At 69.7% G+C, this 56,944-nt stretch carries 48 protein-coding genes, 2 tRNA genes and 7 pseudogenes (2 of these 57 running past the window's edge); 26 read left to right on the top strand and 31 right to left on the bottom strand.

Translation table 11 applies throughout. The annotated features are described in order from the left end of the window. A protein-coding gene (locus B1L07_07000) for a membrane protein insertion efficiency factor YidD (protein AUZ54882.1) crosses the window boundary here: on the bottom strand, positions 1–86 show its 5' end (the start). Its footprint begins 169 nt before the window's first position; only the first 86 of its 255 coding nucleotides appear in the window; its start codon is at positions 84–86; its stop codon lies off the left edge, out of view. Positions 87–363: 277 nt separating this feature from the next. On the opposite strand from B1L07_07000, the gene B1L07_07005 reads away from it, so the two are divergent. Beyond that, on the top strand, positions 364–1,515 hold the full coding sequence (locus B1L07_07005; GenBank protein ID AUZ54883.1) for an RNA polymerase-binding protein DksA: 1,152 nt from the start codon (positions 364–366) through the stop codon (positions 1,513–1,515). A gap of 148 nt (positions 1,516–1,663) precedes the next feature. Here the strand turns inward: B1L07_07005 and B1L07_07010 are convergent, their stop codons facing one another. The 3 genes from B1L07_07010 to B1L07_07020 form a co-directional block, all read right to left on the bottom strand. Then, positions 1,664–2,908 (bottom strand): MFS transporter, encoded by a 1,245-nt coding sequence (locus B1L07_07010; protein ID AUZ54884.1) that lies wholly within the window; start codon positions 2,906–2,908, stop codon positions 1,664–1,666. After that, the gene (locus B1L07_07015) at positions 2,905–3,345 is read right to left on the bottom strand and encodes a Fe-S cluster assembly protein SufE (GenBank protein AUZ54885.1); all 441 of its coding nucleotides are present in this window, start codon (positions 3,343–3,345) and stop codon (positions 2,905–2,907) included. Before B1L07_07015 ends, B1L07_07010 begins: the two co-directional genes overlap by 4 nt. A 121-nt stretch (positions 3,346–3,466) precedes the next feature. Continuing rightward, positions 3,467–4,834, bottom strand: a complete 1,368-nt coding sequence (locus B1L07_07020; protein AUZ54886.1) for a cysteine--tRNA ligase — start codon at positions 4,832–4,834, stop codon at positions 3,467–3,469. 170 nt (positions 4,835–5,004) lie between these two features. Between B1L07_07020 and B1L07_07025 the strand changes: the two genes are divergently transcribed. The 12 genes and pseudogenes from B1L07_07025 to B1L07_07080 all read left to right on the top strand — a co-directional run bounded on the left by B1L07_07025 (position 5,005) and on the right by B1L07_07080 (position 16,935). Continuing rightward, positions 5,005–5,562 (top strand): hypothetical protein, encoded by a 558-nt coding sequence (locus B1L07_07025; GenBank protein ID AUZ54887.1) that lies wholly within the window; start codon positions 5,005–5,007, stop codon positions 5,560–5,562. 307 nt (positions 5,563–5,869) lie between these two features. Beyond that, entirely contained in the window at positions 5,870–6,877 is a 1,008-nt protein-coding gene (locus B1L07_07030) for an acetylornithine carbamoyltransferase (GenBank protein ID AUZ54888.1), read from the top strand. A 70-nt stretch (positions 6,878–6,947) separates the two neighbouring features. Next, positions 6,948–8,156: an argininosuccinate synthase gene (locus B1L07_07035; protein AUZ54889.1), complete on the top strand. Its 1,209-nt coding sequence runs from the start codon at positions 6,948–6,950 to the stop codon at positions 8,154–8,156. A gap of 10 nt (positions 8,157–8,166) precedes the next feature. After that, positions 8,167–8,586, top strand: coding sequence for a GNAT family N-acetyltransferase (locus tag B1L07_07040; protein ID AUZ54890.1), 420 nt, complete (start codon positions 8,167–8,169; stop codon positions 8,584–8,586). Between the two features lie 42 nt (positions 8,587–8,628). Beyond that, positions 8,629–9,726, top strand: coding sequence for an acetylornithine deacetylase (locus B1L07_07045; protein AUZ54891.1), 1,098 nt, complete (start codon positions 8,629–8,631; stop codon positions 9,724–9,726). 39 nt (positions 9,727–9,765) lie between these two features. Further along, on the top strand, positions 9,766–11,082 hold the full coding sequence (locus B1L07_07050; GenBank protein AUZ54892.1) for an acetylglutamate kinase: 1,317 nt from the start codon (positions 9,766–9,768) through the stop codon (positions 11,080–11,082). Positions 11,083–11,086: 4 nt separating this feature from the next. Next, positions 11,087–11,697, top strand: a pseudogene (locus B1L07_07055) (GNAT family N-acetyltransferase). Beyond that, positions 11,694–12,647, top strand: a complete 954-nt coding sequence (locus tag B1L07_07060; protein AUZ54893.1) for an N-acetyl-gamma-glutamyl-phosphate reductase — start codon at positions 11,694–11,696, stop codon at positions 12,645–12,647. The pseudogene B1L07_07055 and the gene B1L07_07060 overlap by 4 nt, the downstream one beginning before the upstream one ends. A gap of 31 nt (positions 12,648–12,678) precedes the next feature. Next, a complete protein-coding gene (locus B1L07_07065) occupies positions 12,679–13,977 on the top strand; it encodes an argininosuccinate lyase (GenBank protein ID AUZ54894.1) in 1,299 nt (432 codons plus the stop codon). A gap of 224 nt (positions 13,978–14,201) precedes the next feature. Continuing rightward, positions 14,202–14,471, top strand: a complete 270-nt coding sequence (locus tag B1L07_07070; GenBank protein AUZ54895.1) for a hypothetical protein — start codon at positions 14,202–14,204, stop codon at positions 14,469–14,471. 4 nt (positions 14,472–14,475) lie between these two features. Further along, entirely contained in the window at positions 14,476–15,627 is a 1,152-nt protein-coding gene (locus B1L07_07075) for a glutamate 5-kinase (GenBank protein ID AUZ54896.1), read from the top strand. Positions 15,628–15,688: 61 nt separating this feature from the next. Further along, positions 15,689–16,935: pseudogene (locus B1L07_07080) on the top strand (glutamate-5-semialdehyde dehydrogenase). A 90-nt stretch (positions 16,936–17,025) separates the two neighbouring features. Here B1L07_07080 and B1L07_07085 read toward each other — a convergent pair. The 6 genes from B1L07_07085 to B1L07_07110 form a co-directional block, all read right to left on the bottom strand. Beyond that, positions 17,026–18,240 carry an MFS transporter gene (locus B1L07_07085; GenBank protein AUZ54897.1) on the bottom strand — a complete coding sequence of 405 codons (1,215 nt, stop codon included), beginning with the start codon at positions 18,238–18,240 and terminating at the stop codon, positions 17,026–17,028. A 154-nt stretch (positions 18,241–18,394) separates the two neighbouring features. Next, a tRNA-Pro gene (locus B1L07_07090) sits at positions 18,395–18,471 on the bottom strand. A 163-nt stretch (positions 18,472–18,634) separates the two neighbouring features. Continuing rightward, positions 18,635–18,711 (bottom strand) — tRNA-Pro (locus B1L07_07095). 60 nt (positions 18,712–18,771) lie between these two features. Continuing rightward, a complete protein-coding gene (locus B1L07_07100) occupies positions 18,772–18,882 on the bottom strand; it encodes a cyd operon protein YbgT (GenBank protein ID AUZ54898.1) in 111 nt (36 codons plus the stop codon). Between the two features lie 25 nt (positions 18,883–18,907). Then, positions 18,908–20,059, bottom strand: a complete 1,152-nt coding sequence (locus B1L07_07105) for a cytochrome d ubiquinol oxidase subunit II (GenBank protein ID AUZ54899.1) — start codon at positions 20,057–20,059, stop codon at positions 18,908–18,910. Positions 20,060–20,074: 15 nt separating this feature from the next. Continuing rightward, the gene (locus B1L07_07110) at positions 20,075–21,643 is read right to left on the bottom strand and encodes a cytochrome d terminal oxidase subunit 1 (GenBank protein AUZ54900.1); all 1,569 of its coding nucleotides are present in this window, start codon (positions 21,641–21,643) and stop codon (positions 20,075–20,077) included. A gap of 257 nt (positions 21,644–21,900) precedes the next feature. On the opposite strand from B1L07_07110, the pseudogene B1L07_07115 reads away from it, so the two are divergent. Together B1L07_07115 and B1L07_07120 are read left to right on the top strand one after the other, a co-directional pair. Then, positions 21,901–23,543 (top strand): annotated as a pseudogene (locus B1L07_07115) (thiol reductant ABC exporter subunit CydD). Then, complete coding sequence (locus tag B1L07_07120) at positions 23,540–25,228, top strand: thiol reductant ABC exporter subunit CydC (protein ID AUZ54901.1); 1,689 nt, start codon at positions 23,540–23,542, stop codon at positions 25,226–25,228. Before B1L07_07115 ends, B1L07_07120 begins: the two are co-directional and overlap by 4 nt. 159 nt (positions 25,229–25,387) lie before the next feature. On the opposite strand, the gene B1L07_07125 is transcribed toward B1L07_07120, so the two are convergent. The 16 genes and pseudogenes from B1L07_07125 to B1L07_07200 all read right to left on the bottom strand — a co-directional run bounded on the left by B1L07_07125 (position 25,388) and on the right by B1L07_07200 (position 41,065). Next, positions 25,388–26,293, bottom strand: coding sequence for a DNA ligase (locus tag B1L07_07125; protein AUZ54902.1), 906 nt, complete (start codon positions 26,291–26,293; stop codon positions 25,388–25,390). A 107-nt stretch (positions 26,294–26,400) separates the two neighbouring features. After that, positions 26,401–27,521: pseudogene (locus B1L07_07130) on the bottom strand (homoserine O-acetyltransferase). Positions 27,522–27,709: 188 nt separating this feature from the next. After that, a complete protein-coding gene (locus B1L07_07135; GenBank protein AUZ54903.1) occupies positions 27,710–28,417 on the bottom strand; it encodes an SAM-dependent methyltransferase in 708 nt (235 codons plus the stop codon). A gap of 22 nt (positions 28,418–28,439) precedes the next feature. Beyond that, positions 28,440–29,453, bottom strand: coding sequence for a cytochrome C biogenesis protein (locus B1L07_07140; GenBank protein ID AUZ54904.1), 1,014 nt, complete (start codon positions 29,451–29,453; stop codon positions 28,440–28,442). Next, positions 29,447–29,899 carry a cytochrome C biogenesis protein gene (locus B1L07_07145; protein ID AUZ54905.1) on the bottom strand — a complete coding sequence of 151 codons (453 nt, stop codon included), beginning with the start codon at positions 29,897–29,899 and terminating at the stop codon, positions 29,447–29,449. The genes B1L07_07140 and B1L07_07145 overlap by 7 nt, the downstream gene beginning before the upstream one ends. Continuing rightward, positions 29,896–30,498: a thiol:disulfide interchange protein gene (locus B1L07_07150; GenBank protein AUZ54906.1), complete on the bottom strand. Its 603-nt coding sequence runs from the start codon at positions 30,496–30,498 to the stop codon at positions 29,896–29,898. Before B1L07_07150 ends, B1L07_07145 begins: the two co-directional genes overlap by 4 nt. Beyond that, positions 30,498–32,894: pseudogene (locus B1L07_07155) on the bottom strand (cytochrome c biogenesis protein CcmE). Before B1L07_07155 ends, B1L07_07150 begins: the two are co-directional and overlap by 1 nt. After that, a complete protein-coding gene (locus B1L07_07160) occupies positions 32,891–33,070 on the bottom strand; it encodes a heme exporter protein CcmD (GenBank protein ID AUZ54907.1) in 180 nt (59 codons plus the stop codon). Before B1L07_07160 ends, B1L07_07155 begins: the two are co-directional and overlap by 4 nt. Then, entirely contained in the window at positions 33,067–33,819 is a 753-nt protein-coding gene (locus tag B1L07_07165) for a heme ABC transporter permease (GenBank protein ID AUZ54908.1), read from the bottom strand. The genes B1L07_07160 and B1L07_07165 overlap by 4 nt, the downstream gene beginning before the upstream one ends. A gap of 141 nt (positions 33,820–33,960) precedes the next feature. Further along, positions 33,961–34,416 (bottom strand): azurin, encoded by a 456-nt coding sequence (locus tag B1L07_07170; GenBank protein AUZ54909.1) that lies wholly within the window; start codon positions 34,414–34,416, stop codon positions 33,961–33,963. Positions 34,417–34,547: 131 nt separating this feature from the next. Then, a complete protein-coding gene (locus B1L07_07175; protein ID AUZ54910.1) occupies positions 34,548–35,300 on the bottom strand; it encodes a hypothetical protein in 753 nt (250 codons plus the stop codon). Next, positions 35,297–37,828: a hypothetical protein gene (locus B1L07_07180; GenBank protein ID AUZ54911.1), complete on the bottom strand. Its 2,532-nt coding sequence runs from the start codon at positions 37,826–37,828 to the stop codon at positions 35,297–35,299. The genes B1L07_07175 and B1L07_07180 overlap by 4 nt, the downstream gene beginning before the upstream one ends. 12 nt (positions 37,829–37,840) lie before the next feature. Beyond that, positions 37,841–38,917 (bottom strand): cytochrome C, encoded by a 1,077-nt coding sequence (locus tag B1L07_07185; protein AUZ54912.1) that lies wholly within the window; start codon positions 38,915–38,917, stop codon positions 37,841–37,843. 80 nt (positions 38,918–38,997) lie between these two features. Further along, on the bottom strand, positions 38,998–39,612 hold the full coding sequence (locus tag B1L07_07190) for a hypothetical protein (GenBank protein ID AUZ54913.1): 615 nt from the start codon (positions 39,610–39,612) through the stop codon (positions 38,998–39,000). Positions 39,613–39,716: 104 nt separating this feature from the next. After that, positions 39,717–40,412 carry a heme exporter protein CcmB gene (locus B1L07_07195; GenBank protein AUZ54914.1) on the bottom strand — a complete coding sequence of 232 codons (696 nt, stop codon included), beginning with the start codon at positions 40,410–40,412 and terminating at the stop codon, positions 39,717–39,719. Further along, the gene (locus tag B1L07_07200) at positions 40,409–41,065 is read right to left on the bottom strand and encodes a heme ABC transporter ATP-binding protein CcmA (GenBank protein AUZ54915.1); all 657 of its coding nucleotides are present in this window, start codon (positions 41,063–41,065) and stop codon (positions 40,409–40,411) included. The genes B1L07_07195 and B1L07_07200 overlap by 4 nt, the downstream gene beginning before the upstream one ends. A gap of 161 nt (positions 41,066–41,226) precedes the next feature. Here B1L07_07200 and B1L07_07205 point away from each other — a divergent pair, with 161 nt between their 5' ends. The 4 genes from B1L07_07205 (at position 41,227) to B1L07_07220 (ending at position 44,038) form a co-directional block, all read left to right on the top strand. Further along, positions 41,227–42,375, top strand: a complete 1,149-nt coding sequence (locus B1L07_07205) for an aminotransferase (protein ID AUZ54916.1) — start codon at positions 41,227–41,229, stop codon at positions 42,373–42,375. Positions 42,376–42,518: 143 nt separating this feature from the next. Next, positions 42,519–42,710: a hypothetical protein gene (locus B1L07_07210; GenBank protein ID AUZ56501.1), complete on the top strand. Its 192-nt coding sequence runs from the start codon at positions 42,519–42,521 to the stop codon at positions 42,708–42,710. After that, a complete protein-coding gene (locus B1L07_07215) occupies positions 42,703–43,500 on the top strand; it encodes an amidohydrolase (GenBank protein AUZ54917.1) in 798 nt (265 codons plus the stop codon). The genes B1L07_07210 and B1L07_07215 overlap by 8 nt, the downstream gene beginning before the upstream one ends. 106 nt (positions 43,501–43,606) lie before the next feature. Then, positions 43,607–44,038, top strand: coding sequence for a hypothetical protein (locus B1L07_07220; GenBank protein AUZ54918.1), 432 nt, complete (start codon positions 43,607–43,609; stop codon positions 44,036–44,038). 42 nt (positions 44,039–44,080) lie between these two features. Here the strand turns inward: B1L07_07220 and B1L07_07225 are convergent, their stop codons facing one another. From B1L07_07225 to B1L07_07245, 5 genes and pseudogenes are all read right to left on the bottom strand, one after another. After that, the gene (locus B1L07_07225) at positions 44,081–44,719 is read right to left on the bottom strand and encodes a hypothetical protein (GenBank protein ID AUZ54919.1); all 639 of its coding nucleotides are present in this window, start codon (positions 44,717–44,719) and stop codon (positions 44,081–44,083) included. A 3-nt stretch (positions 44,720–44,722) separates the two neighbouring features. After that, positions 44,723–45,064, bottom strand: a complete 342-nt coding sequence (locus B1L07_07230; protein ID AUZ54920.1) for a prevent-host-death protein — start codon at positions 45,062–45,064, stop codon at positions 44,723–44,725. A 174-nt stretch (positions 45,065–45,238) separates the two neighbouring features. Beyond that, positions 45,239–46,823, bottom strand: a pseudogene (locus B1L07_07235) (23S rRNA pseudouridylate synthase B). Continuing rightward, entirely contained in the window at positions 46,820–47,656 is an 837-nt protein-coding gene (locus tag B1L07_07240; GenBank protein AUZ54921.1) for an SMC-Scp complex subunit ScpB, read from the bottom strand. The pseudogene B1L07_07235 and the gene B1L07_07240 overlap by 4 nt, the downstream one beginning before the upstream one ends. A gap of 16 nt (positions 47,657–47,672) precedes the next feature. Next, on the bottom strand, positions 47,673–48,587 hold the full coding sequence (locus B1L07_07245) for a segregation/condensation protein A (protein ID AUZ54922.1): 915 nt from the start codon (positions 48,585–48,587) through the stop codon (positions 47,673–47,675). Positions 48,588–48,934: 347 nt separating this feature from the next. Between B1L07_07245 and B1L07_07250 the strand changes: the two genes are divergently transcribed. From B1L07_07250 to B1L07_07280, 7 genes and pseudogenes are all read left to right on the top strand, one after another. Then, on the top strand, positions 48,935–49,234 hold the full coding sequence (locus B1L07_07250; GenBank protein ID AUZ54923.1) for a hypothetical protein: 300 nt from the start codon (positions 48,935–48,937) through the stop codon (positions 49,232–49,234). Next, positions 49,231–49,503 carry a BolA family transcriptional regulator gene (locus B1L07_07255; protein ID AUZ54924.1) on the top strand — a complete coding sequence of 91 codons (273 nt, stop codon included), beginning with the start codon at positions 49,231–49,233 and terminating at the stop codon, positions 49,501–49,503. Before B1L07_07250 ends, B1L07_07255 begins: the two co-directional genes overlap by 4 nt. A 152-nt stretch (positions 49,504–49,655) precedes the next feature. After that, positions 49,656–50,684 carry a LacI family transcriptional regulator gene (locus B1L07_07260; GenBank protein ID AUZ54925.1) on the top strand — a complete coding sequence of 343 codons (1,029 nt, stop codon included), beginning with the start codon at positions 49,656–49,658 and terminating at the stop codon, positions 50,682–50,684. Positions 50,685–50,767: 83 nt separating this feature from the next. Further along, positions 50,768–53,730 (top strand): annotated as a pseudogene (locus tag B1L07_07265) (hypothetical protein). Positions 53,731–53,820: 90 nt separating this feature from the next. Continuing rightward, a complete protein-coding gene (locus tag B1L07_07270; protein ID AUZ56503.1) occupies positions 53,821–55,431 on the top strand; it encodes a hypothetical protein in 1,611 nt (536 codons plus the stop codon). 21 nt (positions 55,432–55,452) lie between these two features. Continuing rightward, positions 55,453–56,715, top strand: coding sequence for an ABC transporter substrate-binding protein (locus B1L07_07275; protein AUZ56502.1), 1,263 nt, complete (start codon positions 55,453–55,455; stop codon positions 56,713–56,715). Further along, positions 56,712–56,944: the start of a sugar ABC transporter permease gene (locus B1L07_07280; GenBank protein AUZ54926.1), read on the top strand. 649 nt of this gene lie beyond the right edge of the window; only the first 233 of its 882 coding nucleotides appear in the window; the start codon lies at positions 56,712–56,714; the stop codon falls past the right edge of the window. The genes B1L07_07275 and B1L07_07280 overlap by 4 nt, the downstream gene beginning before the upstream one ends.

Consider the following 56,944-nt stretch of genomic DNA (forward strand, 5'->3'; position numbering starts at 1 on the left):
GGGACAAAGCGGCAGCGCGGCCCCAGCAGGGGGCTGATGAAGCGCTTGTAGAAGCGCAGCAGGGCAATGAGAAGTCGGCCGATCACCCCGCGATGATAAGCCAGCTGGCATTGCCCAAGGATTTGTCGCACGATGCCGGACAGGTGGCAGGCAGGCTCCAGCACCTGGCGCCCACCGGGTACGCCGCTCGTGCCCGGTCACGTTCCGAACCGCGCGGGAGGGTCCGGCGATGCCGCCGGTGGCGCTCCGGGGCGGCTCGGGCATCCGTTCATGTCGGGGCGGTCGGCGCGGTTGCCGCTGCTGGTCGGGTAGGCTATAAAGGCCCGCTTTCCCGGGCCCCGGGGAAACAAGGAAGAGCGTTTCGTGGCTGCTAAAAAACCTGCAAAAAAGGCCGTCAAGGTCGCCAAGAAAACCGCCAAACCTGCAGTCAAGAAGGCGGCGTCCAAGCCGGTAGTCAAGAAACCGGCCGCCAAGACCGCCAAGCCGGCTGCGAAGAAGGCGCCTGCCAAGAAGGTGGTGGCCAAGAAGGCCCCGGCCAAGCAGGCAGCGCCCGCCAAGAAGGTCGCGGTCAAGAAGGCCGCGGTCAAGAAAGCCCCCGCCAAGAAGGTGGCCGCCAGCAAGAAGGTGGCCGCCAGCAAGGCCCCGGCGAAGAAGGTGGCTGCCAGCAAGGCTCCGGCCAGGAAGGCGGCAGCCCCGCTGGCCAAGGCCGCCCAGCCCGCCAAGCCGGCACCCGGCAAGACCCCCGCCAAGACCGCGGCCAAGGCCTCCAAGTCCCCGGTCAGCAAACCCATCGTGAAGTCCGTACCGAAGCCGGCTGCCAAGCCGGTGCCGGCCAAGCCTGTCCCGGCCGCAGTCGCCAAGACGGTACCCGCCCCGGCCCCCGCGCCGGTGGCCAAGGCACCGGCTCCGGCAGCCAAGGCCCCGCAATCCAAGAATCCCGTGCCTGTTTCGAAATCCCCCGCAAAGACCGCCGTCAAATCCGCCGCACCCGCCGCCGTCCGTCCGGTCGGCAAGGTCGCCGTTGCCGTCACCGCACGCTCGGCCGCCCCGGCCCCGCGCAGCAAGCACAAAGTGGTCGAGTACAAGACCGACGAGGCGACCGGCCGGCCGATCCTGCCGGCAGGCTACAAGCCCTCGGCGGACGAGGAATACATGAGCCCGCTGCAGCAGGAGTACTTCCGCCAGCGCCTGCAGGACTGGCGCGCCGACCTGGTGGAGGAATCCAAGCAGACCATCGAGAACCTGCGCGAGGAAGTGCGCGACATCGGCGACGAGGCCGAACGGGCCACCCGCGAGACCGAGAATTCGCTGGAACTGCGTACCCGCGACCGCTACCGCAAGCTGATCGGCAAAATCGACAGCACGCTCAAGCGGCTGGAGTCGGGCGACTACGGTTACTGCGTGGACACCGGCGAGGAAATCGGCCTGGAGCGCCTGGAAGCACGTCTCACCGCCGAGCGCACCATCGATGCCCAGGAGCGCTGGGAGCACATGCAGAAGCAGCAGGGCGACTGATTCCCGGTCCCCCCGCCGTCAACAAAAAGCCCCGCCGCGTGCGGGGCTTTTTGTTTGCCCTGTCCGCGCGCGCCGCAGGTGGGCGGTTGCCGGCGCGTACGCCGCGGCGGCGCGCGGCAGTCGCGCGTGCTCACGTCGCCGCCCCGGGCTATTGCAGGTCGCGCAGGTTCAACCGCCGCAGCGTCGGGTTCTTCCAGGCGGTGAGGCCCGCCACGCCCAACACCGCGCAGCCACCCACCACCACCGCCGGCACCAGTCCCAGCAGCCGCGCCATGGTGCCGGCGTAGAACGCGCCCAGTTCATTGGACGAGCTGATGAAGATGCCGTTGATCGACGATACCCGCCCGCGCATCTCATCCGGCGTGGCCAGCTGCAGGATGGTCGAGCGCACCACCACCGACACGCCGTCGAACGCACCGTAGAACAGCAGGATCGCCGCCGACAGCCAGAAGCTGCGCGACAGGCCGAAGCCGATCACGCACAGGCCGAAGCCGGCCACCGCGTACAGCAGCACGCGGCCGGCGTTGCGGTGCAGCGGATGCCGGGCCAGCCACAGGCCCACGCAGACCGATCCCAGCGCCGGCGCCGCGCGCAGGATGCCGAGCCCTTCCGGCCCGTAGTGCAGGATTTCCTGGATGAAGGCCGGCAGCATCGCCACCACGCCGCCCAGCAGCACCGAGAACATGTCCAGCGCCATCGCGCCGAGCATCACCGGGGTGGACAGCACGAAGCGTGCGCCTTCGGCGATGCTGGCGAAGATCGGCGCGCGGGTGGCCGGCGGCGGCGCTTCCTGCACCCGCAGCAGGGCCAATGCGGCCACGGCCAGCACGGCCATTGCCGCGGCCACGGCGTAGGCCAGCCCTTTGCCGCCCCAGCCGACCAGCACGCCGCCCAGCGCCGGGCCGAGCACCATGCCGGCCTGGAACACCACGCTGCCGAAGCCGGCGCCACGCGCGTACTGATCGCGCGCCAAGACGCGCGCGAACAGCGCGTTGTAGACCGGCGACAGGAAGGCGCGGACCATGCCGGTCAGGGCGATGGCCAGGTAGATCGGCCACGTGCCCTGGAATGGCACTGCGCCCAGCGCGACCGCGCAGAGGATGGCCGCGGTGGCCACCAGCCCGAGACTGGCCACCATGCCCAGGCGGCGCCGTGGCAGATGGTCCACCAGGTAGCCGGCGAACGGCGCCACGCAGAAATAGGGCAGCACTTCGGCCAGCCCGACCAGGCCCAGCGAGAACGGATTGCGGGTGATCTCGTAGATATGCCAGCCCACCGTGACCGCGACGATCTGGTAGGACAGCATCGCGGTGATGCGGTAGGCCAGCAGGTGCACGAAGCCGGCCTGGCGCAGCAGCGCGCCCAGGCCGGCATCGGAACTGCCGGTGGTCACTGCGCTTGCGACCGCGCGGTGTCGCGGATGAAGGAGAGCATCGCCGCCAGCCCATTGCTGCGGGTCGGCGACAGGTGCCGGGCCAAGCCGATGGCGGCCACGTAGTCCGGCTCGGTGGCCAGGATCTCGGCCGCCGGGCGGCCGGAGTAGACGCGCAGCGCCAGATAGATCAACCCGGAAACGATGGCCGAGTCGCTGACCGCGTGGAACACCAGCCGGTCGGCGTTGCCTTCGGGCACGATCCACACCATCGACTGGCAGCCGTGCAGCCGGTATTCCTCGGTCTTCCACGCCTCCGGGAAGGGGGGCAGCTTGCGGCCGAGGTCGATCAGGTACTGGTAGCGCTCGGACCAGTCAGCGAAGAAGGAGAATTCGTCGGCGATCGCGGCCTGGGCTTCGGCGGCGGTGGCTTCGAGCGGGAAGGGGGAGTCGGTCATCAGGGTTCCTGCCATGGGCCCTTTCCACGGCGGGAGGAAGGGGAGGACGAGGGGGAAGAAGGACGCGGGCCAGGGCAGGGGGCGGTGCGCGCCTGTCCCGGCCACGGCTCACGGCAATGGCTCAGCCACGTTTCCAGCGCACGCCCTGCGGCGTGTCCTCCAGGACGATGTTCTCGGCGGCCAGCTGGTCGCGGATGGCATCGGCGCGGGCGAAATCGCGCGCCTGCTTGGCGGCGATGCGTGCGTCGATCAGGGCCTGGATGCGGGCATCGTCGCCGGCGTCCGCGCCACGCCCGAACCATGCCGCCGGCGCCTGCTGCAGCAGCCCCAGCGCCAGCCCGGCACCGAGCAGTTCGCCCTTCAGGCGCGCCTTCTCGATCGCGCCTTCCGCCTTGCGTGCCTCGCTGGCGATGCGTGCCACCTCGGCCAGTGCCAGCGGCGTGTTGAGGTCGTCGTCCAGCGCCGCCTCGACCGCGGCCGGAATCACGGCGGTGGCGTCGACATCGGCCAGGTCGCGCAGGGTGCCGTACAGCCGGTCCAGGGTGCGCACGGACTGCTCGATCAGCGCGTCGGACCAGTCCAGCGGCTGCCGGTAGTGGGCCGACAGCAGCGCATAGCGCAGCGCCTCGGGCGGATGCTGGCGCACCAGGTCGTGCACCCGCTCGATGTTGCCCAGCGACTTGCTCATCTTGGCGCCGCCGAAGTTGAGCATGCCGTTGTGCAGCCAGAAGCGGGCGAAGGTGCGGCCGCCGTGGGCGCATTCGCTCTGCGCGATCTCGTTTTCGTGGTGCGGGAACTGCAGGTCCACGCCGCCGGCGTGGATGTCGATGGTGTCGCCCAGGTGGGCGGCGGCCATCGCCGAGCATTCGATGTGCCAGCCCGGGCGGCCGCGGCCCCATGGCGATTCCCAGCCGGGCAGGTCGTCGCTGGACGGCTTCCACAGCACGAAGTCGCCGGCGTCGCGCTTGTACGGGGCCACTTCGACGCGGGCGCCGGCCAGCATTTCGTCCGGGTCGCGCCGCGACAGTTTGCCGTAGCCGTCGAAGGTGGCGACCGCGAACAGCACGTGGCCCTCGGCGGCATAGGCGTGCCCGGCTTCGATCAGCCGCTCGATCATGGCGATGATCTGCGGGATGTGGGCGGTGGCTTCCGGCTCGATGTCCGGCGGCGCCACGCCCAGGGCGGCCATGTCCTCGCGGTAGGCGGCGGCGAAGCGGTCGGTGATGGCCGCGATCTGCACGCCCTGGTCGCGCGCCGCGGCGTTGATCTTGTCGTCGACGTCGGTGATGTTGCGGGCGTAGCGCAGGCCGCCGAAACTGCGCCGCAGCAGGGCCGCGAGCACCCCGAACACCACCGGGCCGCGGGCGTTGCCGATGTGCACGTAGTTGTAGACGGTCGGGCCGCACACGTACATGGTCGGGGCGGCCGGGTCCAGCGGGGCGAACCGCTCCAGCTGCCGGGTCAGGGTGTTGTACAGATGCAGGGCCATGGGCGTGCCGTGGGAGCGAAAACAGAGCCGGCAATTCTAGCGGGCCGGGGCCGGGCGGGCACGCCCGGGCTGGGCAGCGGCGCGATGGACGGGTAATGTTCAGCCTCCATCCCCTGCCGCGCCTACACTATATCGGTGGTCATCCCTCATCCATCCCCGTTGACGTGTCGATGAAGCGCGCTCCCGTGTCGCTGTCCATGGCCTGCCTGCTGGCCGCGTCCGCCATGCCGGCCGCGGCCCAGAACACCGACCTGCGCAATCGCGTGGTGATCGTCGAGAACGTGCGCTACGACTATGCGCAGGTATTGAACGTCGAGCCGGTGTTCCAGACCCTGCGTGCCACCCGCACCGAGGAACACTGCGAGCCGGTGTCCACGCTGACGCTGGCGCCGGTGGAGGTCAAGGGCGAGGAGCAGAAGGGCGGCTTCCGTCGCTTCTGGGATTCGGTCAAGGGCATTTTCAGCCACCAGGACGGCGAGGACGAGGCCGAAAGGGAAGTGCGTACCGTGGGCGCCGGCAACAATGGCGCGCTGCTCACCCCCGAATGCCGGATCATCGAGGTCGGCCGCGAGTTCCGCCGGCCCATCGCCTATGACGTGGATTACGTCTACAAGGGCGTCAAGTTCCGCTCGCGCCTGCCCGAGGATCCGGGCAACCGCCTGAAGCTGCGGGTGTCGATCACCCCCGAGCTGGGCGAGGGCCTGGAGCAGGGGCCGGCGAATCCCTGATTGTTGCATCGCGGCACTTGCGTGGTGCCGGAACGCGTGCGACCATGCGCGACGATGAAGGCGAACAGCTTCCAGCACGAAACCAGCACCGCCCGGATGGCCTCCGGCATGACCTCGCGTGCCCGCCGACCGGAACCCCACATATTCGCTGGGTAAACCGGAGCCTTGTGCTGTCTGTTCGGAAAACCCAGCCCCCGGCTGGGTTTTTTCGTTTCTGCTCCACGAAAGTTTCAACTGCAATGAGCCGCGCGTCCGCGCATCCTGCCGCCGGCAACGGTGGTCCCCCGCACCAGCAAAGGATGGATCGATGTCTGTGAAGCACTTCTTGAACACCCAGGACTGGAGCCGCGCCGAACTCGACGCGCTGCTGACCCAGGCGGCCCTGTTCAAGCGCAACAAGCTGGGCGACGACCTGAAGGGCAGGTCCATCGCGCTGGTGTTCTTCAATCCGTCCATGCGTACCCGCACCAGCTTCGAGCTGGGCGCGTTCCAGCTCGGCGGCCATGCCATCGTGCTGCAGCCGGGCAAGGACGCGTGGCCGATCGAGTTCGACCTGGGCACGGTGATGGATGGCGACACCGAAGAGCACATCGCCGAAGTGGCGAAGGTGCTGGGGCGCTACGTCGACCTCATCGGCGTGCGCGCCTTCCCGAAGTTCGTGGACTGGCAGTACGACCGCCAGGACATCGTGCTCAAGGCGTTCGCGAAGTACTCGCCGGTGCCGGTGATCAACATGGAGACCATCACCCATCCCTGCCAGGAACTGGCGCATGCGCTGGCGCTGCAGGAGCACTTCGGCACCAGCGACCTGCGCGGCAAGAAGTACGTGCTGACCTGGACCTACCATCCCAAGCCGCTGAACACCGCGGTGGCCAACTCGGCGTTGACCATCGCCACCCGCCTGGGCATGGACGTGACCCTGCTGTGCCCCAACGAGCAGTACATCCTCGACGAGCGTTACATGGGCTGGGCCGCGCAGAACGTGGCCGAGAGCGGCGGCTCGCTGCGCGTCAGCCATGACATCGAAAGCGCCTACCGCGGTGCCGACGTGGTCTATGCCAAGAGCTGGGGCGCACTGCCGTACTTCGGCAACTGGGCGCCGGAAAAGCCCATCCGCGACCAGTACAGGCACTTCATCGTCGACGAGGCCAAGATGGCGCTCACCAACAACGGCGTGTTCAGCCATTGCCTGCCGCTGCGCCGCAACGTCAAGGCCACCGACGCGGTGATGGATTCGCCGCAGTGCATCGCCATCGACGAGGCCGAGAACCGCCTGCACGTGCAGAAGGCGATCATGGCCGCGCTGGTCCGCTGATCCGTCCCGCCGCTTTCCCTTCCCCCGATTCAACAACGGCGGCCCACGCGCCGCCCCACGAGATCCGCACATGACTACTCCCAACGAATCCCGCGACATCGTCCTGGCCTTCTCCGGCGGCCTGGACACCAGCTTCTGCGTGCCCTACCTGAAGGAGCGCGGCTGGAACGTGCACACCGTGTTCGCCGACACCGGCGGCGTGGACGCCGAAGAGCGCGAGACGATCGAGAAGCGCGCCGCCGAACTGGGCGTGGCCAGCCACGTCACCGTCGATGGTGGCCCGGCGATCTGGGCAGGCTTCGTCAAGCCGTTCGTGTGGGCCGGCGAGGGCTACCAGGGCCAGTACCCGCTGCTGGTGTCCGACCGTTACCTGATCGTCGATGCCGCCCTCGCGCGCGCCGCCGAGCTGGGCACCAACGCCATCGCCCACGGCTGCACCGGCATGGGCAACGACCAGGTGCGCTTCGACCTGGCGGTCAAGGCGCAGGGCGATTACCGCATCCTCGCCCCGATCCGCGAGATCCAGAAGGAGCACACCCAGACCCGTGCCTACGAGCAGGCCTACCTGGAAGAGCGTGGCTTCGGCGTGCGTGCCAAGCAGAAGGCCTACACCATCAACGAGAACCTGCTGGGCGTGACCATGTCCGGCGGCGAGATCGACAAGTGGGAGGCGCCGGGCGAGGGCGCGCGCGGCTGGTGCGCGCCGCGCAGCGCGTGGCCGATCGAGCCGCTGACCGTGACCCTGAAGTTCGTCCATGGCGAAGCGGTGGAACTGGACGGCAAGGCGCTGCCGGGCGAGCAGATCCTGGCCCGGCTCAACAGGCTGTTCGCCCCGTACGGCGTCGGTCGCGGCGTGTACACCGGCGACACCGTGATCGGGCTGAAGGGCCGGATCGTGTTCGAGGCGCCGGGCCTGACCGCGCTGCTGGCCGCGCACCGCGCGCTGGAAGACGCGGTGCTGACCAAGCAGCAGAACCGCTTCAAGCCGGACGTGGCGCGCAAGTGGGTGGAGCTGGTCTACGAAGGCTTCTACCACGACCCGCTGAAGACCGACCTGGAGGCGTTCCTGCGGTCCTCGCAGGGCAAGGTCAACGGCGAAGTGGTGCTGGAGACCCGTGGCGCCCGCGTCGATGCGGTGGCGGTGCGCTCGCCGCACATCCTCAACGCCAAGGGCGCGACGTACGCGCAGTCGGCCGACTGGGGCGTGGAGGAGGCCGAGGGTTTCATCAAGCTGTTCGGCATGAGCTCCACGCTGTACGCACAGGTCAACCACGGCTGAGCGCGACGGCATGGGTGGGCTGCGCATCAGCACCGACAAGGGGGAACTCGACGTTCCCCTGATCCACCGCTTCCTCTCGACCGGGGCCTACTGGAGCCCCGGCGTTGCGAGGGAAACGGTGGAGCGTGCGATCGCCGGCTCGCTGTGCTTCGGCGGCTACCTTGATGGTGCCGGGCAGGTGGCGTTCGCGCGGGTCATCACCGACGCGGCCACGTTCGCCTACCTGGCCGACGTGTTCGTCCTGCCGGCGCATCGCGGGCGCGGGCATGCCGTGCAGCTGATGGACGCGGTCGTGGCCCATCCGCAGCTGCAGGGACTGCGCCGCTTCATGCTGGCGACGCTCGACGCGCATGGCCTGTACGCGCGCTACGGCTTCGTCGCGCCGGCCCGGCCAGAACGGCTGATGGAAATCGTCAGCGCCGCCACCTGACCGGTGGGCACACCACCGGCTCCCACCTCTACTTCCATTCCGATGACCGACCTGCTCGACAACACCCTGGCGCACCTGGAAAAGCTGGTGGCCTTCGACACCCGCAACCCGCCGCGCGCGATCACCACCGGCGGCATTTTCGATTACCTGCGCGCGAACCTGCCCGGGTTCCAGGTGGAGGTGACCGACCACGGCGCGGGCGCGGTCAGCCTGTACGCGGTGCGTGGCACGCCCAGATACCTGTTCAACGTGCACCTGGACACGGTGCCGGATTCGCCGCACTGGAGTGCCGATCCGCACGTGATGCGGCGCCTGGACGACCGCGTGGTCGGCCTCGGCGTATGCGACATCAAGGGCGCCGCGGCCGCGCTGGTGGCGGCCGCCAACCTCAGCGACGGCGATGCGGCCTTCCTGTTCTCCTCGGACGAAGAAGCCAACGACCCGCGCTGCATCGCGGCCTTCCTGGCCCGCGGCATCCCGTATGAGGCGGTGCTGGTGGCCGAGCCGACCCTGGGCGAGGCGGTGCTGGCGCACCGTGGCATCAGTTCGGTGCTGATGAAGTTCAGCGGCCGCGCCGGCCATGCCTCCGGGCAGCAGGACGCCGCGGCCAGCGCGCTGCACCAGGCCATGCGCTGGGGCGGCCGCGCGCTGGACCATGTGCAGTCGCTGGCGCATGCCCGCTTCGGCGGGCTGACCGGGCTGCGCTTCAACATCGGCCGCGTCGAAGGCGGCATCAAGGCCAACATGATCGCGCCCGAGGCCGAGCTGCGCTTCGGCTTCCGCCCGCTGCCGTCGATGGATATCGACCAGCTGCTGGCCACCTTTGCCGCTTTCGCCGAGCCGGCGGCCGCGCACTTCGAGGAGACCTTCCGCGGTCCGAGCCTGCCGTCCGGCGACATCGCCCGCGCCGAGGAACGCCGCCTGGCCGCGCGCGACATCGCCGAGGAGCTGGGCCTGCCGATCGGCAACGCGGTCGATTTCTGGACCGAGGCCTCGCTGTTCTCGGCCGCCGGCTACACCACGATGGTCTACGGCCCCGGCGACATCGCCCAGGCCCACACGGCCGACGAGTTCGTGACGCTGGAGCAGCTGCAGCGCTACGCCGGTTCGGTCCTCACCATCCTGCAGCGCGGCGCCTGATCGCCGCGTTCCACCCCCAAGACAGACGAACTGCCCACCATGCAACCCCACCGCCAGACCCGCCAGACCATCGTGCGCCTGCTCTCGAGCATGGCCAGCGCGAAGGAGATCAGCCAGTACCTCAAGCGCTTCTCGCAGCTGGACGCCAAGCGCTTCGCCGTGGTCAAGGTCGGCGGCGCGGTGCTGCGCGACGACCTGGAGGCGCTGACGTCCTCGCTGTCGTTCCTGCAGGAAGTCGGGCTGACCCCGATCGTGCTGCACGGCGCCGGCCCGCAGCTCGATGCCGAGCTGGCGGCCGCCGGCATCGAGAAGCACACCGTCAACGGCCTGCGCGTGACCACCCCCGAAGCGCTGGCGATCGTGCGCAAGGTGTTCCAGCAGTCCAACCTGCAGCTGGTCGAGGCACTGCAGCAGAACGGCGCCCGCGCCACCTCCATCACCGGCGGCGTGTTCGAGGCCGAGTACCTGGACCGTGACACCTACGGGCTGGTCGGCGAGGTGAAGCGGGTCAACCTGGCGCCGATCGAGGCCAGCCTGCGCGCCGGCTCGATCCCGGTCATCACCTCGCTGGGCGAGACCCCGAGCGGGCAGATCCTCAACGTCAACGCCGACTTCGCCGCCAACGAACTGGTGCAGGAGCTGCAGCCGTACAAGATCATCTTCCTCACCGGCACCGGCGGCCTGCTCGATGCCGACGGCAGGCTGATCGATTCGATCAACCTGTCCACCGAGTACGAGCACCTGATCCAGCAGCCGTGGCTGCACGGTGGCATGAAGGTCAAGATCGAACAGATCAAGGACCTGCTGGACAGGCTGCCGGAGGAATCCTCGGTCTCGATCACGCGCCCGGCCGACCTGGCCAAGGAGCTGTTCACCCACAAGGGCTCCGGCACCCTGGTCCGGCGCGGCGAGAAGGTGCTCAAGGCCACGTCCTGGGAGCAGCTGGACACCGCGCGGCTGAAGGCACTGATCGAATCCAGCTTCGGCCGCAGGCTCGTACCCGACTATTTCGAGAAGACCCGGCTGCTGCGCGCCTATGTCAGCGAGAACTACCGTACCGCGGTGATCCTCACCGACGAGGCCGAGGGCGTGTACCTGGACAAGTTCGCCGTGCTCGACGACGCGCAGGGCGAAGGCCTGGGTCGCGCGGTATGGAACGTGATGCTGGAGGAAACCCCGCAGCTGTTCTGGCGCTCGCGCAACGGCAACCCGGTCAACCACTTCTACTACGCCGAGTCCGACGGCTGCTACAAGCTGGACCACTGGAAGGTGTTCTGGTTCGGCGCCAGCGACTTCGACCGCATCCGCGGCTTCGTCGAGCACTGCGGCCGGCGCAAGGCCAGCCTGCAGGGATGACGCCATGACCGGGGCCACGGCCAATGCCTGCTGGAACACCGTGCCGGAGCTGCGCGGCGCGCATGTGCCGCTGGAACCGCTGCGCATTGAACACGTGCCCGCGCTGCGGCAGGCGCTGGGCGGGGGCGAGCTGTCGCGCCTGTGGTACGCCAACGTGCCGGCGCCGGAGGCGGTGGAGCACTACGTCGCGGCGGCGCTGGACGCGCAGGCACGGGGCGAGGCGCTGCCGTTCGCGGTCCGCGACAGCCGCGGCGAAGTGGTCGGCTGCACCCGCTGTTACGCACTGGACGCCGGGGTGCCGCGGCTGAACATCGGCTTCACCTGGTACCACCCCGGGTGCAGCGCACCGGCGTGAACACCGAAGCCAAGCTGCTGTTGCTGCGCCATGCCTTCGAGGCGCTGGGCTGCATCGGCGTCGGCTTCGAGACCAGCTGGTTCAACCATGCCTCGCGTAGCGCCATTGCCCGGCTCGGCGCGAGGCAGGACGGCGTGCTGCGCAACCACAAGCGCCACGCCGACGGCACGCCGCGCGACACCGTGGTGTTCTCCATCCTCGACAGCGAATGGCCGGCGGTACGCCGCCATCTGCGGTCCCTACTGGATTCGCATTCATGACCGACAGCAAATTCTCGCTGGGCATCGTCGGTGCCCGCGGCCATACCGGCGCCGAGCTGATCCGGCTGATCGCCGCGCACCCGCGGATCGAACTGGCCTTCGTTTCCTCGCGCGAGCTGGACGGCCAGCGCGTGGCCGATCACAACGACGGCTACCGCGGCGAGCTGCGCTACGAGAGCCTCGACCCGCAGGCGGTGGCCGCCAAGGGCGCCGATGCGGTGATCCTGGCCCTGCCCAATGGCAAGGCCGGGCCCTTCGTGGCCGCGCTGGATGCCGCCCGCCCGGAAACGGTGATCGTGGATCTCTCCGCCGACTACCGCTTCGACAATGCCTGGTATTACGGCCTGCCGGAGCTGACCCGCGATGCGTACGCCGGGCAGAAGCGCATCAGCAACCCGGGCTGCTACGCCACTGCCATGCAGCTGGCGATCACGCCGCTGCTGTCGCAGCTGGCCGGGCCGCCGGCCTGTTTCGGCGTGTCGGGGTATTCCGGTGCCGGTACCACGCCCTCGGACAAGAACAACACCGAGCTGCTGCGCGACAACCTGATGCCGTACGCGCTGACCAACCACGTGCACGAGCGCGAGGTCTCCACCCGGCTCGGCGTGCCGGTGGAGTTCATGCCGCACGTCGCCCCGCACTTCCGCGGCATCACCATGACCGTCAACCTGTGGCTGCAGCAGCCGCTCACGCGCGAACAGGTGATGGCGCTTTACCGGCAGCGTTATGCCGGCGAGCCGCTGGTGGAGGTGGTGGACGACGCGCCATGGGTCAGCCGCATCGCCGGCCGCCATGGCGTGCAGATCGGCGGCTTCACCCTGGCCCCGGGCAACAAGCGCGTGGTGGTGGTGGCGACCCTGGACAACCTGCTCAAGGGCGCGGCGACGCAGGCGCTGCAGAACCTCAACCTGGCGTTGGGCCTGCCCGAGCTGGCCGCGATCCCGCATTGACCCATCCCACGCCCATTCCGAGAGATTTCCGATGACCAACCTGTTGTGGCAGAAACCCGGCGTCGCGGTGGACGCGAAGATCCAGGCCTTCCTCGCCGGCGACGACGTGATCCTGGACCGCGAGTTCTTCCTGCACGACATCCAGGCAAGCACCGCGCATGCCGAAGGCCTGCAGCATATCGGCATCCTGTCGGCCGACGAGCTGGCCGCGCTCAAGCGCGAACTGGTGCTGCTGGCCGAGGATTTCCGCAGTGGTGCGTTCGTGCTGGATGAGCAGTACGAGGACTGCCATTCGGCGATCGAGGCGCGCCTGACCGAGCGCCTGGGCGATGCCGGGCGCAAGATCCACACCGGCCGCAGCCGCAACGACCAGATCCTGGTCGCCACCCGGCTGTGGCTCAAGGAAAAGCTGGCACGGGTGGCGGAGATCAGCCGCGAGGTGGCGAAAGTGGCGCTGGACCGCGCCGTCGCCGAACAGCAGCAGCCGCTGCCCGGTTACACCCACATCCAGCGCGCCGTGGTGTCCTCGGCCGGCATGTGGTGGGCGGGCTGGGCCGAGGCCTTCATCGACAACGCGGTGCGCGCGGCCGATACGCGCCGGTTGCTCGACTGCAATCCGCTGGGCACGGCGGCCGGTTACGGCGTCAACCTGCCGCTGGACCGCGAGCACACCACGCGTGCACTGGGGTTCGCGCGCATGCAGGTCAGCCCGATCTACGCGCAGCTGTCGCGCGGCAAGTTCGAGCTGGCCGCGCTGGAGGCGCTGGGCGGGGCGACCCTGGACCTGCGCCGCATCGCCTGGGACCTGTCGCTGTTCACCACCGGCGAGTTCGCCTTCGTGGCGCTGCCGGCGCAGTACACCACCGGCAGTTCGATCATGCCCAACAAGCGCAACCCGGACGTGATCGAGCTGATGCGCGCCACCCACGCCAGCGTCGCCGCCGCGCGTACCGAGATCGAGCAGCTGCTGTCGCTGCCGTCGGGCTACCACCGCGACCTGCAGGCGTCCAAGGGCGCGATCTTCCATGGCTTCGGCCGCGGGCTGTCGGCGCTGGAGCTGCTGCCGGCACTGTTGTCCAACCTGGACTGGCGCGACGACAACATCCGCGCCGCCATCGATTCGGGCATGTATGCCACCGACGTGGCGGTCGAGGCGGCACTGGCCGGCGTACCGTTCCGTGACGCCTACAAGGCCGCGGCCGCGGCGGCGGACACGGCCGGACAGGGGCGCACGCCCGAAGGCAGCCTTGCCGCGCGGGTGTCGCCGGGCGCGGCCGCCGACCTGCGGCTGGACGAACTGCAGGCGCGCTGGGCGGCATTGCAACCGTAGGTGCCGGGCTCGCCCGGCACGGGGTTTGGCCGTGAAGACCGCATGCGGGGCAAGCCCCGCATCTACGTTGCCGTGTAGGTGCCGGGCTTGCCCGGCACGGGGTTTGGCCGGAAAGGCATGCGGGGCAGACCCGCATCCACGTGCGATTGCCGGTTGGTTGGAAACGAAAGCATCCCCCACATCTGCCGCGCGGCAGTGCAACATCCGCGACGGGACTTCGTGTCATGGAGAACAACGTGAAGCTGTACCTGGTGATGGCCCTGCGCAAGCCGACGTTTGACGCGGGCGTGATCGAACCGCACAAGGCGTTCCTCGATGCGCTGCGCGCGCAGGGGCGGCTGCACCTGACCGGCGGCTTCGGCGACGGCAGCGGCGGCGCCTACGTGTTGTGCAACGTCGACGACCTGGCGCAGGCACGTGCCATCGTCGCCACCGATCCGCTGGTCCTGCAGGACTGCTCGGACCTGACCGTCCATGAATGGAACACGCGTTGAGCCCATGAACGACACCGCGCCTTCGCCGTTCGCCGAGCAGCCGCTGCCGCCGTGGCGGCGCGCGGTGCTCAAGGTCGGCAGCAGTCTGCTGGCCGCCGATGGCGGCGGCCTGACCCCGCGCTTCGCGCTGGGGCTGGCGCAGTTCGTCTCGGCCAACCTGGTGGCCGGCCGCGAGGTGGTGATCGTCTCCTCGGGCGCGGTCGCCGCCGGCCGCGCGATCGTGCCGAAGGTGGCCGAGGCCGGCGCGACCATGGCCGCGCGGCAGGCGCTTGCCGCGCTCGGCCAGGCGCAGCTGATCGCCCTGTGGCAACGCTTCTTCGAGCGCCCGGTGGCGCAGGTGCTGCTCACCCACGACGACCTGCGCAACCGCCGCCGCTACCTCAACGCGCGCGCCACCCTCAACGAGCTGCTGGCGCTGGGCGCGTTGCCGGTGGTCAACGAGAACGACACCGTTTCGGTGGACGAGCTGAAGCTGGGCGACAACGACAACCTGGCGGCCATCGTCGCCGCGCTGGTCGATGCCGACGCGCTGTTCATCGCCACCGATATCGACGGGCTGTACACCGCCGATCCGCGCCGCGACCCGCAGGCGCGGCCAATCGACGAGGTCGTCGAACTGAACGCCGCGGTGATGGCGATGGCCGGCGGCAGCGGCAGCGCGGTCGGCACCGGCGGCATGTTGACCAAGCTGCAGGCCGCGGCCAAGGCCGGCGCCGCCGGCATCGATACCTTCCTGTTCAACGGCCGCAGTGGCGAGGTGGTACGCGGCCTCGCGCAGGGCCGGCTGCGCGGCACCCGGCTGCACGCGGGGCGCTCGCGCATCGCCGCGCGCAAGTACTGGCTGCGGCATGCGCCGGTCGAGCCGGGGGCGATCCTGGTCGACGCGGGTGCGGCGCGTGCGCTGCGCGAGAACGGCGCCTCGCTGCTGCCCGGCGGCGTGGTCGATGCGCTGGGCGAGTTCCGCCGCGGCGACATGATCGAAGTACGGGTGGACGGCGAGGGCGGTGCGTCCTGCGTGGCGCGTGGCATCAGCCAGTACTCGGCACTGGACCTGCGCCGCATCGGCCGCCGCCACACCCGCGAGATCGAGGCCATCCTCGGCTACACCTATGGCGACAACGTGATCCACCGCGACGACCTGGTGCTGCTGCCATGACTGCGCCGGCCTACGCCCGCGGCAGCTGGCACCGGTCCGCATCCTCCCGGGAGCAGTACGCATGACCGACATCAAGACCCTCGCCGAGCAGTGCCGCGACGCCTCGCAGGTGCTGGCGCGCCTTTCCAGCGATGCACGGTGCGCACTGCTGGCGTCGATGGCCGATGCGCTCGATGCCGATGCCGGCGCCATCCTCGCCGCCAATGCGCGCGACCTGCAGGCCGCGCGCGACAAGGGCGTGGGCACGGCGATGCTCGACCGGCTCGCCCTGGACCGGCAGCGCCTGGCCGGCGTGGCCAACGCCCTGCGCGAGGTTGCCGCGCTGCCGGATCCGGTCGGCCAGGTGACCCGCGACGACACGCGGCCCAACGGCATCCGCGTGCAGAAGGTGCGCGTGCCGCTGGGGTGATCGCGATGATCTACGAGGCGCGCCCGAACGTGACCGCCGACGCCGCGGCGCTGTGCATCAAGGCCGGCAACGGCGTGATCCTGCGCGGCGGCTCGGAGGCGATCCATTCCAATACCGCGATCGCCGCCGCGCTCAAGCGTGCGCTGCGCGGGGCCGGGGTACCCGATGCCGCGCTGACCCTGGTGGAGGACCTGCGCCGCGAGACCATGCTGGAACTGCTGCAGCTCAACGACATCGTCGACCTGGCGATCCCGCGCGGTGGCGAGGGCCTGATCCGCTTCGTCGCCGAACATGCGCGGGTACCGGTGATCAAGCACTACAAGGGCGTGTGCCACCTGTACGTGGACGACAGCGCCGACCTGCAACTGGCGCTGGGCCTGCTGGTCGACGGCAAGGTGTCGCGTCCGGCGGCGTGCAATTCGCTGGAGACCCTGCTGGTGCATGCCGACATCGCGCCGCGCTTCCTGCCGCTGGCGGCCGACGCGCTGCGCGCACGCGGGGTCGAACTGCGCGGCGATGCCGCCACCCGCGCGCTGGTCGCCGGCGTGGCGCCGGCGGACGAGGCCGACTACGCGGCCGAGTACCTGGACCTGATCCTGGCGATACGGGTGGTCGATTCGCTGGATGCGGCGATCGCCCATGTCCGCCGGCATACTTCCGACCACACCGAAGTCATCGCCACCGGCGACCCGGCCCACGCCGACGCCTTCGTGCACGCGCTGCGCTCGGCGGTGGTGATGGTCAACGCCTCGTCGCGCTTCTCCGACGGCGGCGAACTGGGGCTGGGCGCGGAAATCGGCATCTCCACCACGCGCCTGCACGCCTACGGCCCGATGGGCCTGGAGGCACTTACCGTGGAGCGTTTCGTGGTGCGTGGCGACGGCCAGGTCAGGGGATGAAAGCCAGGAACCCGTGAGGCGCAGCCAGGAACGAGGCAGGGTCCATCCCTGCTTCTGCGTCCTCTCGTTCCCCGTTCCCCCAACGGCTTCCTAGCTCCAATGGTCCTCGAGCTGCTGTGGCTTGCACGCGAACCATGCCGCGACCAGCAGCACCAGTGAACACAGCATCAGGAAGGCGAACGACCCGGCCCAGCCGCCGCTGAGGCCATGCAGCCAGCCGAACAGCAGTGGCCCGAGGCAGGCCAGGCTGTAGCCCACGCCCTGCATGAAGCCCGACAACGCGGCCGAGCCGGCGGGGGTGCGCGTGCGCAGGTTGATCAGGGTCAGCCCCAGCGGGAACGTCGACGGGCCCAGCCCGGCGATCACCACCCACAGCCACGGCGCCTGCATTGGTGCCCACAGCAGGCCGGCGAAGGCGACGGCATTGAGGCCGACCACCAGCATCGCGATCGGGAACGGATTGCGCATGCGCACCGCCAGCGCCGGCACCAGCAGCGACGGCAGCAGGCCGATGGCCGAATACAGCGCGACCATGACCCCGCCAAAGGCCTCGCTCGCGCCGGCCTCGACCATCACCTTGGGCAGCCAGGTGAACAGCGAATAGGTACCCAGCGACGTCATGCCGAACATCAGCGCCATGCCCCAGCCCAGCGGGGTCTTCCACACCCGTCCCGGCGCGTGCGCCACGGCGGCGTCCGCGGTGTGCCGGGGCCGCGGCGTGCGCCGCGCCAGCAACACCCAGGGCAACAGCGCGGCCAGCGACAGCAGCGACCACATGCCCAGCGAGACGCGCCAGTCGAAACGGTCGGCCACCGGCACAGCGAGCAGTGCGGGGACCATCGTGCCGGCCTGCAGCACGGTGATGTAGAGCGTGCTCAACGTGCCGACGCGGTCGGCGAAGTAACGCTTGACCAGCGGCGGCACCACCACGTTGCCGATGCCCATGCCGGCCAGTGCCACCGCCGAGCCGGCCAGCAACATGCCGACGCCGCCGGCGCTGGCGCGCAGCAGCAGGCCGGCGGTGGCCAGCAGCATGGTCAGTACCGCGGTGCGTTCCAGTCCGACCCGGCGGATCAGGCGCGGCGTGCCCAGGGCGAATGCGGCGAACGCGGCCGTGGGCATCATGCCGAGCACCCCGGTCATGGTGCTGCCGAAATCGAACAGGTGGCCCAGGCGGTCCAGCAGTGGCGTCAGCGAAGTGACCGCGCTGCGCAGGTTGGCCGCCACCAGGATGATGGCGGCGAAGGCGAGCAGGCGGCCCTTGAACAGCGAAGGCCGTGGTGCCGTGGACGCGGGATTGGACATTGCGTGGCTCCGGCGCGGACAGGACGCGACCGCGCGGTCCGCGGAATGACGAAAGGAACCGCCGGGAGTGGTTCCCGGCGTCGCCGCGCGATGGCGCGGCGGGTTCGCAAGGGCGAAAAGACAAAAGCCGGCACAAGGCCGGCTTCTGTCGAACTGGTCGGGGAGACAGGATTCGAACCTGCGACCTCTACGTCCCGAACGTAGCGCTCTACCAGACTGAGCTACACCCCGAAGGAGCCGCCTATGATAGCGGCGAGGCAGGGTGCGTGCAACTGTTTTCATCGCCGCCGCGGGGCTGTCGCCAGGCGTCCGGCACCGTGCCCGGCGGCGGCGCTTGGCCCACGAAAAAGCCCGGCCGACGTTGCCGTCGGCCGGGCTTGCGTGTTTCGACCTTTGGTCGGGGAGACAGGATTCGAACCTGCGACCTCTACGTCCCGAACGTAGCGCTCTACCAGACTGAGCTACACCCCGCGAAGGAGGCGGAAAGATACTCCCCGGCACGCATTCTTGCAATACCGCGGGCGTGTTTTCCTATCGCTTTTCTTCGATCCTGCGCTGTTCGCGGGCTTCGAACCACATGCCGTTGAGGATGGCGGCGGTGGAGGCCAGGCCGACGCCGAGAATCCAGGCGAAATACCACATGGGGGAACTCCTTGGTGTGTCGTTGTCAGTAGGCGTTGGGGTTGTCGCCCATTTCCTGCAGCGTGGTCTTGCCCTTGAGCACGCGGTACACCCAGATGGTGTAGGCGATGACGATGGGCAGCAGCAGCACCGTGGCCAGCAGCATGATCCACAGGGTCAGGTGGCTGGACGAGGCATCCCAGGCAACCAGGCTGGAGCCGGGCTGGCTGGAGGACGGCAGCAGGAACGGGAAGGCCGCGAAGCCCACGGTGAGGATGATGCCGGCGATCGACGTACCCGAGGCGATGAACGCAAGTCCACCGCGGCGCCTGCGCAGCAACACCGCCGCGGCGAGCGCGCCGAGCAGGCCGGCCGCCGGCGCCAGCAGCGTGGCCGGCATGCTGGAGTAATTGTGCAGCCAGCCACCGGCGGCGGTGATCTCCACGCTCTTGAGCAGCGGGTTGCTGGCGCCGTCGGTGACCAGCGGCGAGGTGATCGCATAGCCGGGCAGGCCCAGCGCCACCCACGCGCCGCCGGCGGCGAACAGCACGAAGCTGACCAACGCGGCGATGCTGCCCAGGCGAGCGGAGCGTTCGGCCACCGGGCCGTCGGTCTTGAGCACCAGCATCGACGCGCCGTGGGCGACCAGCATGGCCACGCTGAGCAGGCCGGCCAGCAGGGCGAACGGGGTCAGCAGGCCGAAGAAGCTGCCGGTGTAGAACACGCGCTGGCTGTCGTCGAAGTGGAACGGCACGCCGAGCAGCACGTTGCCCACGGCCACGCCCATGATCAGCGCCGGCACGAAGCCGCCGATGAACAGCGCGCGGTCCCAGTTGTCGCGCCATGCCTGGCTCTGCAGCTTGCCGCGGTACTTGAAGCCGACCGGGCGCAGGATCAGCGCGAACAGGATCACGAACATCGCCAGGTAGAAGCCGGAGAAGCTGACCGCGTACAGCGGCGGCCACGCGGCGAAGATCGCGCCGCCGCCCAGGATCAGCCACACCTGGTTGCCTTCCCATACCGGGCCCACCGTGTTGATCACCAGCCGGCGTTCCTCGTCGGTCCTGGCCACGAACGGCAGCAGCGTGCCCACGCCCAGGTCGAAACCGTCCATCACCGCGAAACCGACCAGCAGCACGCCCAGCAGCAGCCACCAGATCACGCGCAGCGTGGTGTAGTCCAGAAGAATGAAATCCATGAGTGTGCTCCTGCCTCAGGCCTGGCCGGCGGCATGGTGGGAAACGGACGGCTGCGGCGCGGGCAGGGCGTCGCCCGGGCCCTTGTGGATGGCCTTCAGCATCAGCTTGATCTCGATGATCATCAGTACCGTGTACAGGGCCACGAACCCGGCCAGGGTCAGCACGATCTGGTGCAGGGCCAGGCCCGAGGCGGCGTAGAAGGTGGGCAGCACGCCTTCCACCGCCCACGGCTGGCGCCCGTACTCGGCGATGAACCAGCCGCATTCGATCGCGATCCACGGCGCCGGCAACGTCCACAGCGCGATCTTCAGGAAGGTGCGCTTGTCCTGGAAGTTGTGGCGGCAGGAGTAGTAGAACGCCACCGCGAAGAAGGCGATCAGGTAGAAGCCAAGGCCTGCCATCACCCGGAACGTCCAGAACAGCGGCAGGACCCGCGGCACGGTATCCATGGCCGCCTGCGAGATTTCCTGCGGCGTGGCGTTGAGGATGTCGTCGCGGTAGCGCTTGAGCAGCAGGCCATGGCCCAGGTCCTGCCAGTGCCGGTCGAACATTTCCCGCGCCTCGCGGTCGTTCTTGTTGGCGCGGATGCGTTCCAGCGCGCCGTAGGCCAGCTGGCCGCCGCGGATGCGGTGTTCGGCGCGCTCGACCAGCTCCAGGATGCCGGGGATCGGCTGGTCCAGCGAGCGGGTGGCGATCAGCCCCATCAGGTAGGGAATCTTGATCGCGTAGTCGTTCTGGTGGGTCTGCTGGTTGGGAATGCCGAAGGCGGTGAAGTCGGCCGGGGCGCGCTCGGTCTCCCACATCGCCTCGATGGCGGCCAGTTTCATCTTCTGGTGCTCGTTGGCGGCATAGCCGCTCTCGTCGCCGAGCACCACCACCGACAGCGAGGACAGCAGGCCGAACGCGGCGGCCACCGCGAACGAGCGGCGGGCGACGTCATGGTGGCGGTTGCGCAGTAGGTAGAAGGCGCTGATCGACATGACGAACACCGCGCCGGTGACGTAGCCGGCCGACACCGTGTGCACGAACTTGGCCTGCGCCACCGGGTTGAACAGCACCGCCATGAAGTCCACGACTTCCATGCGCATGGTTTCGGGGTTGAACACCGCCCCGACCGGGTTCTGCATCCAGCCGTTGGCGATCAGGATCCACAGCGCCGACAGGTTGGTGCCCAGTGCCATCAGCCAGGTCACGGTCAGGTGCTGGACCCTGCTCAGGCGGCCCCAGCCGAAGAAGAACAGGCCGATGAAGGTGGCTTCCAGGAAGAACGCCATCAACCCTTCGATGGCCAGCGGCGCACCGAAGATGTCGCCCACGTAATGGCTGTAGTAGGACCAGTTCATGCCGAACTGGAACTCCATCACGATGCCGGTACCCACGCCCATGGCGAAGTTGATGCCGAACAGCACACCCCAGAACAGCGTCATCCGGCGCCAGACGTCCTTGCCGGTCATGACATAGACGCTTTCCATGATCGCGATCAGGAACGAAAGCCCCAGCGTGAGCGGGACGAAGAGGAAGTGGTACATCGCGGTGAGCGCGAACTGCAGCCGCGACAGTTCTACGACGGTCGTATCGATCATGGCCTGGCTACCTTGCGGATTGCGTGCATCATGGGGGAGTGAAGGGGGAGTGGTCGTGAATTTTCAATAATGAATGGTGATCCCGCCCTTGACCTGGATCAATGCGACATGGCGTCGCAGCGGTGAACGTGCCGCGCGCGCGGATGCGATCATGCACGTTCCGGCGAATCGATTCCCTCCTGCAGGTTGCCCGTCTTGAGTGAAGTTTCCCCCCGGCCGACGCCGCCCGCCAACGGCGCCGCCGGCACCAGCAATGGCTGACCGCGCTGGCCGGCGCGGCGCGCGGGCAGCAGCGGGTCGCGGCGCTGGCCGCCTGCCTGTCCGGCGCCCTGCTGGTGGCGCAGGCCGGGGCGATAGCCTGGCTGATCCAGGCCGTGCTGGTCGAACACCGTCCGCTGGCATCGCTTGCGCAGGTGTTCGCCGCGCTGGCGCTGGTCCTGCTGCTGCGCAGCGCGCTGGGCGGGCTGGCGCAGAAAGCGGCCGGCGAAGTGGCCGACGCCGCGCGGCTGGCGTTGCGCGAGCAGGTCTACCGGCGCCTGCTCGGCCGCGGGCCGCTGTGGCTGCGGCGCCAGCGCAGCGGCGAGCTGGGCGAGCTGCTGCTCGCCCATGGCGATGCCATCGAGGGCTACTACGCCGGGTTCCAGCCGGTCCGGGCCGAAGTGATGGTGGTGCCGCTGCTGATCGTGGCGGCCGTGGCCTGGGTCGACTGGACGGTGGCGCTGATCCTGCTGTGCACCGGGCCGTTGGTGCCGGTGTTCATGATGCTGGTGGGGCTGGGCGCCGAAGCCGCCGGCCGCGAGCAGCTGCAGGAGCTGGCGCGCATGGGCGGGCACTTCGCCGACCGCATCAAGGGGCTTGGCCTGTTGCGCCTGTATGGGCGCGGCGAGGACGAGCTGGCCGGCATCGCCACCGCGGCCGAGGGCGTGCGCGTGCGCACGATGAAGGTGCTGCGCATCGCCTTCCTGTCATCCACCGTGCTCGAGTTCTTCGCCTCGGTGAGCGTGGCGATGGTGGCGCTGTACCTGGGGCTGAGCTACCTGGGGATGCTGTCGCTGCATGCCACGGTGCCGACGCTGGGCGCGGGCGTGTTCTGCCTGCTGCTGGCGCCGGAGTTCTATGCGCCGCTGCGGCGGTTGGCCGCGCATTACCATGACCGTGCCAACGCGCTGGCGGCCGCTACCGAGGTCGAGCGCCTGCTCGACGGCGGCGACCCGACGGCGGCGGATGCCACCGCGCCCGCGCCGCCCGCGCGGGTGCCGGAACCGGCGCAGGCGCGGGCGCCGCTGCTGGTCGCGTCGTCGCTGGTGCTGCGTCCCATCGGCGCGGGTCATGACGTGGTGGCGGATTTCTCGCTGGACATCGATGGCGGGCAGCGCCTGGCGCTGGTCGGGCCCAGCGGCAGCGGCAAGAGCACCGTGCTGGAGGCGCTGGCGGGCTGGCTGCCGCCGCGGGGGGGCGCATCGTGCTGCGCGACGGCGCGCGCGTGGGTTACGCCGGGCAGCGCCCGTACCTGTTCCACGGTTCCATCGCCGACAACCTGCGCCTGGCCGACCCGGGCGCCAGCGACGCGCGGCTGCGCGCGGTGGCCGAGGCCGCGCAGGTGATGCGCTTCGCCGCACAGTTGCCGCAGGGGCTGGATACGGTGATCGGCGAGCGCGGTTTCGGCCTGTCCGGCGGCGAGGCCCGCCGCATCGGGCTGGCGCGGCTGCTGCTGCGTGATCCCGACCTGCTGCTGCTGGACGAGCCCACCGCTTTCCTGGATCCACGGACCGAGGCCGACCTGCTGCAGTCGCTGGCCTGCTTCACCCGTGGCCGTGCGGTGCTGATGGCCACCCACAGCGCAGCGGCGATGCAATGGGCCGATCGGGTGGTGCGGCTGGATGAGGCGGTGCGCGCATGAGCGGCGGCGATTCCCTGCGCGCGGTGTTCGCCCGGCATCGCGGCCGCCTGTTGCTGGCGGTGATGCTGCTGCTGGTGACGATGCTGGCCGGCGTCGGCCTGCTGGGGCTGTCCGGCGGGTTCCTGACCGCCGCGGCGCTGGCCGGGGCGCTGGGCGCCGGCGCCACCTTCAACTTCTTCTCGCCGTCGGCGGGGATCCGCGCATTGACCTTCGTGCGCATCGTCTCGCGTTACTTCGAGAAGCTGGTCGGCCACGACGCGACCCTGCGCATCGCCCGCGACCTGCGGGTCTGGTTCTTCCGGCGCGCGTTGCCGCTGGCGCCGGCGCGCCTGGGCGGCACGCGCACCGGCGAACTGCTGGCGCGGTTGATGTCCGACATCGGCGAAGTGGATGGCCTGCTGGTGCGGGCGGTGGGGCCGCTGCTGGCGCTGGCCGGCATCGCGCTGGCCAGCATCGCCGTGGCCGCCAGCATCCATTGGCCCGCGGCCGCGCTGTTGCTGCTGCTGTCGCTGCTGGTCGGCATCGGCGTGCCGTTGCTGGCCGTGCGCCGCGGCGATGCCGGTGAGGCCGCGCGCGCGCGGCATCGTGCGCGGCTGCGTACGCTCGCCTACGAAGGCCTGGAGGGCGCGGCCGACCTGGCCGCGCTGGAGGCGCGCGACGCCTGGTGCGCGCGCGTCGACGCCGCCGCGCGCCAGCTTGGGGGCGACGACCACCGCCGCCGCGGCCGGCTGATCGCCGGCAACATGCTGCACTCGGCCTGCGCCGGGCTGGGCCTGCTGGCGATGCTGTGGCTGGCGCTGTCCGCCTTCCAGGTCGGCAAGGTGACGGCGCCGCTGGCCGCCACGTTGGTGTTCCTGACCGTGGCACTGCTGGAAGTCGCCGCCGGCTGCGGGCTGGCCTGGCAGGCGCTGCAGTCGGCACGCGTATCGGCCGGACGGCTGCAGGCCATCGTCGACCAGCCGCCCTCGGTATCCGACCCGGCGCGGCCGCGCCCGCTGCCGGCACCGCCGGCCACGCTGTCGTTCGAGCAGGTGGTGTTCGCCTGGCCTGGCGAGTCCCGGCGCCTGCTCGATGGCATCGACCTGCAACTGCGGCCCGGCGAACGCATCGCCATCGGTGGTGACAGCGGTTGCGGCAAGACCACGTTGTCGGCGCTGTTGCTGCGCCTGTGGGATCCGCAGGCGGGCGCGGTGCGCTGGGGCGGGGTCGACCTGCGCGACGTCGCCCAGGCCGATTGGCACCGGCATGTCGCGTGGCTGCCGCAGGGCGCGCCGGTGTTCGCCGGCAGCATCGCCGACAACCTGCGGCTGGGCCAGCCGCTGGCCGACGACGCACGGCTGTGGGCGGTGCTCGAACAGGTACGGCTGGGCGACTGGGCGCGCCGCCAGGGCGGGTTGGCGGCGTGGGTCGGCGAGAACGGCGCCACCCTGTCCGCGGGCCAGGCGCGGCGCCTGGCGTTGGCGCGTGCGCTGCTGCGCGACGCGCCGTTGATGGTGCTGGACGAGCCGACCGAAGGCCTGGACGTGGATACCGCCGACGCGCTGCTGGTCGACATGGCGGCCGCCCTGGGCCCGCGCAGCCTGCTGATGATCACCCACGGGCATCTGCCCGATGGGGTAGTGCACCGCCAGTACCGGTTGCAGCGCGGGCGCCTGTTGCCCGTGGACGGCGCGGCGCAGGGCTGAGGCCGGCGCAGGGGTCGCGCCGGCCAGTACCGCCGGCGCGCCGCGGGGCGCGCGCGACATGTCGCTCTGTGGCATACCGTGGCATGCCGTGGCGGTCTTGCGCGGCACGCCGCGCGGAGGGATGACCGGCGCCCTGCGCATGCGGGGACTTGGCTGCGGTCATCGATAGCGCGTGCCGTCGACCGTCGGCGGCGGGAGTGGCGGCCGCCGGTCGTGGGGCGTGGTGCTGGCGGCGGCGGGTTCGCGTACGCGCAGGAAGCGCGCGAAGCGCGGCAGGCCGTTGCGGGTCAAGCCGTTGTAGCGGTAGGTGACCAGGCTGCCGATCGCCGGCGGCGCCACGCGATCGGCAGCCTTGAAGCCGCTGCCGATGCGGAAGCGGGCGCCATCGGCGCGCTCCACCAGCAGCGCGCCGAGCAGGCCGGCGTACTTGCCCTTGCCGGGCAGGTGCGCGACCACCCGCGCGTCGGCGTCGTTCCAGGATTTGAGCTTGAGCAGGCCGCTACTGCGGCCAGCGATGTAGTGGTTGTCCTGGTGATGCAGCATCAGCCCTTCGCCGCCGGCCGCCACGGTGGCTGCCAGATGGCGATGCAGCGTGCCGGTATCGGCGATGCGCTGTTGCGGAACCAGCGCCAGGGTCGGCGAGGCGGCCTTTTCGACGAGTGCGCGCAGCGCCGCCAGGCGCTGGCTGAAGGTGCCGCCGTGCCCGGGCAGGTCGAAGACCATCAGCCGCAGGCTTCGCCAGTCATCCGCGTCGGGCGGATAGCGGCGCACGCTGCTGCTGGCGTGTTCGAAGCGGCCGCGCCCTGCCCACAGCTCGCCGTCCAGGGGCTGCGGCGGCCAGCCGCGGGTGAATCCGTCGGGGGCGTCGATGCGGTGGCCGGCGCGGGTCCACAGGGCGTGCCCGTCCCAGCGCGCGCGTACGCCGTCGAGCTTCTCGCTGACCCAGTAGCGGGAGACGTCCGGCCCGTCGCGCCACTGGCTGGCCAGCATCGGTGAAGGCACCGCCGCCGCCTCGGTGCGGGGCAGCAGCAACAGGTACAGCAGCAGGGTCCACAGGCGGCGCATGCTGGCTCCAGGAATGACTGGAGTAACAGCGTGCGCGCGGCGCAGGGGATGGTTGGATCGGGCGCGGCGCCGGCAGGGTGTAGGGACCTGCCACGCCGCAGCGTGGGTCAGGAACCGGGCAGGGTGTCCAGGAAACCGCGCACGGCTGGGCCGTAGCGGTCGTAGTCCACCAGGAACGCATCATGGCCCTGCGGCGAGTCCATGCCGATGAACTGGGCGTCGGCGCCACCGGCGCGCAGGCCGTCGGCGATCTGCTGCTGCTGCTCGACCGGAAACAGGATGTCGGTGTTGGCACCGATGGCCAGTGCGCGTTGCACGTGGATCTTCGCCAGCCCGGCCATGACGTCGCCGGCGCCGTACTCGGCCAGGTCGAACCAGTCCATCGCGCGGCCCAGGTACAGGTAGCAGTTGGGGTCGAAACGGCGCACGAAGCGGCGCGCGTGGCCTTCGAGGTAGCTTTCCACCTGGAACTCGAGGCCGAACGGATCGTCGTCGCCCTGCTCCGAATCCAGCCGCACCCGGCCGAAACGGCCGTCCCATTCCAGCGCCGAGCGGTAGGTGATGACGCCCAGCTTGCGTGCCATGCGCATGCCCGATTCCGGGTAATGGACGTCGTCGTAGTCGCCGCCGTTCCAGGCCGGGTCCAGGCGGATGGCCTCGCGCTGCAGCGAGCGGATCGCGATGGAGAAGGGCAGCGCCTGCGCGCTGCCGGAAATGTTGATGTGGGTGCGGGCGATGCCCGGATGCTGCAGCAACAGCGCCAGCGCGGTCATGCCGCCCATCGAGTTGCCGACCAGGCAGGCCAGCTGTTGGATCCCGAGCGCGCGCACCACCTCGGCCGCGGCGTTGGCGATGTCCTCCACCGACAACTCCGGGAACGACAGCCGGTAGGGCCGGCCGGTCGCCGGGTCCAGCGACGCCGGGCCGGTGGAGCCCTTGCAGCTGCCCAGCGAGTTGACGCAGACCACGAACCAGCGCTCGGTATCGATCGGCTTGCCGGGGCCGAGCATGGGCTCCCACCAGCCGGGCGCGGGTTGCCGGGATGGCTGGCGGCGTGGGCATCGGGCGACAGCCCGGTGACGATCAGGATGGCGTTGCCGGCATCGGCGGCCAGCGTGCCCCAGGTTTCGTAGGCGATGCGCGCGCCGTGCAACTGGCCGCCGCGCTTCATCGGGAACGGCGAGGCCAGAGCGTGGAAGCGGCTGCCTTCGGGGATGAACTCGGTCATCGGCCGATTCTACCGGCCGTGCGCCGATACGGGGATGGCACGCGATGCCCCGGCGTTATCAGGGCATGCGCCGTGGTTACCACGGCCGTGGGCAATGCCGCCGCGGCAACCGCCACGGGGCGGGGCCAGCAGCCGGATCGACAGGGGGCGCCGCGGGGCGTCGGCTGCCGGGGCGGGCCAGGCCGGGCTCAGCGGCCGTGATCGTCGCGCCTGGACAGCCAGCCGTGGATCAGCCCGGCCTGGAAGAACCGCACCGGGGGCTGGAAACCACCCGCGGCGATGAGCGCGGCGATCTGCTCCGGCGGCAGTATCCCGACGTCCCGGGCATAGGCATCGCGCATGCGTTGCATGGCGTCGGCGGAAACCTCGGCCGCGGCCATCATGTTCATCCATGCGCGCAGGAGCACGTCGTAGGCGGGCGACTGCACGTCCGCGGCCAGGTCGGAGCTGGCGAGGATTGCACCTGGCGCGAGCCGGTGCGCGATTTCTCGGAAGAAGCCGGTGCGGACCGTCGTATCGAGAATGAACTGGGAGACCAGGAAGCAGGTGGCCGCGTCGAAGCGGCCGCTGTCGGGCAGTGATTCCAGGTAGCCTTCATGGAAGTGGCAGCGCGCCGACAGGTTCTCCCTCGCGGCGGCCTGGCGGCACAGGGCGAGCATCGCGCCGGACGGTTCCACCGCGGTGAACTGCCAGCCGGGGTGGTTGCGGGCCAAATGCAGCAGTTCCGCGCCGGTACCGGCCCCGACACAGAGGATGCGGGCATCCGCGGGCAGTGCGGCGAAGGCCGAATCCAGCAGCAGGTGCAGGCAATCGCGGATCGGGTGGGTCCTGGCCCACTGCGCGTCGTAGCCGGCTGCCTGCTGGTCGAACAGTCGCGTGATCTCGTCCTGGTTCACTGCCTGCGCGCCTGCGGCCGGGTCACGGTTGGCCGAGCGTGATCCGCAGCGGTCCGCTCGCGGGCAGGGCGACCTTGACCGGTAGCGACTCCACGTCACCGTCCTGGCGCATCGCGGTGCCGCTGGCGGACAGCCGCGCGAACACCTCGACCTCGCCCAGCGCGGAAAGCTTCTGCGTGGGCATCGGGCTGTCGGCGTCGTCCAGGGTGACGGTGAGCGGCCCGGCCTGCGCCGGATGCCGCTCGACCGCGACCGGCATCGGCGGGCCACCGGGGACCCGGGCGATGACGAACACGGTGTCCTTGCCGGTGGCGGCGCGGGCCTGCAGCGACGGCGACAGCGTGACCTCGACGGTGATCGCATGCGCGCCGGCGGCACCGCTGGCCGCGGCGGGCGTGGGCGGCGGCATGCCGGCGTCGGCGCGGGCGGCGTCGATCTGTTCGCGCAACGCGGCGGCGGCGTTGGGATCCAGCCGCGGCAGCAGGCTTTCCCAGGTGCGCACCGCGGCTTCGTTGTCGCCACGCTGGCGCTGCACGATGCCGGTCAGCCAGAGCGCGCGCTGGTTGTCCGGCGCCACCTTGCGGGCACGTTGCAGCCATGCCACGCCGGTGTCGTCGAACAGCATCTTCGGATGCGCGCGGGCGCGCGCCTGCGCGGCTTCGACCAGCAGTTCCGGCTGGTCGGGATCCAGCTTCAACGCGCGCTCGAACGAGGCGGCGGCCTCGGCCACGCGCCCGAGTTCGAGCTCCGAACGTGCCAGCAGGACCCAGCCTTCGGCGCGCTCGGGGTGCGCTTCCAGCACCGTGCGCAACTGGGCGACCGCCTGCTCGAGGGTCTGCGGTGGCGCGGTATCCGGCGCCTGCAGCGCCGCCGGCGTGCCCAGCCACAGGTACAGGCCCACGGTGGCCACCGCCATGGCGCCGGCCAGGGTGCCCCAGATCGCGCGCTTGCCGGCGCGCAGCAGCGGCCACAGCATGGCGCCGCCGGCGACGGCGGCCAGCAGCGCGGCCAGCGACAGAAATACCGCTTTCACCATTCGCGTTCGTCCTGGTTCGCATCGTCGGCCGCGGGCGCGGGCAGGGCGCGGCCGCGCCGCTTCACATGCGCGTAGAGCAGCCCCGCGCCAGCCAGCAGCAGCACGCCCGGGCCCAGCCACAACAGCAGGGTGCTGCCTTCCATGCGCGGGCGATAGAGCACGAATTCGCCGTAGCGTTCGACCAGGAACTGCTTGATCTGCGCATCGCTGCGGCCTTCGCGCATCAGGTTCAGCACTTCGCGGCGCAGGTCGTGGGCGATCTGCGCGTTGGAGTCGGCCAGCGATTGGTTCTGGCACTGCACGCAGCGCAGCTCGGCGGCCAGCGCGTGGAAGCGCGTCTCCTCGGCGCGGTCACGGTACTGCAGCGGGGCCGGGTCGCCCATCGGCTGCGCCATCGCCAGCCACGGCAGGCACAGCGCCAGCAGCATGGCCAGCAGCCGCGTCATCGCGCGCGCTTCCCGCCAGCCCCGGCCTCGATCTTCTCCAGCGCCGGGATCAGCTGCCGGTCGAGTACGTCCTGGGTGATGGCGCCGCTGTACTTCCAGCGCACGATGCCGCTGCCGTCCACCAGGAAGGTTTCCGGCGCGGCGGCGATACCCCAGTCCAGCGCGGTGCGGCCTTCCTCGTCGGCCAACACCACCATGTAGGGGTTGCCCAGCTGCTCCAGCCAGCGCAGGGCGTCGGCGGGCGCGTCCTTCCAGTTGTAGCCGATCACGCGCACGCGCTTGGTCTCGGCGAAGCGGGTGAGGATCGGGTGTTCGTCACGGCAGGTCGGGCACCAGCTGCCCCACACGTTGAGCAGGTACGGCGCGCCGCGCAGGTCGTGGCCGCTGACCTTGACGGTCGGGTCGTGCAGCACCGGCAGCGAGAAATCCGGTGCCGGCTTGCCGATCAGCGCCGACGGCAGGCTGTCGCGGTCGGGCCGGTCGGAACGGCTGACGCCATAGAGCATCAGCCCGACCAGGCCGAGGAAGAACAGCGCGCCGATGATCAGCGCGACCGGCGGCAGGCGGTGGGGATTCGGATTGGAAGGCGTGTCGGACATCAGGGTTTCTCGGGCAGCCGGCGGAAGCGGCGGTCGACGGCGGTGACGAAGCCGCCCAGGGCCATCAGCAGCGCGCCCAGCCAGATCCAGCGGACGAAGGGCTTGACCTGCACGCGGACCGCCCAGGCACCATCGCCCAGCGACTCGCCGAGCGCAACATACACATCGCCGCCCAGCGCCGGATGGATGCCGGCCTCGGTCATCGGCATGCCGCCGCTGGCGTACATGCGTTTTTCCGGGTGCAGCAGCGCGACCTCGCGGTCGCCGCGGAACACACGCACGTGGCCGCGGTCGGAGTGGTAATTGGGGCCGTCGCTGGCATCCACGCCCTCGAATGCCAGGCGGTAGCCGCCGGCCTCGACCGTGCTGCCCGGCGCCAGCGCCACCTCATGCTGGATGCTCAGCGCCTCCACCAGCAGCGCGCCGACCAGGAACACGGCGATGCCGGCATGGGCGATCAGCATGCCCCAGGTTTCGGCGTTGGGGCGTCCGCCACCGCGCAGGCGCTTCCACAGCACGTACCCGGTGCCGGCCGCCACCCACGCCGCGGCGGCGATGCCGGCGGCGGTCTTGAGCTTGCCCTGCGGTGCCATGAACCAGCCCACCACGCCCAGCAGCAGCGCCAGCACCGCCCAGGGCGCCAGCAGCGCAAGCGGCCGCAGCCCCTGCTCGCGCTGCCAGCGGGTCAGCGGGCCGAACGGCAGCAGCAGCACCAGCGGCGCCATCAGCAGCAGGAACAGCGTGCCGAAGTAGGGCGGTCCCACCGAGACCTTGCCCAGGTCCAGCGCGTCGGCCAGCAACGGATACAGCGTGCCCAGCAGCACCATGGCGCAGGCGCAGCTGAGCAGCAGGTTGTTGGCCAGCAGCAGGCCTTCGCGCGAATTGAGCGCGTAGGCGCGGCGCGGATCGGCCGGCCCGCCCATGGCCGGGGCCCGCAGCGCGTAGAGCAGCAGCGCGCCGCCGATCACCAGCGCCAGGAACACCAGGATGAACAGGCCGCGCGCGGGGTCGGCGGCGAACGAGTGCACACTGGTGAGCACGCCCGAACGCACCAGGAAGGTGCCGAGCAGCGACAGTGCGAACGCGGTGATGGCCAGCAGCAGGGTCCAGCCGATGAACACGCCGCGCTTTTCCGTGGCGGCCTGCGAATGCAGCAGCGCCGCGCCGGCCAGCCAGGGCATGAAGCTGGCGTTCTCCACCGGGTCCCAGAACCACCAGCCGCCCCAGCCCAGTTCGTAGTACGCCCACCAGCTGCCCAGGGCGATGCCCAGGGTGAGGAAGGCCCAGGCCACGTTGGTCCACGGCCGGGTCCAGCGCAGCCAGCGCACGTCGATGTGGCCGTCGAGCAGGGCGGCGACGGCGAAGGCGAACGGTACCGCGAACCCGACATAGCCCAGGTAGAGCATCGGCGGGTGGATGATCAGGCCGGGGTCCTGCAGCAGCGGGTTCAGGTCGCGGCCCTCGACCGGCGCCGGCAGCAGCCGCTCGAACGGGTTGGAGGTGAACAGCAGGAAGGCCAGGAAGCCCACGCTGATCAGGCCCATCACCGCCAGCACCCGCGCCATCACCACCGGCGGCAGGCGCCGCGAGAACCCGGCCACCGCCGCGGTCCACAGCGCCAGCACCAGGGTCCACAGCAGCAGCGAGCCCTCGTGCGCGCCCCACACCGCCGAATAACGGTAGATCACCGGCAGCAGCGAATTGGAGTTCTCGGCCACGTAGCGCAGCGAGAAATCCTGGCGCACGAAGGCCAGGGTCAGCACCACGAACGCGCCCAGCACCGCGGTCAGCTGCAGCAGGGCGGCGGGGCGGGCGATGGCGACGAACGGGGCGATGCCGCGCTGCGCGCCGACCAGCGGCAGGACGCTCTGCAGCAGTGCCGCCAGCAGCGCGAGGATCAGCAGGACCTGTCCGATCTCGGCGAGCACTCAGCGCGACTCCGCCGGGGTGGCCGTGGCCGGGACCTGGTGCTTGTCATGGGCCACGCCCATCTTGTCGGCCAGTTCCTTGGGCATGTAGGTCTCGTCGTGCTTGGCCAGGACCTCCTCGGCCACGAACACGCCGCCGGCCATGCGCCCGGTGGCGACCACCGCCTGGCCCTCGCGGAACAGGTCCGGCAGGATCTTGTCGTAGGTCACCGGCAGCTGCGCGTCGCCGTCGGTCACCTCGAAGCGCGCCAGCAGTGCGCCCGGGGCGCGCTGGAACGAGCCCTTGGCGACCATGCCGCCGAGCCGGAAGCGGGCGTCGGGCGCGACCTTGCCGGCCTTCACCTCGGCCGGGGTGTACAGGTAGGCGATATTGCGCTGCAGGGCGGTGGCCACCAGCGCGGCGGCGATGCCGGCCACGGCAAGCACCAGCAGCACCAGCAGCAGGCGGCGGCGTTGGACCGGACTCATCGGCTCAGTTCCTGGTCGCCGGGCGCGGCGGCCGCGGCAGTGCGGCTGGCGCGCGCCAGGCGGTTGCGTACCTCGCGCAGCTGCCGCCGCACCTGCAGGCGCGGGATGGCGAAGTCCCAGGCCAGCACCACGAAGAACACCGCGTAGGCCAGGGCGACGTACTGGAAATAGGTCATGTCAGTTTCTCCACGCGCTCGCGTACCCAGGCCTTGCCGGCCTCGCGGCGCAGGTTGTCGGCACGGGCGCGGGCCAGCAGCGAGCCGGCGAACCAGAACTTGGTAGCCAGCACCATCAGCCACAGCGGCAGGATCATGCTGCCGTCCATGCTGGATTCGCCGAACATGCGGATGGTCTGGCCCTGGTGCAGCGAGTTCCACCACACCACCGAATAGCGGATGACCGGCAGCAGCACCACGCCGACGATGGACAGCAGCCCGGCGGCGCGCGCGGCGGCGCGGCGGTCGTCGATGGCGCCGTACAGGCCCATCACCCCCAGGTACAGGAACAGCAGGATCAGCTCGGTGGTCAGGCGCGGGTCCCAGTCCCACCAGGTGCCCCACATCGGCTTGCCCCAGATGCTGCCGGTGAGCAGGGTGATGAGGGTGAAGGCGGCGCCGATCGGCGCGCAGGCCATGGCCAGGATCTCGCACAGCTTGACCCGCCAGACCAGGGCGATGGTGCTGTAGAGCGCCATCAGCCCGAACACGAACAGGCTCATCCAGGCCGAGGGCACGTGGATGTAGAGGATGCGGAAGCTGTCGCCCTGCTGGTAGTCGGCCGGCACCACCGCCAGCGCCTGCCACAGGCCGAAGGCGAACAACGGCAGCGAGGCCACGTAACACCATGGCGACCAACGGGCGGCGAAAGCGTCGAAATAGGCAGGGGACCCCAGCCGATGGAACCAACCTGGCAAACCTTTGAACATCCGCTCGCTCGTCGAGGAAAACGATGGCGGGGTGGACCCCATCCACCCCGTTGCCGGGCACCGCGAAGCACGTGCGCCCGGCGGCTCGTGAAGATTAGCCCAAGACGGCGCGGTTGGCACGGCCAGCCCGCGCCGTGGCGGTCACTTCAGGGTGAGCGTGCCCTTCATCAGCGCCGCGTGGCCGGGGAAGCTGCAGAAGAACGACAGCGGCGCGCCGGCCGCGGTGAGCTTGGCCACCGGAATGCTGAACGAGGTGCTTTCGCCGCCGCCGACCACCTTGCTGTGGGCGATGACCCGGGTGTCCCCGGCCTTGATGTAGTCGGCGGCCAGCCCGGCCTTGATGCCGTCGGCGTCGATGCCGGCCATGTCGGCGGTCTTGGCGACGACCACGTTGTGGCCCATCACGTTCTTGGCCATTTTGCCGGTGTGCTTGAGGTTGACGGTGAAACTGGCGCAGCTCTTGGGCACGTCGATGTTGGCCATGTTGTAGCGCATGGCGTCGTTGCCTTCCAGGTTCACCGAGCAGCTGCCGGCGGCCTGGGCGGCACCGGCGGCGCCGAGGGCCAGGGTGGAAGCGAGGATCAGTTTGCGGAACATCGTCAAAGCTCCTGTCTACGGGGAGGGGCCGCCGCTGCGGGCGGATGGCCGGCCATGCTGTCGCCGGCGTTTCGGGTTGACAAGCGACGTGATGTCGCAGGGGGGGGCGGCCTGCGCCGCGTCGTGCATGCTCAGTCCTCACCCAGGCCGGAAAGCCAGGACGAGACGGCCTGGATGCTGTCCGCGTCCAGCCGCCGGCCGATGCCGCCCATGATGAAGTCGCTGGTGGAGTCGTGCAGGTCGCCTTCGTGGTATTCAGCCAGCTTGCTCTGCAGGTAGGCCGCCTGCTGGCCGCGCAGGACCGGGAAGGTGGCGTACGGCGTGCGCCCGTTGCGGTCGGCGACATCGGCATCGCGCATGCCGCGGGCATCGGCGCCGTGGCAGCCCTGGCACGGGGGGATGCCCTTGGCGGCATCACCGTGCAGATAGAGCGCCCGGCCGCGTTCGAGCAGCGCGGCGTCCACCGGTTCGGCGGGCGTGTTGCCGGTGCCGGCCCGCGCCGCGGGCAGCGGCAGGCTGGCGTAATAGGCCGCCAGGTCGCGCATGTCCTGGTCGTCGAGGGTACTGACCAGGGGCGTCATCGGTGACAGATGGCGCCCGCGCTTCAGCTCGACCAGTTGCCAGTAGGCGAAGTCGGCGCGCTGCCCGCCGATGTTGGGGAACGGCGGCGCGGTGCCGCCGCCGTCGTCGCCGTGGCAGGCGCCGCAGACCTGCGATTTCCGCTTGCCGGCGGCCGCGTCGCCGCTGATGCGCGGGACCGCGCGCAGGTCGAGGTAGCGCGGATGCAGCGTGGCCGCAGGCGCGTCGCCGTCCGCGCCGCTGGCGACAGGGGCCAGGCCGGCCAGGCCGCCGGCAAGCACCAGCGGGAGCAGGGGGCATTTCATAGCGCCACCTCCAGCATCATTCCCAGCAGGTTGACGCGGTAGCTTGACGGGCCGCCATCGACGTACACGCGGTGGTCGTAGACCAGCGTGTCCTCGAAACCGAAGTAGTGCCAGTCCGAGAGGTTGCCGCGCTCCCAGGTGTCGAACACGCGCAGCCGCACGCGCTGGCCCAGCGGCATCGACAGCCCGGCGGTGAGCGAGTTGACCCGGTAGACCATCACCGGGTAGCTGCCGCTGGCCAGCGCCGCGTTGGCCGGCACGGTGAGCGCGCCGGGCGAATTCATGCGGTAGCCGGTGCGCCCGCGCGAGGACGTCCAGTTCCAGGCCAGGTCCAGGCTGGCGCGGCCGAGCCGGCGGCTGAGGTTCAGCCCGGCATAGTGGTTGGGCTGGGTATCGTCCATCCACCAGCGGTTGGCCTCGGGATAGGTGGGGCCGCCGAGTTGCGGGTCGCCGCCGGCGGCCTCGTTGACATTGGCGAACACCAGCTCGGAGCGGTCGTGGCCGTACCAGGCGCTGGCGGTGGTGTCCGGGTCCGGCTGCCATTCCCACTGCACGCTGGTGGCGTAGCTGTCCAGCTTCTGACGCCCGATCCGTGCATCGTAGTGGTTGCGGTCCGCGCGCGCGGAGACGTAGACGGTCATGTCGCGCGGCAGGATGAAGGTCGCCATCAGGTCCAGCTTGTGCTGGGTACGCGAGGCGATGTCGTATTTGCGCAGCGCCGCGACCGTGTGCGGCGGCAGCCCCGCGGCCGGTTCGACGAAGCCCGGCAGCGAACTGGAGAAGGTGAACTCGTATGGGTTGTAGTAATAGCGGCTGCCACCACGGTCCAGCCAGCTGTAGTTGGCGCGCAGGGTGAGCCAGTCGGCGGTGCGGTTGTTCCAGCTCAGCCTGAGCATGTTGTCGCGGGTGGTGGCGACCTCGCGGTGCGCACGCTCGATCCAGGTGAAGGCGTAGGTGGCGCCGAGCGTGTTGCGCGGCGACGGGCGCCAGTCCAGGCCGGTGGAGAGCTCGCGGGTTTCCTTGTCCAGCGGCAGGTTGCGGATGCGGGTGAGCACCGAGCGGTTGGCGCCGGGGTCCCACAGGCCCATCTCGCCGGGCACCACCGAGCCCTGGGCGCCGTTCTCGGCGATGTAGCCCCACTGGTCGGTCAGTGGGTTGTACGACCAGTAGGTGCCGGCGTAGTCCTCGCGCAGGTAGCGCGCGGTGCTGCGCCAGGTCAGGCCGTCCAGCGGCTGCAGCACCAGGCGCGCGTCGAGCTTCTGGTTGTTGATCGCCATGTCGGCGCGGTCGCGCGACAGCGCGGCGGTGGTGTTCCAGTCCGCGCAATTGGCCAGGAACGGCGGCGCCAGGTCCTGGCCGAACTGCCCCTGGCAATCCATCGGTGGCAGCAGGCGGTCGTTCTGGCGCATCGTGCTCAACGACGCGGCGAGGGTGAAATCGCCCTTCCACGCCGGCAGCCGGCGGCTCACGCTGGCGCCAAGCCGGTGGTAGTCGTTGTCGGGCTCGTAGGCGAACGAGCCCTGGTACAGCGGGGGCGAATTGGCCCCGGCCACCGAGCCGACCGCGAACGGCACCGCGTAGCTGAAACTGCGCTGGGCATGGCGGAACAGCGAGCCGGTGTAGCTGAATTCGCTGCGCCACAGGTTGCCGACGAAGCGGAAGCCGCCGCTGAAGTTGAGCGTGCTGTCGTCGATCGGGCGCGGGATCTCGTAGATGCCGCCGTTGTTGGCGAACGGGTAGTTGAAGAAGAACGGGCCGCCGAACGGGCGCGCGCCCTTGCGCTGCTCGTGGGTGAGGCTCGCATAGGTGGTCCAGCGCGGATTGAGCAGGTAGTTGATGCTGACGCCCTGCTTGTCGCGCACCACGGCCAGGGTGATCGGCGGCTGCGCGGCGGAAACGGCCGCGACCTGCGCCGGACTGCTGCCGGCCGCGGCGAGCCCCGGCTTGAGCGTGAGCCGGTCGCTGCCCACGCCGTCCCAGATCGAGCGCGCGTTGCCACTGAGTACGTTGGGCGAGCTGCGCATGAAGGCCTGCACCCGGTAGCGCCCGGCCTGGCCGAACAACGCGCGGTAATACTGGTTGTCCCGGTCCAGCCGGCTCAGGCGCAGGTCGGCATAACGGCCGTCGCTGGCGCGGCGCAGGCTGAAGTCGGCCTGCAGCAGCAGACCGTCGTCCGGGTTGCGGAACCGCCGCCAGTTGGTATTGGCGGTGTCGCCGCTGACGTGCAGGTAGCCCAGTGCGACGTCGCCCGACCACTGCCAGCCACCGTCGCCGGCCGGCTTCAACGCCGGCACCTGCGGGTTGCAGCCATACAGGAAGCCGGTTGGCGTGCGCTTGGGGGTCGCCGTCAGCCAGCTGGTGCCGTCCGGGTCGCAGCCGCGCCAACCGACGCGGCCGGACGGGTCCAGCCAGTTGCCGAACTGCAGGTCGATGCCGGCGCCACTGTCCTGTGCCCGTGCCAGCGCGGCCAGCAGGGCGAGGGGCAGCAGCGGCCAGCGGCAGGCATGGGGGCGTTTCCACATGTGCATGGCGTCCTCCCGTTACTTGTGCAGGCGTGGGCCGGAGGGGTGATTGGAGCCGTGGACCTGCGCGTGGCAGGTGATGCAGCCGCGGCCCATCAGGCGTTCGTCCGGTGTCACGCCATTGCCGAGCGACAACTCCGTCTGCAGGTCATTGGGGTGGCGGGTGTGCGAATGGCACTGCTGGCACAGCATCGGGATCGGAGCGACCAGCAGGGCGTGCTGGTTGGAACCATGCACCTGGTGGCAGTTGAGGCAGCTCTCGCGCACCGGCGCGTGTTCGAACAGGAACGGCCCGCGTTTTTCGGCGTGGCACTGGTAGCAGGTCTCGTTGACCGTGTCGGTCTTGAGCAGGGTGGCGTTGAGCGTGCCGTGCGGATTGTGGCAGTCCACGCAGCTGATCTGGCCTTCCGGCAGCGGCATGTGCGAGCGGCGGTTGAACTGCTGGCGGATGTCCTTGTGGCAGGTGGCGCAGGTCTCGCTCACCGACTGCTTGGCGGTCAGGCCTTCGGCGGAGAATTTCTGCATGGGATTGTGGCAGTCGCTGCACGACAGCTCGTTGCGCTGGTGGATCGAGCCCAGCCATGTGTCGCGCGGGCCGCCGGAATGGCAGCCCAGGCAGCTTTCGGTCTGGTTGGCCACGGGCGTGCCGCCCTCGTGGGTGAAGGCGATGATCGCGCCCTTGGCGGTCGGGTTGGCCGCATGCACCGAGCCGGGGCCATGGCAGGCCTCGCAGGTGGCGGTGGCCGGATTGGCGGCCAGCGCCACCTGCATGCCCAGCGCATGCGCGGTGTGCGCGAAGTTGTCGCTCTCCTTGGCATGGCAGGCCGTGCAGACCTGTTCGCCGACCGGCTTGGCCTCGGGGTGCGCCGTGTTGCGCGCGGGCACCGCGTCGGCGAAGCCGGGCGGGGCGTTGAAGCCATGCCCGGAAACGGAGGAGGCGAAGCGGGTCTCGGGGAGCTTGACCGCCTGTGCCGGGGCGCCGGCCTGGACCGGGGCCAGCCACGCCGCGGACACCAGCAACGCGGCGGCAAGCAGCAATACGGATGCGAGATAGAACCGCACGTTCTTCTCCTTGTTGCCCCTGCCAAGGGGGATGGCAACAGCGTAATTGCGATTACGGTGCGATTTTGAGAAAGCGGGCGTTCAGGTCAAGCTGCAACGCAGCAAGTCGGCGTTCAGGAACGGGGGAGGGCGCCCTGCAGGAACAACCGTACCGCTGAGCGGGTACGGGCCTGGATCCGCGGCAGATGGGTGGCGTCGACCCAGCCGCTGACGGACTGGATGATCAGCCCGCCGAAGACCAGCATGTAGAAGTGGTCGGCGGCCATGTCCGGGTCCTCGATGCGCAGGCGGCCGGCGCGCGCTTCGCGGGCGAAATACTGGCTCAACAGCCGTTCCATCGGCTGGATGCCATGGGCGCGGAACCAGTCGCGCAGGGCCGGTTGGCTGATGCCTTCGGCGGTGATGATGCGGTGGCAGGCGATGCGCGCGGGACTGAGGATCTCCTCGACCATGTGGCAGGCCGCTTCCTCCAGCGCCTGCCCGGGTGGCAACGGCGAATCCAGCAGGTCCTCCACCTCCTTGCCGAAGTCACGGATGCTGCGCTCCATCAGCGCGTGGACCAGGCCTTCCTTGTCGCCGAAGGCGCGGTACAACGTGGACAGCGAACCGCCGGCGCGCTTGACGATGTCCGCCAGGCGCGCGTCCTGGTAGCCCTTCTCGTTGAATACTTCGATGGCGACGTCCAGAAACCGCTCCACGCGCCGTTCGCCGCGACGTTGCAGTTCCACCGCCGGGCGTGGCGGAAGCGTGGGTTTTTCCGGGGGCGGGTGCGGTGGCTGGCGCATGCGGGGGTGCGGATGGAGCCCGGCGCCAAGGATAGCGCCTGCGCTGCTCAGGAGCTGGCGATGCGGATCGCGGCCGCGGCGGTCAGCGGCGCCAGCAGCAGGCTCACCACCAGGCCCGCACCGAGCAGCAGCAGTGCGCCGCTGGCATCGAAGCCCTGTGCCGCCGCCGCCACCGCGCCGGCGCCGAACACCAGTACCGGAACGTACAGCGGCAGCACCAGCAGCGCCAGCAGGATGCCGGAGCGGCGCATGCCCACGGTGAGCGCGGCGACCACCGCGCCGAGCAGGCTCAGCAGGGGCGTGCCCAGCGCCAGTGAGGCCACCAGTACCGGCAGCTGCGCGCGCGGCAGCTGCATCAGTTCGGCCAGCAGCGGACTGACCAGCACCAGCGGGAAGGCGGTGGTCAGCCAGTGCGAGAACACCCGCACCGCGACCAGCCATGGCAACGGCACCGGCGACAGCAGCCACTGTTCCAGCGATCCGTCCTCGGCATCGCCACGGAACAGGGTGTCCAGCGACAGCAGCCCGGCCAGCAGCACCGACAGCCACAGCACGGCCGCGGCCACCCGCTGCAGCAACTCCGGATTGCCGCCCAGGGCCAGGGCGAACAGCGCCACCACCAGTAGCGCGAACAGAATCGGCTGCGCGGCGTCGCCGCGACGCCGCCACAGCAGTTTCAGGTCGCGGGCGAGCAGCGCCCGGGCGGCGTCGAGCAGGGTGGGCTGCGGTCCGGGCAGGCTCATGCGGCGGCCTCCACCGCGGCAGGGCCGAGGGTGAGCGTGCGGTTGCGCACCGGTGGCGCGGCATAGGCGCCGTGGGTGGTGACCAGTGCGGCGCCGCCGCTGCGCAGGTGCGCGGAAATCATGCGGTTGACCAGGTTGATGCCGTCCAGGTCGAGATTGGCGTAGGGCTCGTCCAGCAGCCATACCGGTGCCGGCGACAGCCACAGCCGGGCCAGCGACAGGCGCTTCTTCTGGCCGGCCGACAGCTGCCGCACCAGGGTGTCCTCGTAGCCGGCCAGGCCGACGATGGCCAGGGCGTTGCCGGGCATCTGCCGCACCCGGCGGCCCTGCAGGCCGCACAGCACGTGCAGGTTCTCCAGCGTGCCCAGGTCCTGCTTGAGCGCGGGCAGGTGGCCCAGGTAGGCGATGTAGCGCGAGCGGTCGCCGGCGCCGGCGGTGCGGCCGTCGATCTGGATCGTGCCGTCGTCGGCGCGCAGCAGCCCGGCGAGCACGCGCAGCAGGGTGGTCTTGCCGGCGCCGTTGCCGCCCTGTACCAGCAGCGCCTCGCCGGCATCCACGTGCAGGTCCAGGGGCCCGAACACCGGGTCGTCGTTGCGGGTGAAGCGCAGTCCGCGCGCGTCGAGCAGCGGCGGGGTGTTCAGGGTCGCGGTCATCGGATCGGGCGCTTCCGTCCTTGGGTGGGAGCGCAGCCAGGCTGGCGCATCGGGCGCGACATTATAGGCATTGCCGCCGGTGCCGCAGCGCGGGCGAGGGCGGTCGTCGCCGCCGGCATTGCGTAAACTCGTCGTTTCCCTTCCCCGACGCCGACGCATCGATGCAACCGCAGACCAAGCTGCCCAAGGTGGGCACCACCATCTTCACCGTGATGTCGCAGCTGGCCGCCGAGCACGGCGCGGTCAACCTGGGCCAGGGCTTCCCGGACTTCCCGGCGCCGCAGCGGCTGATCGACGAGACCGCCCGTGCCATGCGCGAGGGCCTGAACCAGTACGCGCCGATGACCGGCGTGGCGCCGCTGCGCCAGGCCATCGCGCAGAAGGCATTGGACTGCTACGGCGCGCAGGTCGATCCGGATACCGAGATCACGGTGACCTCCGGCGGCACCGAGGCGATTTTCAATGCCATCCATGCGGTGGTGCGCGCCGGCGACGAGGTCATCGTGCTCGACCCGGCCTACGACTGCTACGAGCCGGCCATCGACCTGGCCGGCGCGCGCGCGGTGCATGTGGCGCTGGACCCGCGCACCTTCGCCGTGGACTGGGACAAGGTGCGCGCGGCGATCACCCCCAGGACGCGGATGCTGATGGTCAACACGCCGCACAACCCGTCCGGCGCGATGCTCTCGGCCGCCGACATGCAGGCGCTGGCCGACGTGCTGCGCGGCACCGGCATCTACCTGATCTCCGACGAGGTCTACGAGCACATCGTCTATGACGGCGCCCGCCACGAATCGGCGCTGCGCTACCCGGAGCTGCGCGAGCGCGCGTTCGTGATCTCCAGCTTCGGCAAGACCTACCACTGCACCGGCTGGAAGATCGGCTACGCCATCGCCCCGCCGGCGTTGAGCGCCGAGTTCCGCAAGGTGCACCAGTACAACACCTTCACTACCTACGGCCCGGCGCAGTACGGCTTTGCGGCGATGATCCGCGACGAACCGGAGCACCACCTGGAACTGGGCGCGTTCTACCAGGCCAAGCGCGACCGCTTCCGCGAACAGCTGCTGACCACGCGGCTGCAGCCGCTGCCGGTGCCGGGCGGTTACTTCCAGCTGGTGGATTATTCGGCCATCAGCGACCTGCCGGACCACGAGTTCGTGAAGTGGCTGACCATCGACAAGGGCGTCACCGCCATCCCGCTGTCGCCGTTCTACGAAACCGCGCCGGCTGGGCAGCGCCTGGTGCGGCTGTGCTTCGCCAAGAACGACGCCACGCTGGATGCGGCGATCGAGCGCCTGGTGAAACTGTGACGGACGAAACGCCCGGCAACGACTGGAAACTGACGTTGCGCTACGGGCGCGCCGCCACGCCATTCCAGCACTACGCGCTCATCGCCGATGGCGTTGCCGGGGCGCTTGGGGACGGCTTTGAATGCCGTCCTGGGCCGGCGGTGATGGCGATGAAGGGGTGGGCAACGGATGCCGACGCCGCCGCGGACATGCGCCGTTTCACCAGCGGCAGGATCGGCTTCGAGATGGCGGGGCGGGTTGAAATCCACGAGACGCCGCCGGGCCAACCGCCGCGCGAAAATCCTTTCGGCTACGACATCTGTTTCGTGCCTTATGACGGTGATACCGATGAATGACCTCCGCATTTCCCTCGTGCAGGGCGACACCCGCTGGCACGACCCGGCGGGCAATCGCGCGCATTACGCCGCGCTGCTGACGCCGCTGGCCGGCACCACCGACCTGGTGATCCTGCCGGAGACCTTCACCAGCGGCTTCTCCAACGACGCCATCGACAAGGCCGAGGACATGGACGGCCCGACCGTGGCCTGGATCCGCGAACAGGCGCGCGCGCTGGGCGCGGCGGTCACCGGCAGCGTGCAGTTGCGCGTCGACGGCGGGGTCTTCAACCGCCTGCTGTGGGCCACGCCCGATGGCGGGCTGTGGCACTACGACAAGCGCCACCTGTTCCGCTATGCCGGCGAGCACAAGCGCTATGCGGCCGGGCGCGAGCGCCTGTGCGTGGAGCTGAAGGGCTGGCGGATCAATCCGCAGATCTGCTACGACCTGCGTTTCCCGGTGTTCTGCCGCAATCGCTTCGACGTCGAGCGCCCCGGGCAGATGGATTTCGACCTGCAGATCTTCGTCGCCAACTGGCCGTCGGCGCGCGCCCATGCCTGGCGCACGCTGGCGCGCGCGCGGGCGATCGAGAACCTGTGCTACGTGGCCGTGGTCAACCGCGTGGGCGTGGACGGCAACGGCCTGCATTACGCCGGCGACAGTGCGGTGATCGACTTCCTCGGCCAGCCGCAGGTGGAAATCCGCGAGCGCGAGCAGGTGGTGACCACCGTGGTCTCGGCGCAGGCACTGGCCGAGCACCGCGAGCGGTTCCCGGCGATGCTGGACGCCGATGCCTTCACCCTGGGCTGACCCGGGGCGACGCTGAACGCCGGCCGGATGGCGCGGCCGTTACCTGTCTGCGGACGCGGGCGCGCTGCTAGGCTCGCCGCGTCCCCTTGCGAGTGGAGAGCGAACCATGAAGATCCTGGCGGGAGCCCTGCTGCTGGCGGCTGCGGTTGTCGCACCGTCCGCCCACGCGGCCGGCAACATCGACTGCGAACTGCGTTTCAACCTGTCCGGCTGGTCGATCTTCTACAAGACCGCCACCGGCACCGGCACCATCACCTGCGACAACGGCGCCAGCATCCCGGTGAAGATCAGCGCCAAGGGGGGCGGCCTGACGGTCGGCAAGTCCACGGTCAGCGATGGCCGCGGCAGGTTCACCGGTGCCTACAGCGTCAACGACCTGATCGGCACCTACGGCGGGGCCGAGGTCCATGCCGGCGCATCCCGTTCCAGCAACGCCCAGGTGGTGACCAAGGGCGACATCTCGCTGGCCCTGGCCGGAACCGGTCGTGGCTGGGACCTGGGCGTGGGTTTCGGCAAGTTCGTGATCGAACGGCGCTGAGTTTCCGCTGCCCGATGCCCGGTCGCCCGCCGGGCATCGGGTTCAGTTCTGCGTGGTCACCGGGAACGCCTTCAGCGCTGCCCACACGATGGGCTTGGCCCATCCGGGTACCTGGGTGAATTCCTTCCGCGTCGTGGGGCAGAGAATCCGTCCGCGTTCCACTTCCAGTACCAGCAGCGGCTCGACCCTGCCATCGGCGTCGGCCGCCCGGCTGTTGTCGTAGAGATGCAAGGCGGTGAGGTGCGGCAACAGCGCGATCAGGTTCAACCGCGAACTGTCGAAGCGCTGGCGGATCTTGCCTTCGGGTATGTCGTGGCCGCCGTTGGCGACGCGTCCGGCGACGCGCTGCAGGTGCAGTTCGATGCTTTCCAGCCCGCAGAACCAGAGGCTGACCTCGTGCTGCCGCGCACAGGCTTCGCGCAACAGGGCAGGGATGGTGTTCGCGCCCAGCGTGGTCTCAAAGGCGTAATCGACGTCGTTGGCCATGGCTGCGCGCAGCCGGCGTACGCCTTCCTGCCAGGCGGTCGCATTGGCCTCATCCTGCGGCCAGCCGCATTCGACCAGCCGGCGGGTAAATGCGTCCGGGTTGAACCAGACCGCGCCATCCTCTGCCAGCATCGCCCCCAGCAGCGAACTCTTGCCTGCGCCATTGACGCCGGCAAGCACCAGGATCTTCGCCATCGCTTACGACGACTTGCCCAGGACGATCGTGCGTCCGCGGCGGGCGGGGCGGGCCAGGGCGTTTGCCAGGCTGCCCGCCTGCAGCGTCGCCAGGTGGGCGTCGAACTCGGCCTGGAGGGCCTGCAGCGACTGTGCGCGCTGCGCCGCGGCGGAACGGCCGTTGGCCTGGTCAACCAGGCGCTGGTACTCCTCGGCTGAGACCACCACCGCCTGTGGATGATTGTGATTGGTGACGACCACCGCGCCGTTCCTGAGCACCTTGCGCATCAGTTCGGGCCAGCCTTTGGCCTTGACGTCGCTGGCGGGCGTCTTTTCCAGATCGGGCAGGTTCAGGATCAGATCCATGGGGCTGTCCAGCGAAGGGATAAGCTGAAAATATCCCAAATTTCCCATTTTGGGTAAATTTCGCATGGCCGGTTCAGGGCGGAGCGGGGAACCGTAAAGCAGAACGCCCGGCGCTGGGCCGGGCGTTCATGTCATGCACGGGCAGGCGGCGGGCCGTGACGGCCGGCCTGCGCCTCAGCCACCGCGCGGCCCGCGACCGCCGCCGCCGGGACGACCACCACCGGGGCGGCCGCCGCCCGGGCGGCCCGCCGGACGGCCACTGCCGCCGGGACGGTTGCCGCCGCGCGGTGCGCCGGAAGGACGGTTGCCGGCCGGACGCACGCCGTACGGGCTGAAGCCCGGGTGGCGTGGTCGGACGGGAAGCTCGGGGCATTGCCCGGATGGCCGTAGGGATGCTTGCGCTGGCCCTGGCTCTGGCCGGCGCCCTGGCCGCCGCCCTGCGGACGCCCCTGGCCACTGCCGCTGCGTGCGGCGCCGCCGGCACCCGGGCGCGGCTTGCCGTACGGGCGGCCCTGGCCGTCGCCGGCCGGGCCACGGCCGGGACCGCGGCTGCCGGACGGACCGGCGTTGCGGTGGCCGCTGGGCCCGGTGCTCACGCCTTCGGGCACGTACCAGGTGCGGAACGCGGCGGGATTGCCTTCCGGCAGGCTGCGGTCGCCCTTGGGCTTGCGCTGCTTGAACGGCTTCTGCGACTGCTTGGCCGCCGCTTCGCCGCTGACGGTCAGGCCGCCCTTGAAGCCGCCGCCCTTGCCGCCGCGGCCACGGCCGCGGTCTTCGCGCAGGGTGTCGAAGCGGCGCAGTTCGCGGCCTTCGTCGGCGGTGTTGTGGCCGTTGACGTAGGCATTGCCGCGGCCGCCTTCGCGCACGCGCACGGTGGTCTTGGCCGCCTTGCGCTGGCCGATCACCGGCTGCAGGGTCAGCGCCGAGGGCGCGCCTTCTTCCAGCTTCAGTTCGGCGCGCAGCGCCTCGACCTGGGCCTGGGGCAGTTCCACCGACTGCCCGCGCAGCAGTTCGCGCGGCAGTTCGACCTTGCCGTAGCGGGTGCGCTTGAGGCGGCTGACCTGGCAGCCCTGCGATTCCCACAGGCGGCGCACCTCGCGGTTGCGGCCTTCCTTGACCACCACCCGGAACCAGTCGTGCGAGTCGGTGCCGCCGATGCGTTCGATCTCGTCGAACTTGGCCGGGCCGTCTTCCAGCGCGACGCCGCGGGCGAGGCGGTCGACGACGTTGTCCGGCACCTTTTCCTGGCCTTCCGGGGCACGCACGCGCACCACGTACTCGCGCTCGACCTCGAACGACGGGTGCATCATGGCGTTGGCCAGTTCGCCGTCGGTGGTGAGCAGCAGCAGGCCGGTGGTGTTGATGTCCAGGCGGCCGATGGCGATCCAGCGCGCGCCCTTGAGCGGCGGCAGCGACTCGAACACGGTCGGGCGGCCTTCGGGGTCCTCGCGGGTGGTCACTTCGCCTTCGGGCTTGTTGTAGACCAGCACGCGCGACGGGTCGGTCAGCGCGCTGGCGACGAAGCTGCGGCCGTCGAGGTCGATCTTGTCGCCGCTCTTGACCGACATGCCGGTCTGCGCGGTCTCGCCGTTGACCTTGACCAGGCCGTCGGCGATGCGCTGTTCCAGCGCGCGGCGCGAGCCGAGGCCGGCCTGGGCCAGGACCTTGTGCAGGCGTTCTTCCAGCCGGGGCTGCTCGACAGCGGCTTCGCGCTTGAGCGAGAGCTTGTTCAACGACGGCTTGCGGGGGTGTCACTCATTCTGTTTGGCTCCGGCCGGCGTTTTCTTCGTCGGCCTCAGGTTCGGGATCGGCTTCGTCAACAGCCACGGTCGTCGTCGCGACGGCGTTGTTTCCGGTGTCTTCCACTTCCGCCGCGCGCTCTCCCGGCGCGGCGTCGGGTTCGCCCGTGGGGGCGGTGTCGGGTGCGGCATCCCGGTCGTCAGGGGCTGCCGCGGTGTCGGTGTCGCCGCGCCCGGCAGCGTCGTCCGCTGCGGGGCTGGCCGTGGCGGCGAGCGGCGCGGCCAGCTGGCCGTCGTCGCCCAGCGGCAGCTGCGGCTCCAGCTCGCCGATGTCGCGCAGTTCGGACAGCGGCGGCAGTTCGTCCAGGCGCTTGAGGCCGAAGTAGTCCAGGAACGCGCGGGTGGTGCCGAACAGCGCCGGCTTGCCGGGCACGTCGCGGTGGCCGACCACGCGGATCCATTCGCGCTCTTCCAGCCCCTGGATGATGTTGCTGCTCACCGCCACGCCACGCACCTGCTCGATCTCGCCGCGGGTGATCGGCTGGCGGTAGGCGATCAGGGCCAGGGTCTCCAGGGTGGCGCGGGTGTAGCGGGTCTTGCGTTCGGTCCACAGCCGCGAGACCCAGCCGTGCACCTCGCGGGTGATCTGGTAACGGAAGCCGGAGGCGACCTCGACCAGCTCCACCCCGCGCCCCTGGCAGTCTTCGCGCAGCAGCTCCAGCGCGCGTTCGACGCTGCCCGGCGGCGCCGGCTGATCCTCGGGGAACAGCTCCTGCAGCTGCGCCAGGGTCAGCGGCTGGCTGGAGGCCAGCAGCGCGCCTTCGACGATGCGGTTGATCAGCGGTTGATCCATGGGGCGGGAATCGGGCTCAGGCGTTGGGGGAGTCGGCGTCGTTGAAGTCGCCATCGTCGAATTCGCTGGAGAACTGCAGCGGCGCGTTGGTGTTGCCGGCGGCCAGCGATTTCACGTAGATCGGCGCCAGCGGCGCTTCCTGGACGATGTCCAGCAGCTGTTCCTTGGCCAGTTCCAGCAGCGCCAGGAAGGTGACCAGCACGCCGAGCTTGCCTTCCTCGGCGGTGAACAGCGTCTCGAAGCGGTAGAACCTGCCGTCCTCGAGCTGTTCCAGCACATCGCCCATGCGCTGGCGCACGCTCAGTGCCTCGCGCTTGATCGCGTGGCCGCTGAACAGCTCGGCGCGCTTGAGCACGTCGTGCAGCGCCAGCAGCATTTCCTTCAGGTCCACCGGCGGCGGTACCTTGACCGTGGTCCGGTCCGGCACGAAGGCATGCGCCGGGGTGGTGTCGCGGTCCTGCCGGGGCAGGGCGTCGATGTCCTCGGCGGCCTGCTTGAAGCGTTCGTACTCCTGCAGCCGGCGCACCAGCTCGGCGCGCGGGTCGGCTTCCTCGCCTTCGTCGCTGGGCGGGCGCGGCAGCAGCATGCGCGACTTGATCTCGGCCAGCATCGCGGCCATCACCAGGTACTCGGCCGCCAGCTCGAAGCGCAGCTCCTGCATGACGTTGATGTACTCGACGTACTGCCGGGTGATCTCGGCGACCGGGATGTCCAGGATGTCCAGGTTCTGCCGGCGGATCAGGTACAGCAGCAGGTCCAGCGGGCCCTCGAAGGCGTCGAGGATGACTTCCAGCGCATCCGGCGGGATGTACAGGTCCTGCGGGATCTGCAGGACCGGCTGCCCATGCACCACCGCCAGCGGCATTTCCTGCTGCTGCGGAATGGTGGGCGGCGCTGGCGGGTTCGCGGCGTGCGCGAGTTCTGAAGTCATCAGGGCGACATCGGGTGTTGCGAGCCTTTACGTTCCGGGTTCCCGCCCGGGACAGGGTCCTGCCTTCTGGATTGAAAGCCATGCGCGCCTGTCCGGCGTGCGTGCACATCAACAACGCGACATGCCGCGCTGTCATGCGGCAACGTCATCGCGAGGAGGTCGTCTACACAGTCCGGGAAGGAATCGCGGATCGGTCGGACGGCGGTGGCCTTGCCTGCCGCCGCTCCGGGCCGTTACAGGCCGGCTGCGTGCAATGGCGTAAAGAGTAATCGCCCCGGCCGGGCGGTGTCCAGCGTCCAGGCGCTAGACTTGCCGGCCATCATTCAGCGGACAAGGAGCGGCGAGCCGTGTGGTATGTGATCGAAGGCTACGACGGGCAGGATGTGCTGGGCGCGCGCCTGGCCGCGCGGGCGGCGCACCTGGCGCGGCTGCAGGCACTGCAGGCGCAGGGGCGGCTGCTGCTGGCCGGCCCCTGTCCGGCGATCGACGCCGAGGACCCGGGCGCGGCCGGTTTCAGCGGCAGCGTGGTGATCGCCAGCTTCGACGACCTGGACGCGGCCCGCGCCTGGGCCGACGCCGACCCCTACGTGGCCGCCGGTGTCTACCAGCGGGTCGACGTGCGGCCGTTCCGCAAGGTGTTGCCGTGACCCGGGTCGAGCGGATCCGCGCCGCCCTGGAGGCCGCCTTCGCACCCAGCCGGCTGGAAGTGGAGGACGACAGCCACCGCCACGCCGGCCATGCCGGCGCGCGCGACGGGCGCGGTCACTTCAATGTGCTGATCGTCAGCCCGGCATTCGCCGGAAAGGCGCCACTGGCGCGCCATAGGGCGGTTTACGCGGCACTTGGCGACATGATGCAGACCGATATCCACGCGCTGTCGATCCAGGCGCGGACCCCGGCCGAGGCCGGCGCCTGATCCCGGCCGCGGACCGGGCCGCGCGCCCTGCGCGCTTCCGCTCGTGGCCGCACAGGGCAGGGCGTACCCGGCGCCGGCCTCGCCTGTAACAAATTGTTTACAAATCGACATGGAAACGCTTACAGTCGCCGCGACCCCTGTCTGCGGAGGGTATGGCGGTGGCGAAGCCGGCGATCACCATCAAGGATGTTGCCCGTGAGGCGAAGGTCTCCGTCGCCACTGTGTCGCGTGCCCTCAACGGTCACGAGAACGTCGCCGAGCCGGTGCGCAAGCAGGTGCTGGAAGTCGCCCGCCGGCTCCGCTACGCCCCGCATGCCGCCGCGCGCAGCCTGAGCAGCCGCAGCACGCAGACCATCGGCCTGGTGCTGCCCGACCTGCACGGCGAGTTCTTTTCCGAACTGATGCGTGGCATCGACGGGGTCGCGCGCATGCACCGCTGGCACCTGCTGGTCTCCAGCTACCACGGCGACCAGGAACAGCAGGGCGTCGCGCTGCAGGCCATGCGCGGCCGCGTCGACGGCCTGCTGGTCATGTCGCCCTATGCGGCAGACGCGGGTTTCCTGATGGACAACCTGCCGCCGGCACTGCCCACCGTCCTGATCAACACCCCGGTGGCGGATGGCCAGTACCCGGCCTTCGGCATCGACGACCATGCCGGCGCCCTGGCCATGACCCGCTATCTGCTGGAGGCCGGGCACCGCCGCATCGCCTTCATCGCCGGTCCCGACGGCAACCATGATGCCCGCGAGCGCCTGCGCGGCTTCCAGGACGCGATGGCCGCGGCCGGCGCGCCCGCCGAAGGCCGCGTGCTGGCCGGCGGTTTCGACGAGGCGTCCGGGTACGCGGCCGGAAAGGCGCTGCTGCGCGAAGCGCACCTGCCCGATGCGGTGTTCGCGGCGAACGACATGATGGCGCTGGGTTGCCTGTACGCCTTCAGCCAGGCCGGCGTCCGCGTGCCGCAACAGGTCGCGCTGGCCGGGTTCGACGATATCCCGCTGGCACGTTTCGTTCACCCGTCCTTGACCACGATGCAGGTCAGCATCGCCGACCTCGGGGGGCGGGCGACATCGCACCTGCTGCACCTGATGGAGCGCGACGACGCGTCGGAAGGGGGCGCTGGAACGACGCTCGTACCCACCCTGATCGTGCGTGATTCGACGTCCCGACGAGAGCTTCCCTGATCCACCGCCCATGTGCCGGAATCCCCGGCAAGGTCACCAAAACGAACCGAATGGCAGCCGCGCTGCCGCACCCGGAGAGCCCCATGAACCATTCCGCCAACCGCAACACGTACCCCGCCCGCAGGCTGCTCAGCTGCGCGCTGGCCAGCTGCCTCCTGCTGGGCGCCGCGCCGGCGTTCGCGCAGAGCACCGGTGCCACCATCCGTGGCCAGGTGATGGCCGATTCGGCCCCGGCCGGGCAGGCGCAGGTGACCGCGACCAACCTGGCCACCGGCCTGAGCCGCAGCGTGCAGAGCAGCGCCACCGGCAGTTATTCGCTGGCCGGCCTGCCGCCGGGCACCTACCGGGTGGACGTCGCCGCCGGCGGCAAGACCAGCAGCCAGAACATCACCGTGCAGGTCGGACAGACGGCGACCGTCAACCTCGGCGTCGGCGGCGTGGCCGAGACGGCCGGCGGCAACGCCACCACGCTGGACGCGGTGCAGGTGACGGCGCAGGCGCCGGTGGAGACGATGACGTCGGAGATCGCGACCTACATCACCCCCAGCAGATCCAGGCCCTGCCCCAGACCACGCGCAACTTCCTGGCCTTCGCCGACACCGTGCCGGGCATGAGCTTCGAGCAGAACCCGGCCAACGGCTCCACCAAGCTGCGCGGCGGCGTGCAGAGCGCCAACAACGTCAATGTCTACATCGACGGCATCGGCCAGAAGAACTACGTCACCCAGGGCGGCCTGACCGGCCAGGATTCCAGCCGCGGCAACCCGTTCCCGCAGCTGGCGATCGGCGAGTACAAGGTCATCACCTCCAACTACAAGGCCGAGTACGACCAGATCAGTTCGGCGGCGGTGACCGCGGCGACCCGGTCGGGCACCAACGATTTCTCCGGCTCGTTCTTCTGGGATTACACCAACCAGAACTGGCGCGAGCCGCGGGAGAGCGAGAAGAACGGCGCCGGCAAGACCCGTTCGGGCGAAAAGCAGTATGGCGCGGCGTTCGGTGGCCCGATCGTCAAGGACAAGGCGCACTTCTTCGTCACCTACGAGGCCAAGGAATACAACGCCCCGCAGGACCTGACCCCGGGCGAGGGACGCACCGCCGCGGACCTGCCGCAGGCCTGGCGCGACCAGCTGGGCGCGGCCAGCACGCCGTTCAAGGAAGACCTGTACTTCGGCAAACTCGACTGGTCGATCAACGACGAGAACCTGGTTGACCTGAGCTACAAGCGTCGCGAGGAAAGCGACATCAGCAATGTCGGCGGGCAGAGCGCGCGCAGCTACGGCACCGACGTCGGCGTCAACGAGGACCGCTACGACCTGCACTGGCAGTTCTCCAACAGCAACTGGCTCAACGACGCCCACCTGACCTACGAAAAGGCGTTCTGGAGCATGGAGCCGGCCAACTACGGCAACGGCATGGTGCTCACCGATGGCTCGTCCAACGACGGCCGGCAGATCTTCCGCATCGGCGCCGGTAACGGTGGTCTGCAGAACAAGGGGCAGAAGGGCTGGTCGTTGCAGAACGACACCACGTTCTTCGGCTGGGAAGGCCATACCGTCAAATTCGGCATCAAGTACAAGCAGGTGGATCTGGAGACCACCGAGCAGCAGCCGTACAACCCGCAGTTCTACTACGACATCAATCAGGGCGGCATGGTGCCGTACTTCGTGCGCTTCGGCAGCCCGGCCATCGGCACCAGTGGCGGTACGGTCACCTCGAAGAACAAGCAGTTTGGTCTCTACATCCAGGATGACTGGGACGTCACCGATCGCCTGATCCTGAACCTCGGCCTGCGCTGGGACTATGAGAAAACCCCCTCCTACCTGGACTACGCGACCAGCGCCGACGTGCTGGCCTCGCTCAATACCCAGGATCCGCAGGCCGGCGCCGCGGTGGGCCAGACCTATGCGCAGACGCTGGCGCTGGGCGGCATCGACATCAACCGTTTCATCAGCACCGGCAACAACCGCAAGGCGTTCAAGAACGCCATCCAGCCGCGCATCGGGTTCTCGTATGACCTCAGCGGCGACGAGCGCCACGTGCTGTTCGGCGGCATCGGCCGCTCCTACGACCGCAACCTGTTCGATTACCTGCAGCTGGAGCTGACCAAGGCCACGTTCCCGACCCGCGAGTTCATGATCAACTCGCCGGGCCATGCCTGCGACCCGGCCGCATCCAACTGCCTGGCCTGGAACCCGCAGCTGCTCGATCGCGAGTACCTGATGTCGCTGGCCAATTCGTCCCAGGCCGGCCGCGAAGTATGGATGTTCGACAACGACCTGAAGACCCCGTATTCGGACCAGATCAGCCTGGGCATCCGCAACACGTTCGCCGTTATGGGCCATGACTGGAATACCTCGGCCACCCTGCAGCACATCCGTTACAAGGATGGCCTGCTGATCATGCGCGGCAACCGCCGCGGCGATGGCAGCTACTACAACGCATCGGGTAGTCCGTGGAGCGGCGGCGGGCTGCCGGGGCTGGGCGGGCTGATCCTGGCCACCAACGGTTTCCAGTCACGCAGCAACGCGTTGCTGCTCAGTGCCGACAAGCCTTACACGGCCGAGAGCCCGTGGAACCTCAACTTCGCCTATACCTTCACCGACGCCAAGCAGAACATCCACGAGAAAGATCCGGTATACGGCTGGTACTTCCCCGGTGGCGGCTGGTACGACGGCGCCTGGACCCCGCGCCACCGCCTGGTGGTCAGCGGCTTCACCGACCTGCCCTGGGGCATGAGCGTGGCCGGCAAGCTGACCCTGGCCAGCAAGGTCAAGCGCTGGGACATCGATGGCACCAGCGGCTATGAGCGCCCCCGCAGCTGGGAGCCGGACGGCACCTATGGCTTCAAGCAGTTCGACATGTCGCTGACCAAGACCTGGGACACCGGCACCGACCTGAAGCTCAAGGTCCGTGCCGACGTGATCAACGTGTTCAACTGGACCAACTGGGGTGGGTACGGCATCAACTGGAACACCGGTGTGATCAACAGCTGGGACCAGTACGCCACCCGCACCTTCAAGCTGTCCTTCGGTCTGGACTGGTAAGCCGCTGTGCCCGGCCGCCGGCAATGGCGGCCGGGCCAGCCACCGGCCACGGCCCACCCCCTGGTTCCCCCAACGGAAAGCGTCTTGAGCATCCCGCGTACCACCAAGCTGTTGCTGTGCACCGCCGCCGGACTCGCGCTGGGCCTGGTGGCCGGGTGCGGCAAGGCGCCCGAGCCGACACCGAAAGTGGTGCCCCAGGTGATCCTGATCGAAGCGGACCTGCCGCCGCGGCCGATGAAACCCGAACTTCCGCCGCTGTTCGACGACATCGAACGGCGCACCTTCCAGTTCTTCTGGGACACCACCAACGAGCGCAACGGGCTCACCCCGGACCGCTATCCGTCGCGTCCGTTCGCCAGCATCGCTTCGGTCGGCTTCGCCCTGACCGCCTATCCGATCGGCATCGAGAAGGGCTGGGTCAGCCGTACCCAGGCGGTGGACCGCACCCTGACCACGCTGCGCTTCCTGCGCGACGTGCCCACCGGCCCGCAGCGCACCGGCAAGGCCGGCTACAAGGGCTTTTATTACCACTTCCTGGACATGCACGACGGCCGCCGCTACGACAGCTGGGTGGAGCTGTCCAGCGTGGATACCGCGCTGCTGTTGATGGGCGTGCTGTTCGCGCAGTCCTACTACGATGGCGATGACGCGCGCGAGAAGGAGATCCGCAGGATCGCCGATACGCTCTACCGCCGCGTGGACTGGCAGTGGCTGCAGCGCAACAAGCCGCTGGTGTCGATGGGCTGGTTCCCCGAGAGCGGTTTCATCCAGCACGACTGGATGGGCTACAACGAGGCGATGATGCTCTACGTGCTGGCGCTGGGCTCGCCGACGCATCCGGTCGAGCCCGATGCGTGGACCGTGTGGACGCGCACCTACGACAACGACTGGGGCGTGTTCCAGGGGCAGGAGTACCTGTCGTTCGGGCCGCTGTTCGGCCACCAGTACAGCCACGTCTGGATCGACTTCCGCGACATCCAGGACGCCTACATGCGCGAGCGCGGCATCGACTACTTCCTCAACAGCCGCCGCGCCACGCTGGCCCAGCGCGAGTACGCCATCGCCAACCCGATGCAGTGGAAGGACTATGGCGAGAACGTGTGGGGGCTGACCGCCGGCGACGGGCCGCAGAACACCACCCAGGAATACAAGGGCGAACAGCGCCAGTTCCGCCATTACTCCGCGCGCGGCGCCGGCCTGCGCGAGAATTTCGACGACGGCACCATCGTGCCGTCGGCGGCGATCTCCTCGCTGCCGTTCGCGCCGGAGGTGGTGATTCCCGCCACCCAGGAAATGCACCGGCGCTACGGTGACTACCTGTACTCCAGCTACGGCTTCCTGGACTCGTTCAACCCCAGTTTCGACTACGACATCCCGCTCAAGACCGGGCGCCTGATTCCGGACCGTGGCTGGGTGGCCAGTGATTACATCGCCATCGACCAGGGGCCGATCCTGGCGGGCATCGCCAACTACCGCGACGAGTTCGTCTGGAACGTGATGAAGAAGAACCCCTATATCCGCAAGGGCCTGGAGCGCGCCGGCTTTGCCGGTGGCTGGCTGCTGCCGGAAGGGGAGGAGTGGCAGCCGCTGCAGAAGGACGACAAGGCCGCCGCCGCGCGCGCGGTGGGCATTGCCGAGTCGCGCGCCGCAGCCGCGCAGGAACAGAAGGCGGCGGGCAAGCCCGCACCCCGGCCGCAATAGGTCGGGCCGGTGACGCTGCGCCTGCCCGTGCTGTTGTGCCTGGTCCTGCTGGCCGCCTGCGCGCGGCCGCAGCAGGGCATCACCCTGCGCTTCTGGGCGATGGGGCGCGAAGCCGAAGTGGTCGGCGAGCTGGTCCGCGAGTTCGAGGCCGAAAACCCCGGCATCCGCGTCGAGGTGCAGAACATCCCCTGGACCGCGGCGCACGAAAAGCTGCTGACCGCCTACGCCGCCGATGGCCTGCCGGACATCTGCCAGCTCGGCAATACCTGGATACCCGAGTTCGCCACCCTCGGTGCGCTGACCCCGCTGCAGCCCTACGTGGACGCTTCGCGCGAGGTCGTGCCGGCGGACTATTTCCCGGGGATCTGGGACACCAACGTGGTCGAGGGCCGGCTGGTCGGCATCCCCTGGTACGTGGATACGCGGCTGCTGTTCTACCGCAAGGACCTGCTGCGCAAGGCCGGCTATGACCACCCGCCGCGCGACTGGGCCGAGTGGGAGCGCATGAACCAGGCGCTGAAGCAGGCGCTCGGGCCCGACCGCTACCCGGTGCTGATGCCGCTCAACGAGTTCGAGCCGCAGCTGTCGCTGGCGCTGCAGCAGGACGATCCGCTGCTGCGCGACCACGACACCCGCGGCAATTTCGCCAGTCCCGGGTTCCGCCGCGCGCTGGGCTTCTACGCCAACATGTTCGAGCAGGGCTGGGCGCCGAAGATGTCCGAGACCCAGATCTCCAATGTGTGGGACGAGTTCTTCCGCGGCTTCACCGTGTTCTACCTGTCCGGGCCCTGGAACATCCGCGAGTTCCGGCAACGCCAGCCGGCCTCGCTGGAGGGCGAGTGGGGCACCGCGCCGCTGCCGGGTCCGCACAGCCCGGGCGGCGGCATCGCCGGTGGCACCAGCCTGGTGGTGATGCAGTCGTCGCCGCACAAGCAGGCCGCATGGAAACTGATCGAGTTCCTGTCGCGACCGGCGGTGCAGCAGCGGTTCCACGCCCTCATCGGCGACCTGCCGCCGCGGCGCAGCGTGTGGCGGCAGGCATCGCTGCACGAGGACCCGCTGGCGGCCGCGTTCGGCCAGCAGCTGGAGCGGGTCAGGCCCACGCCCAAGGTGCTGGAGTGGGAGCGCATCGCCCAGGAAATGCGCATCGTCAGCGAGCAGGTGGTACGCGGCGGGTTGGACCAGGACGCCGCGGTCAGGCGGCTGGATGCGCGGGTGGACGAGATCCTCGCCAAGCGCCGCTGGATCATCCAGCAGCAGGCGACGCAGGAGGCCGCGCGATGAAGCGGGGCACGCTCGCCGGCTGGGTGTTCGCCGCGCCGGCGCTGATCGTGATCGGCGTGTTCTTCGGGCTGCCGGTGCTGTCGGCGCTGGCGCTGAGCCTGACCGATTTCGACCTGTACGCGCTGGCCGACCCGCACAACCTGCGCTTCGTCGGCCTGCACAACTACCTGGACCTGCTGCGCACGCCGATGTTCTGGAAGTCGCTGGGCAACACCGCGTATTTCGTGGT

Source organism: Stenotrophomonas acidaminiphila (genome assembly GCA_002951995.1).
Classification (GTDB): Bacteria; Pseudomonadota; Gammaproteobacteria; order Xanthomonadales; family Xanthomonadaceae; genus Stenotrophomonas; species Stenotrophomonas acidaminiphila_A.

Coding starts and splice junctions, on each gene's coding strand:
- B1L07_07015 (AUZ54885.1), bottom strand. CDS start 3,345: ATGACCGACTCCCCCTTCCCGCTCGAAGCCACCGCCGCCGAAGCCCAG.
- B1L07_07020 (AUZ54886.1), bottom strand. CDS start 4,834: ATGGCCCTGCATCTGTACAACACCCTGACCCGGCAGCTGGAGCGGTTC.
- B1L07_07025 (AUZ54887.1), top strand. CDS start 5,005: ATGAAGCGCGCTCCCGTGTCGCTGTCCATGGCCTGCCTGCTGGCCGCG.
- B1L07_07030 (AUZ54888.1), top strand. CDS start 5,870: ATGTCTGTGAAGCACTTCTTGAACACCCAGGACTGGAGCCGCGCCGAA.
- B1L07_07035 (AUZ54889.1), top strand. CDS start 6,948: ATGACTACTCCCAACGAATCCCGCGACATCGTCCTGGCCTTCTCCGGC.
- B1L07_07040 (AUZ54890.1), top strand. CDS start 8,167: ATGGGTGGGCTGCGCATCAGCACCGACAAGGGGGAACTCGACGTTCCC.
- B1L07_07045 (AUZ54891.1), top strand. CDS start 8,629: ATGACCGACCTGCTCGACAACACCCTGGCGCACCTGGAAAAGCTGGTG.
- B1L07_07050 (AUZ54892.1), top strand. CDS start 9,766: ATGCAACCCCACCGCCAGACCCGCCAGACCATCGTGCGCCTGCTCTCG.
- B1L07_07060 (AUZ54893.1), top strand. CDS start 11,694: ATGACCGACAGCAAATTCTCGCTGGGCATCGTCGGTGCCCGCGGCCAT.
- B1L07_07065 (AUZ54894.1), top strand. CDS start 12,679: ATGACCAACCTGTTGTGGCAGAAACCCGGCGTCGCGGTGGACGCGAAG.
- B1L07_07070 (AUZ54895.1), top strand. CDS start 14,202: ATGGAGAACAACGTGAAGCTGTACCTGGTGATGGCCCTGCGCAAGCCG.
- B1L07_07075 (AUZ54896.1), top strand. CDS start 14,476: ATGAACGACACCGCGCCTTCGCCGTTCGCCGAGCAGCCGCTGCCGCCG.
- B1L07_07085 (AUZ54897.1), bottom strand. CDS start 18,240: ATGTCCAATCCCGCGTCCACGGCACCACGGCCTTCGCTGTTCAAGGGC.
- B1L07_07100 (AUZ54898.1), bottom strand. CDS start 18,882: ATGTGGTATTTCGCCTGGATTCTCGGCGTCGGCCTGGCCTCCACCGCC.
- B1L07_07105 (AUZ54899.1), bottom strand. CDS start 20,059: ATGGATTTCATTCTTCTGGACTACACCACGCTGCGCGTGATCTGGTGG.
- B1L07_07110 (AUZ54900.1), bottom strand. CDS start 21,643: ATGATCGATACGACCGTCGTAGAACTGTCGCGGCTGCAGTTCGCGCTC.
- B1L07_07120 (AUZ54901.1), top strand. CDS start 23,540: ATGAGCGGCGGCGATTCCCTGCGCGCGGTGTTCGCCCGGCATCGCGGC.
- B1L07_07125 (AUZ54902.1), bottom strand. CDS start 26,293: ATGCGCCGCCTGTGGACCCTGCTGCTGTACCTGTTGCTGCTGCCCCGC.
- B1L07_07140 (AUZ54904.1), bottom strand. CDS start 29,453: ATGGTGAAAGCGGTATTTCTGTCGCTGGCCGCGCTGCTGGCCGCCGTC.
- B1L07_07145 (AUZ54905.1), bottom strand. CDS start 29,899: ATGACGCGGCTGCTGGCCATGCTGCTGGCGCTGTGCCTGCCGTGGCTG.
- B1L07_07150 (AUZ54906.1), bottom strand. CDS start 30,498: ATGTCCGACACGCCTTCCAATCCGAATCCCCACCGCCTGCCGCCGGTC.
- B1L07_07160 (AUZ54907.1), bottom strand. CDS start 33,070: ATGACCTATTTCCAGTACGTCGCCCTGGCCTACGCGGTGTTCTTCGTG.
- B1L07_07165 (AUZ54908.1), bottom strand. CDS start 33,819: ATGTTCAAAGGTTTGCCAGGTTGGTTCCATCGGCTGGGGTCCCCTGCC.
- B1L07_07170 (AUZ54909.1), bottom strand. CDS start 34,416: ATGTTCCGCAAACTGATCCTCGCTTCCACCCTGGCCCTCGGCGCCGCC.
- B1L07_07175 (AUZ54910.1), bottom strand. CDS start 35,300: ATGAAATGCCCCCTGCTCCCGCTGGTGCTTGCCGGCGGCCTGGCCGGC.
- B1L07_07180 (AUZ54911.1), bottom strand. CDS start 37,828: ATGCACATGTGGAAACGCCCCCATGCCTGCCGCTGGCCGCTGCTGCCC.
- B1L07_07195 (AUZ54914.1), bottom strand. CDS start 40,412: ATGAGCCTGCCCGGACCGCAGCCCACCCTGCTCGACGCCGCCCGGGCG.
- B1L07_07200 (AUZ54915.1), bottom strand. CDS start 41,065: ATGACCGCGACCCTGAACACCCCGCCGCTGCTCGACGCGCGCGGACTG.
- B1L07_07205 (AUZ54916.1), top strand. CDS start 41,227: ATGCAACCGCAGACCAAGCTGCCCAAGGTGGGCACCACCATCTTCACC.
- B1L07_07210 (AUZ56501.1), top strand. CDS start 42,519: ATGGCGATGAAGGGGTGGGCAACGGATGCCGACGCCGCCGCGGACATG.
- B1L07_07215 (AUZ54917.1), top strand. CDS start 42,703: ATGAATGACCTCCGCATTTCCCTCGTGCAGGGCGACACCCGCTGGCAC.
- B1L07_07220 (AUZ54918.1), top strand. CDS start 43,607: ATGAAGATCCTGGCGGGAGCCCTGCTGCTGGCGGCTGCGGTTGTCGCA.
- B1L07_07225 (AUZ54919.1), bottom strand. CDS start 44,719: ATGGCGAAGATCCTGGTGCTTGCCGGCGTCAATGGCGCAGGCAAGAGT.
- B1L07_07230 (AUZ54920.1), bottom strand. CDS start 45,064: ATGGATCTGATCCTGAACCTGCCCGATCTGGAAAAGACGCCCGCCAGC.
- B1L07_07240 (AUZ54921.1), bottom strand. CDS start 47,656: ATGGATCAACCGCTGATCAACCGCATCGTCGAAGGCGCGCTGCTGGCC.
- B1L07_07245 (AUZ54922.1), bottom strand. CDS start 48,587: ATGACTTCAGAACTCGCGCACGCCGCGAACCCGCCAGCGCCGCCCACC.
- B1L07_07260 (AUZ54925.1), top strand. CDS start 49,656: ATGGCGGTGGCGAAGCCGGCGATCACCATCAAGGATGTTGCCCGTGAG.